Genomic DNA, 55,665 nt, shown 5'->3' with positions numbered 1-55,665 from the left:
GAAGCGGCAGGGACATTTCCTGCATTTTCTGCATGTCGGCGAAGACCTGCTCCAGCACGAACATGCCGAGAGCGGCCATAAGGCCGGGATCGTTCATTTCAGACAGGAATGCACCCGGCGCCAGATGGCCGTGCTGCGGGTGTTCCCAGCGCAAAAGCCCTTCCAGTGCCGGGTCGAGGAGCTGGTTGGTTGCGATGATGGGCTGATAGAACAGCCGGAACTGGCCTTGCGCGAGGCCGGTCTCGAATGCGTGGATCAGCTCGCTTTTGCGCAGGGCCACCTCGCGCAGACGCGGCACGAAGAACTGGACACGGTCGCGGCCCAGTTCCTTTGCCCGATAAAGCGAGAGGTCGCTTGCCTTGAACAGCTCATCGAGCGAACCAGCCTGATCCGGGAAGGTCGCAATGCCGATGCTGGCCGAGCAGCGGCGAACCACGGGACCAAGATTGACCGGCTGGCGCAGGCAGGACAACACCTTGCCGGTGATCTCATGCACCTGCCTGTCGTCAAGGCCGGTCATGACGATGCCGAACTCGTCGCCGCCGAGGCGGGCAACGAAAACGTCTTCGCTGGTCAGTTCACAAAGCCGGCCGCTGACGACGCGCAGAAGATCGTCTCCCACGTCGTGGCCGAAGGTATCGTTGATTTCCTTGAAGGAATCGATGTCGAGAAGAGCCAGATGGACCTTGCTGGCATCGCTGGCGACGTGATTGGCGATAACCGTCTCCAGATACTCCTGAAAGCGGCGCCGGTTGGCGATGCCTGTCAGCGCGTCGATGTTGACGATGTAGCGCAGTTTCTCGTCGGCGCTGTGGCGCGCGGTGATGTCGAAGCGGATGGCGGTGTAGCTGTCGACCTTGCCGGCCGAATTCACATGCGGCACGATGGTCGTGTCGACCCAGTAATGGGTTCCGTCCTTGCGCCGGTTGCAGATCTCGCCCTGCCATACCTGACCAGCAGCGATGCGCCGGTACATCTGACGGAAGAATTTCCTGTCATGAATTCCGGAGTGAAGCATCCGATGGTTCGAGCCGACCAGTTCATTCCGCGCATAGCCTGAGATCTCGCAGAACTTGTTGTTGGCGAAGGTGATCGTGCCGCGCACATCGGTGATGGCAACGATGGCGGCGCTGTCGAGCGCGTAGCGTATGAATTCCATCTCCGACGGAAACGGCCGAATGCTGGATTTCTTCATCTGCGATGTCATGTACGCTGTTGCCCAGGATGTTTCGCCCACCGTGCCCGATGCGCGGCAGGTGATGCCCAAATCCCCTGTGTCGACTTCTAGGAAAGCCGGGTTAAATTTTTGGAACCTCCGGCTCGTCAGTTGCTGCCGGAAAGCGAAAACGAAACAGCGATTTCCCTTATCCGCCTTTAAACAGTTTCAATTTGCCGGATCATTGCCTAACCCATGCGACACCCTGTCATCTAAACAGGGTTGATCGAGGCCACGTCCAACCTCATGATCACGGCTGTTACAGAGCAGGTGCGCATGGCCCAGAATGCAATTGCAGCGATCCTAAGCGCCGAAACGGCGCCCATTCAGGCCTTGTTCCTGAACGCGGTGGCGCGGTGGCGTGCCGCCGGGCTTGCGGTCTGCGGCCTTATCGAAGAGTCCGACGGCCCCGTGGAAAGCCGATGCAGCGCCGGTTCGCTGCGCAACCTGGTCACCGGCGAACGCTTTGCCATGTATCTGGATGAGCCGCCGGCGCACACCTCCTGCCACCTCGACGAGCTTGGCGTGACCGCCGCAGGCGAAAGCGTGCTCGACCAGATCGCCGGCAGCGACGTGGTGGTGCTGAGCAAGTTCGGCAAGGTGGAGGCCGTGGGCAGCGGGCTGTTCTGCGCCTTCGAGGCTGCGGGTGCTCTGGGCAAGCCGGTCATCACCTCCGTCGCGCCCAAGCACAGCTATCCATGGCAGCGCTTCGCGCCCACCGCCACGATGATCAGGGCGCAGCAGGCCGAGATCGACGGCTGGTGGAAATCCATAGCTCCGGCAGTGCTCAGGCAGGGTATGGCCGCGTCAGGGCGATAAGGCTCAGTTCTCCGAAACGCCGGCCTCGGCGAAGCTTGCCATGTGGGCGTGGCATTCCAGCGCCGAGCGCAGGATGTTGACTGCGAGGCACGCGCCCGAGCCTTCGCCCAGCCGCATGCCGAGATCGAGCAGGGGAGCCAGTGCGAGCGCTTCGAGCAGGCGCCGGTGTCCGGCTTCAGCCGACACATGCGCGGCCAGAGTGTGGTCAAGCCCCTGTGGGTGGAGGCGGGCCAGCGGTGCTGCGGCGGCCGTGCACACGAAGCCGTCCAGCAGAACCGGAACGTTGCGGTGGCGGGCGGCAAGCGTCGCGCCGAGGATGGCGGCGAGTTCGCGACCGCCGAGGGCTGCTGCGGCTTTCAGCGGGTCCGCGATGACCGCGCCGTGGCGCTTCAGTCCGGCCTCGATGGCCGCCACCTTGCGGTCGAGGCCGGCATCGTCCACGCCGGTTCCGCGGCCGGTCCAGCCCTGCACATCGCCGCCGAAGAGGGCTGCGGCCGCGGCCGCGGCCGGTGTCGTATTGCCGATGCCCATCTCGCCGAAGCAGACCAGATCGAGGTTTTCGTCCACCGCATCATAACCGGCTGAGACGGCGGCCAGAAATTCCGCCTCATCCATGGCGGGTTCCCGCGTGAAATCGCCTGTCGGCCGGTCTAGGTCGAGTGGGATGACCTCCAGATCGGCATTCGCCACGCGGGCAAGCTGGTTGATCGCAGCGCCGCCATTGGCGAAGTTCGCCACCATCTGAACCGTCACTTCGGCCGGATAGGCGGAAACGCCTTGCGCGGTCACACCATGATTGCCGGCAAAGACGATGACCTTCACCCGGTCGAGCTTCGGCATGTGCCGCCCCTGCCAGCAGGCCAGCCAGCCGGCAATATCCTCCAACCGGCCAAGACTGCCGCGCGGCTTGGTGAGCACCTCCTGACGCTGTGCCGCCATGGTCCGCGCTTCCTCGTTGCCAGCCGGCAGGGAGAGGCAGGCAATGCGCAATTCTTCGAGCGATTTGAAAGGCATGTGGCGGAGGGCTCCGAAAATGATTCAGGAAAGGACGGCGCTGGCAACCAGAAGCACGGCGATTTCGCCGAACTGCTGAAGCGCGCCGGCAGTATCGCCCGTCTGCCCGCCGATCTGGCGGCGGCAGAGCGCGGCAAAACCGGCAAGCATCACGATCAGCAGGAGCTGAGCAGCGAGTGCGGCACCGGGGCCGAGGGTGAGGAGCGAGACCGCACCGATGACGGCACCGATCAGCGCTGTTTCCTGCGATACCGTTCCCGCACCGGCCGAGAGGCCATCCGCGCGCGCCGGCGGCAGAACATGCATCAGCGCGGCGGGCAGGGCGCGCGAGGCGCAGTGGGCGGCAATGAGGGCGGCGAACACCTGCGCTGGCCCGGCGAGAGCGGCCAGCGCGCTCCAGCGCAAAAGCAGGGAGATGATCAGAGCGGCTGTGCCGTAGGAGCCGATACGGCTGTCGCGCATGATTTCCAGCTTGCGCTCGCGCGTCGCGCCGCCGCCGAAACCGTCGGCCATATCGGACAACCCATCCTCATGCAGGCAGCCGGTGGCGAGCAGCGCAGCGGCGAGGGTGAGGGCAGCAGCAGGGCCGGATGGCAGGCCGAGCCAGACGCCGGACGCGTAGGCGGCTGCGGAGATGAATGCTACCGCCAGCCCCGCGACAGGTGCTGCCCAGATGGCATCCGCGAGCGTCCGGTCGCGGAAATCGAGATGCGGCAGCGGCAGCCGCGTGAAGAAGGCGATGCAGAGCGCGATATCGAGCGGGCCGAGCCTTTTTCTCATCTTTCCGCCCGCGCGATGGCATGGAAGAAGGAGCCGCTGACATGGCCGCGCCGCCCGCCGGCGGACCCAAGCGGATTGCCCTGACCATCGGCGAGTTCGGTAAGCGGGTCGTCACTGCCCGGAGCGACGACCCGCGCATAGTGGAATTCATGGCCGCGAATGGTGTCGCCGGTGCGTCCGAGCGGGCAATCCGCCAGAAGACGCGCCTGCCGGTAGCCGAGGTTCATCTTGCGTTTTGCGAAGCTGGTGGCATGGCCGAGCAGGCCGAGCATCTTGTGGGTGACGCCGTCGGCATCTTCCAGAGCCTCTCCCAGAACCATGTAGCCGCCGCACTCGCCATGCACCGGCTTCTGCGCCGCGAAGGCCGCCATCCTGTTGCGGAAATTTCCCGCGGCAGCCAGCGCTCCGGCATGCAGTTCGGGATAGCCGCCGGGCAGCCAGCAGCTATCGCAATCTGGTGCCGGTCCCTCGTCGGCCAGCGGCGAGAAGGTCACGATTTCCGCGCCCGCGTCGCGCCAGTGCCGTGCGACATGCGGATAGAGGAAGGTGAAAGCACGATCCTGCGCCAGCGCGATGCGCTGTCCGGGCGGTGGCAGGGCACAGGTGAAACCGCCCTCTTGGGGGGCGAGTGGTGCTGCGAGTTCGATCACCCTGTCGAGGTCTATGGAGCGTTCGGCCATGTCGGCCATGCGGTCGATGAAGGCGATAAGATTGTCATGCTCGCCGGCCTGTACCAGTCCCAGATGGCGCTCGGGCATGGTCAGGGTCGGGTCGCGCTCGATGGCGCCGACAACCGGAAGGCCGATCGCTTCGATGGCTTCTGCGCACAGGCGGCGGTGCCGCTCGCTGCCAAGCCGGTTCAGCACCACGCCGGCGATGCGCACATCGGGCCGGTAGGTGGCGAAGCCCTTGGCCACCGCAGCTACCGTGGTGGACTGGCCGGAGACGTCGAGCACCAGCAGCGTCGGGATGCTGTAAAGTGCGGCCAGATCTGAAGCGGCACCAGAGCGGCCGGGCTGGCCCGGAATGCCGTCGAACAGGCCCATGGCGCTTTCCAGAACGACGATGTCGGCATCTTCCGCCGCGCGCCCGACAAGGGCGTTGAGCAGCGAGGGCGCCATCGCCCAACTGTCGAGATTGACGCCGGCAAGGCCGGTTGCGGCCTCGTGAAAACCGGGATCAATGTAGTCAGGGCCGGACTTCGCGCCGCGCACGCGCAGGCCGCGCCGGGCCAGCGCCCGCAGCAGGCCGATGGTGACGCTGGTCTTGCCCGCGCCCGAGCGCGGCGCGCCGACGATGATTGCGCGTGCGGTCATGGCCTGCCCGCCAGTTTCCCGCGCAGCGCCACGATATGGCCGACGACGATGAGCGCCGGCGAAACGACATTTTCGCGCGCGGCGGCTTCCGCCAGCGTTCCCAGCGTTGCGACCATGGTGCGCTCCTGCGCCAGCGTGGCATTTTCGATCAAGGCGGCGGGGGTATCGGGTGAAAGCCCGCCCGCTATCAGGTCGGCAACCGTCGCTTCCAGATGGGTGAGGCCCATATAGATTACGATGGGCTGGCCGGTGCGGGCAAGGGCCGCCCAGTCCGGCCGGTCATCGGAGACGGCGGCGAAACCGGTGGCGAGGATGATCGCGCCATTGACGCCGCGCATGGTGGCGGGAATGCCGGCCGAGGTGAGCCCGCCGAAAGCGGAGGTGATACCCGGCAGCACGCGGTAAGGGATGCCCGCAGCCGCCAGTGCGCGGGCTTCCTCGCCGCCGCGCCCGAACACATAAGGATGGCCGCCCTTCAGCCGCACCACCCTGCGCCCCTCGCGCCCCAGCCTCACCAGCAGCGCATTGATCTCTTCCTGCGGGATGGAGAGCCGTCCGCCACGCTTGCCGACATGAAATTTCTCGGCCTGCGCGGCGATGGCGATGATTTCGGGCGACACCAGCGCGTCATGCACAAGCGCATCGGCCTGCGCCAGCGCGCCCAGCACGTCGAGGGTGAGCAGGCGCGGATCGCCGGGCCCGGCTCCCGCCAGCCAGACATGACCGGGCTCCAGAGTCTGCGGCTCGAAATCGAGACGGTTCAGCGCTTTGGCAAGGGCGGCTTTCGGCGTGTCGAGGCTCATGCGCCCTCCCGGCCGCGAAAGCGGCGCTGATACGCGGCATCGTAAAGCGCACTTTCGGAAAAATCCCCGGCGGCCAGCGAACGGCCGACGAAAATGATGGCGGAACGCTCGATAGGATCTTTGCCGAGTTCTTCAACGATGGTGGCCAGCGTTGCCCTGAGGATACGCTGCTCCGGCCATGACGCGCGGAAGACGACCCCGACCGGGCAGTCAGCGCCGTAGTGCGGGGTCAGTTCCGCGACCACCTGCTCGATGGCGTGGATGGCGAGGTGGATGGCGAGCGTCGAGCCGGTGCGGCCGAAGGCGGCCAGCGTTTCGCCGGGCGGCATCTTCGAGGCGCGGCCGGAAATGCGGGTGAGCACAAGGCTTTGCGCGACTTCGGGAATGGTGAGCTCGCGCCCGAGCGTGGCAGCAGCCGCGGCGAAGGAGGGCACGCCGGGGGTGAGCGTGTAGGCAATGCCGGCGCGCTCCAGCCGGCGGATCTGCTCGGCCACCGCGCTCCACACCGAAAGATCGCCCGAATGCAGCCGCGCCACGTCCTGCCCCGCCGCGTGGGCGGCGCGATATTCGGCCTCGATCTCGTCCAGAGACATCGGGGCGGTGTCGATGAGCTTCGTTTCCGGCCCGCAATGCTGAAGCAACTCGGGCGAGACGATGGAGCCCGCGTAGAGGCACACGGGGCAGGAGGCGAGCAGTTTTGCGCCGCGCAGTGTGATCAGGTCGGCAGCACCGGGGCCTGCACCTATGAAATGAACCGTCATGGCGTGTCTCCATCTACCGCGATGGCGCAGGTGACCGGGCCATGTATGGTTCGCGGGCCGAGGAGCCGCGACCGTTGACCGGTGGCGGCAAGGGCCGCCGTCTCCGACACGGAGGGACTGCCGGTGGCGGCCATCGAGGCGGTGGACTTCGTCATGCTGCGCAGCGAAACCATCTGCAGGGCGGGACCGTCGACCAGAAAGACAGGCAGACGCAGCGCGTGGCCGGCTTCGATAATCGCCTTCTCGCCCGCCTTCTGCTTGGCGGTGGCGAGGCCAGACAAAAGGTCAGGTGACAGCCCGTAGGGTTCCAGTGCTGATTCCACCGCCGCAAGAACCTGTTCGCTTGAAACGCCCTTGCGGCAGCCTATGCCGGCAACGATCATGGTTTCTCCCAGCTCCATTGCGTAACCGGCATGGCCGGTTTCCAGCCGGTCATGGTGCCGACGGGTGCCGCGCGCGCGACGGAAATTCGGGTGAGCGTTCCGCCCAGTGCCGCATGGCGGGTAATCAGCAACGCCTCCATGTCGAGCGTGACGGCATTGGCGACCAGACGCCCGCCGGGACGGACGGCCTGGATGGCTGCGTCGAGAACGCCAGGATCGGAGCCACCGCCGCCGATGAAGATGGCATCCGGCGTTTCGAGACCGGCCAGCGCTGCGGGAGCCGCGCCGTGGACGATTGTCAGGCCCGGCACGCCGAAGGTGGTGGCGTTGCGGGTGATGCGGGCGACGCGCTCAGCGTCGGCTTCGATGGCGATGGCCTGCAGCGAGGGGTGCGCCAGCATCCATTCGATGGCGACGGAGGCTGCGCCCGCGCCAATGTCCCATAACAGTTCACCGCGCCGGGGGCTGAGTGCCGAAAGCGTCAGCGCCCGCACCTCGCGCTTGGTGATCTGGCCGTCATGCTCGAACAGGTCGTCGGCAAGGCCGGGCGTTAGGGCCAGGATTCGCGCCTGCGGTATCGATTCAATTTCCAGCGCCAGCACATTGAGCGGATTGATGTTTTCGAGATCGAAGGATGCGATGCGGGTGCTGCGGATACGCTCGTTCGGACCGCTCAGTGCCTCCAGAACTGTGATGCGCGATCGCCCGAAGCCGAGTTCGGCAAGCATCGCCGCGATTGCCGCCGGAGCGTCTGCGTCCGAGGTCAGCGCAAGGATGCGCGCGCCGGGATGCAGCAGCGGCCGGATCAGGTCGATGGGGCGACCATGCAGCGAGACGGTTTCGACGTCCTGCAAGGCCCAGCCCATGCGGGCAGCGGCGAGCGAGATGGAGGAAGGCGCGGGGATCGTGCGCATCTGCTCTGGCGGTATTACACGGGCAAGCGTGGTCCCGACGCCGTGAAAGAACGGATCGCCCGAGGCCAGCACGCAAACCTTGCGGCCGGCAAGGGCCGTCACCGCGCTCATCGCAGCGTCGAATGGTTTCGGCCATTTGCGCGCTTCGCCCCCGATGAGGGCAGCGGCCAGTTCCAGATGCCGGGCGCCGCCGAACACGAATTCGGCTGCGGCGATCGCCTGCTTGGCCTCGTCGCCGAGACCGGATATGCCGTCCTCACCAATGCCGACGATGGTGAGCCACGGGCGGGAAGGAGCCTCAGCCGACATGCGCATCCTCATTCTGGGCGGAACGACGGAAGCGCGGCAGGCGGCGGAAAAGCTCGCGGCCGTGCCCGAACTCGACGTCACCCTCTCGCTGGCCGGGCGCACCGAAAACCCGGTTCGCCAGCCGGTGCCGGTGCGCGTCGGTGGCTTCGGTGGCCCGGAGGGGCTGGCACGCCATCTGGCGGAACAGCGGATCGATCTGCTGATCGACGCCACCCACCCTTATGCGGCGCGGATTTCCGCCAATGCGGCCATCGCCGCGCAGGAGGCGGGTGTCACGATGCTGGCCCTGCGTCGTCCCGGCTGGGAGCAGCGGGAGGGCGACCGCTGGACTTTTGCGGATAATGTCGGGGATGCGGTGCGGGTGCTCGGGCGCGCGCCACGCCGCGTGTTCCTGAGCATCGGCCGGCAGGAGGCGAGTGCCTTCGCGTCGGCGGCGCAGCATTTCTACCTCGTGCGCAGCGTCGAGCCGGTCGAGCCGCCGCTGGCGGTTGCCGATGTGCGCTACATTCTGGCGCGCGGGCCGTTCGCCGAAGAAGCCGAGCGTGCATTGCTGACGGAAAACCGCATCGATGCGCTCGTCTCGAAAGACAGCGGCGGCGCGGCCAGCTACGGCAAGATCGCGGCGGCGCGGGCCCTCGGCATCGAGGTGGTCATGATCCGCCGGCCGGAGCTGCCGCAGGTGGCGTCCGTTTCCAGCGTCCGGGAACTGGTCGCGATGACCTGCGCTCATTTCGGCCTCGTCGCGGCGCGGGGCGTGTAGACCAGTGCTGGCCTGTCGCTGCGCCTGATGATGCGCGTCTCGGTCGAGCCGACGATGATGCAGGTCGCCATGTCGGCCATTTCCGGCTTCGCCTCGGCCAGCCGGCAGACCTCGATGCGCTCGTCCGGTCGGCCGGCGGCGCGGCCGAAAATGACAGGCACCGTGCCGGGCAGGATGGCCGACAGCGCCTCGAAGGCGCGGCCAAGCTGCCACGGGCGAGACTTGCTGATCGGGTTGTAAAGCGCGACGACGAAACCAGCGCCGGCTGCCGCCAGCAGGCGCAGCTCGATCAGCTCCCATGGCTTCAGATTGTCCGACAGCGAGATGGCGCAGAAATCATGGCCAAGCGGCGCGCCGATTCGGGCCGCCACCGCCAGCATGGCGGTGATGCCGGGCACAATGTCTATGTCGAGCGCCTTCCATTCCTGCGGGCCGGCTTCGATCGCCTCGCACACGGCTGCGGCCATGGCGAAGACGCCGGGATCGCCACCCGACACCACGGCGACGCTGTACCCCTCGACAGCTTTTTCCAGCGCTTCTTTTGCCCGCGCCAGTTCCTCGCGATTGTCGGAGGCGATGCGGGTCTGATCAGCGCGCAGGTCGAGCCGGTCGACATAAGGCTTGTAACCGTAGAAGAAGGTGGCTTGCGCGACGGCGCGGCTGGCCTCCGGCGTCACCTGCGCTTCATTGCCGGGGCCGAGCCCGATAATGGCAAGGCGGCCGGTCATACCACCACTCCCGAGGCGCGTTCGCCCGGCCGGTTTTCCCAGCCGGCGACGAGGATGATGCTGAAATAGGGGGCGGCATCGTCAGGCTTTTCGGCAAGGCGCATGGACGCGCCATTGGCCATGGTGCCGCGCTCGACATAGATCGCTTTTTCGAGCCGGTTCGAGGCGGCCAGCGCGCGCCTGATCTTGGGTAGGTTGCGGCCCACCTTCATGATGACGGCGGCGTCGGTATCGGCAAGGCGGCGTGCAAGTTCGGCTTCGCCCATGGTGCCGGGCAAAACGGTCAGCACATCGTCGCCCTGCACGATGGGCTGGCCAGTTGCCGACCAGCAGCCGGACATGGCGGTGACGCCGGGGATGACTTCCGTGGGGAAGCGGTGGGCAAGGCGCACATGCAGATGCATGTAGGAGCCGTAGAACAGCGGATCGCCCTCCGACAGCACGGCGACGGTGCGGCCGGCCGAAAGCTGTTCAGCCACCTTTGCCGCTGACTCCTCGTAGAAGGCGAGGATCTGCGTCTTGTAGTCGGCATGATCCTTGTCGATCTCGACGGTCACGGGATAGTGCAGCGGCAGTTCCACCGCGCCCGGCCTGATATGGCCTTCGACTATGGCGCGCGCATTGCCGTTGGAGCTGCGTTTGGCGAAATGTGCCACGACATCGGCTTCGGCCAGCGCGCGCACCGCTTTCAGCGTCAGCAATTCAGGATCGCCGGGGCCGGTTCCGACACCGATGAGACGGCCGGTGGTTACGGGCGCGCTCACAGGCCGGGCCTTGCCAGCGCGTTGAGGGCGGCGGCGGTCATGGCGCTGCCGCCCAGTCTTCCACGCACGATGGCGAAGGGCACGCCCCAGGAGTTTTCGGCCAGCGCGTCCTTGGATTCGGCTGCGCCGACGAAGCCGACCGGCATGCCGATGATAGCGGCGGGTTTCGGTGCGCCGTCGCGCAGTTTTTCCAGCAGATAGAAGAGGGCGGTCGGGGCATTGCCGATGGCGACCACGGCACCCGCCATGCGCTCGCCCCACAGGTCGAGCGCGGCGGCGGAGCGGGTGTTGCCGATAGATGCGGCGATTTCGGCCGTGCGCGGGTCGCGCAGCGTGCAGATCACTTCATTTTCGGCGGGCAGGCGCGCGCGGGTGACGCCGCGCGCCACCATTTCGGCATCGCAGAAAATGGGTGCGCCGGCTGCAAGTGCGGCGCGTGCCGCGTCCACGAAGCCGGGACCGAAGATGAAATGTCGTGCCGCTTCGACATCGCCGCAGGCATGGATCATGCGGATCGCGACATCGGCTTCCGGCGGCGAAAAGCGTGACAGGTCGGCCTCGGCGCGGATGATGGCGAAGGAGCGCTCATAGATGGCGTTGCCGTCGCGCATGTAGTCGTAGGCGGTCATTCTCATCCCTGCACAAAGGCGTTTGTTACGGCACCAGCACCAAGACGGGCAAGGCAGGCGGCCACGGTTTCGCCGGATCGGCGGTTCCGGCGCGCCAGCGCAGCGATTCCTTCCATCCCGGCCTGAGCGTCCGCAATCACCGTGCCGGCTGCTTCCGGCGATCTGGCCGTAGCGTCTAGCGCGATTCCCGCGCGCCCGTCATGGGTATCGAGCTCATGGTCATGAAGGCCATGGCCGATAAGGGTGAGGCCTGCCGGGGCGGGATGGGCGCAGCCTTTGGCGCAGCCTGAAACATGGAGCGTGAAGGAGCCGTCGAGTAAATCCGCATCATGTGCTGCGATGCGCTCGGCCAGTGCGCGCGTGGCGATCCGGCCGGAAGCGCAGGCCGGGGCACCCGGACAGGCGGCGATCGACAGGCGCGGGTCGTGCGCTTCGGTAATGAAGCCGAGAGAGGTGGCGGCATCGCGCAGGGTTTCGCAGGGGTCGAGGTTCATGCCGGGAAACAGCAGCGCGCGGGATGGGGCGGGGCGGATTTCGGCTGCGCCGAGCGCAATCGCGCCTTGCGCCAGAGCGATGATGTTTTCGGCCGCCATCGAGCCGAAGGGCAGGGCGATGCCGAGGGCGCATCTGCCGTCCACCAGCGGGAACGTGGCGATGGGAGTGCCTTTTGGCCGGGCTTGCAAATTACCCCTCTCTGGCCCGCCGGCCATCTCCTCCACAAGGGAGAAGACCGGAGTTTGAAAAGCGCTTTCGCCAGTCTCCGGCGCTGCAAATACGTAGCCGGCATTCAAGCCGCTTTTCTCCCTCCCTGTGGGAGAGATGGCCGGCAGGCCGGAGAGGAATATTCTCTCAGCGATATGCTGCGCGTCCAGATCGCGCGCCCTTGCCTCGTGGCCCAAGGTGGCGATGGCTTCGAGGATCAAGATGGTTGCGGCGCAGGCGTGTGCCTCGTCGACAAAGCCGAGTGGCCGGGCGCTCGCCGCAGTTCCGCCGATGGCAAGCTGCCATGCTGGCATGTCGCTGCACGCGGTGAGACGCACATCGGCCGATATGCGGTCCATCGGCACGCGGCTGCCGCCGTCGACCACCACGGAAACCTTCGGGCCAAGCCGCGCGCTGAGGCTGCCTTTTTCGATGGCCGCCCGGATTTCATTTGCCAGTGGACGGGGATCGGCGATTTCTTCGGCGTCGATGCCGGCCAGCGGACCGGTCTCCACCGGCACGCCGATGCGCACATCGATCTCCATCGCATCGACATCGCGGGCCAGCGCCTGCGCGGATTGCGGTGTGAGGCCGCGGATCTGGATCGAGCCGCGCGCCGTCACCTCGACGATGCCGTTGCCGTGGCGCAGGGCCGATTCGCAGAGTCCGATCAGTGCCTTGGGCGATAATCCTCCAGCAACGGTGTTGAGGCGGGCGAGCAGGCCGTCGCCGGTCTGCATGGGCGTGGAGAGCGCGGGGCACGCGCCGCGTCTGGCGAAGGCGTTCATGCCGCCACCTGCCGTGCCTCGGCAATGAGGGCCGCAAGGTCGTCGTCTATCGCGTTGCGCAGCGGGTGCCACAGGCCGCGCCGGCGGGCGGAGAGAAAACGCTCGGCGATCAGCGCCGCCGCCTCGCGGTTTTCGCGCAACAGAAAGGCACGCACGTTTTCATCGCCCAGATAGGCATCGTGAACGGCCTCGATCAGCGCGCCGGGAATCGCATGCGTGGTTTCAGCGAAGCCGATCAGGCGGTCCACGGTTTCCGCGAACTCGGAAGCGCCGCGCGGGCCGTGGCGCATCTGGCCGGCGATGAAGCGCGGGTTGATGGCGCGGGCGCGAACAACGCGGGAAACCGCCTCCGATACCGAACGCGGTTTCGGCTTTGCCGGATCGGTGGTGTCGAGCACGATGACGTCGGCATTGCGGCCGAGCGCTGCGAGGGCGGCCGAAAACCCGCCGATGAATGCGACATCGGCGGAGCCTTCGAGAATGTCGCGGCCGGGATCGTCGCCGGTGTGGACCAGCAGCTCGGCCTCCGAAAGGCGGTCCGCGAACGCGCCGGGCGCGGCCACGCCTTCGCCCTCGGCGCCGCCATAAGCGTGCGAGGCGCTGTCGAGATAGGCGCGGCCGATCTCCTCGCGGCTTTCCCAGTCGCCGCTGGCAAGCAGGCTTTCGATTCCCGCCCCATATGTGCCGGGCGAGGAGCCGAAGATGCGCGGCCCGATGCGGCCCTCAGTGCGGGCAAGGGCTGCCAGCGGGTTTTCGTCGTCGGTCTCGTCGCGGGCGGCGACTGCGCGCGCGGCGGCGTCGATCAGCGCGATCTGGGTCGGGAACATGTCGCGGAACAGACCGGAGATGCGCCAGGTGACATCGACGCGCGGGCGTCCGAGCACGGCCGGCGGCAGCACCTCGATGCCGGTGACGCGGCCGGTGGCGGCGTCCCATTGCGGGCGGCAGCCCATCAGCGCCAGACCCTGCGCGATTTCCTCGCCGCCGGTGCGCAACGAGGCCGAGCCCCACAGGTCGATGACCAGCGCGCGCGGCCAGTCGCCATGGCTTTGCAGATAGGTCGTCACCACCTCTCCGGCCGCGGCCTTGCCAAGATCGTAGGCGGTGGGCGTTGGCATCGTGCGCGGATCGGCGGTGAACAGGTTGCGGCCGGTGGGCAGCACATCGGTGCGGCCGCGCGCTGGGGCGCCGGACGGGCCGGCGGTGACGTGGCGGCCATCGAGCGCGGCGAGAAGACCGGATTTTTCGGCTTGAGCGCTTTGCAGGCGCAGCGAATTGGTTTCGTCAGCCGGAGCGCGGCCATAGATGTGCAAGCCGTCCTTGATGGCGAAATCCTTGAGGTCGCACAGCCAGGCATCGATGCGGCGCAGCGCCTCGTCGGGCGCATCGGTGGTTGTCACCCCGGCCTCGACGGCAAGCCCGGTCTCTGCGGCCGTTTCCACGATCAGCTTCGCCAGCCGGTCGCGACGGCGGCGGTCGAGGCCGTCGGCCTGCGCATATTCGTCCACCAGCCTCTCCAGCTTCTGCTGATGGTCGTCCAGTCCGGCGCTGGTGAGCGGCGGCGGCAGATGGCCGAGCGTGACGGCAGAAATGCGCCGCTTGGCCTGCGCCGCCTCGCCGGGATTGGAGACGATGAACGGATAGACGACCGGCAGCGGGCCGGTGACGATCTCGGGGAAACAGCTTTCGCTGAGCGCCACCGTCTTGCCCGGCAGCCATTCCAGCGTGCCGTGTGCGCCGACATGGACGATGGCGTGGGCGTCGAGCACCTTTTGCATCCACAGCCCGAAGGCGACCAGTTCGTGGCGCGGGGGCAGGGTGGGGTCGTGGTAATCGGACCGGCGGTCTTCCGAGCGGCCGCGATCCGGTGCGAGGGCGACGGTGACGTTACCGAAACTGACGGCGCGGAAGGTGAAGCCGGGTCCGGCGGGTTCGTTCCATGCGCCGGTTACGGCCTCGCGTGCCTCGGCGGGCAGGTTGGCAAAGCGCGTCCTGTAATCACCGGCCGCAATGCCGTGGCCGCCACGGTCGACCAGGTCAAGAAGCGTGCGCGGCGATTGGGGAATCCGGTCAACGACATAGCCGGCGTCCTTCAGGTCATGCAGCATGGCGAGCACGCTGTTCGGCACATCGAGACCCACCGCATAGCCGGTGCGGCCGGGCGCGCTTGGGTAGTCGGGGATCAGGATGACAATACGCCGTTCGGCCGGCGGCGTGGAGCGAAGGCGCAGGAAGACGGAAAGCCGCCGCGCCACCTGCGCGATGCGATCGGGTACCGGCTGGTTGACGTTGGCGCGCAGGCCGAGTGCGGCATCCGCCTCCGCCTCCGCCTTGAAGGAGATCGCGCCGGCCATGATGCGCCCGTCGAGTTCGGGCAGCACGGCGTGCATGGCGAGGTCGGCGGGTGCAAGGCCGCGCTGGCCGCTTTCCCATGCCTCGCGCTTCGTCGTGGCGACGACCACCTGAAACACCGGAATGCCGGTGCGGTCGAACAGCGTTTCCGCACCCGGTTCGGCTCCGGAGGCGAAGGCCGTGGCGGTGATGAGGGCGGAGGGTTTTAGCGCCGTGATTGCCTGCCCGACGAAGCCGAGAGAGGCGGCGTCTTTCAGGCTGGAGACGAAGACAGGCACCGCCGCGATGCCGGTGCGGCGCAGTTCCACCGTCAGCGCATCGATGGGGGCGATGTCGTTCGCCAGCAGCATGGAACGGTAGAAGAGAATCGGCACGACGGAAGCAGATTTGTCGTGCGCGAGTTGCGGCCTTTCGACAACGCCTGTTCCGGGCTCGTAGTAGCCGGCTCGCGGCACCGGCGTGGGAGCCGGGGCGTCGGCCTCATGGCCGGCCAGCCTTGCCAGACGGTGCACCAGCGCCTGCATGTTGGCCGGGCCGCCCTCGCGAAAATAGCCCAGCAGCAGGGAAAGTTCCTCGCGGGGCAGGGTGGAAGCCTGCGCCAGCCGCTCGTCGTCGTCGCGGCATTCGCCGGGCAGCAGCGCCAGCCTGATGCCTTTGGCGCGGGCGATGGCGGAAAGCTGGTCGCAGCCATAGCGCCACCAGTCATAGCCGCCCAGAAGCCGCACCAGAATGACCTTTGCGTGGCTGGCGACGCTGTCCACCCACAGATCGACTGACATGGGGTGGCGCAGATCGCGCAGGGCCGCCAGACGCATGGAGGGCAGGCGATCCGCGTCGGCTTTCCACGCGGAGGCCAAGGCGGCCAGATCGCTGTCGGTAAAGGACAGCGCCACCACCTCGCCCGGCGTCTGGCGCAGGTCGACCGGCTCGATGACGTCATCGAGCGAGGCGGAGGTGGTGGTCAGGATGTGCATCGTTCAATCCTGATGAGCGGCGCGCCTGCCGTATTCAGCCCGCCAGAATCTTCTCGATGGCCGGCTGGTCGAGACCTTTCAGGCCAATCACCACCAGCCGCGAACGGCGCTCGTCCTGCGCCGTCCAGGCGCGATCATAATAATGATTGACGCGCGGACCAACAGCCTGAACCAGCAGGCGCATCGGCTTGCCCACCACCTCCACGAAACCCTTGACGCGCAGTACGTCCTGCTGCTCCGCGGCGGCGGCGATGCGGCGGGCGAGGTCCTCGGGATCGGTGACGGAAGCGATGTCGACGATAAAGGTGTCGAAATCGTCGTGCTCGTGATCGCCGACGCCGTCATGATGCGATTTGCGGTTTTCGATGTCGTCCTCGACCGCGAGGCCGAGGCCGAGCAGGATCGACGGATCGACCTTGCCGTGCTCGGACGGAACCACCTTCACCGCCGGCCCGATATGGGCATCGACGATGCTGCGGGCGCGATCCGCGCCAGCTTCGTCGAGCAGGTCGTTCTTGGACAGGATGATGAGGTCGGCGCAGGCCACCTGATCCTCGAAGACCTCTTCGATCGGGTCGTCATGGTCGAGCGACTCGTCTTCCGCGCGCTGGGCGGCAAGCGCGTCCATGTCGGAGGCGACCTTGCCCTCGGCAAGGGCCGGGCCATCGACCACGGCAATGACGCCGTCCACGGTGACGCGGCTTTTCACCGTCGGCCACTGGAAGGCCTGCACCAGCGGCTTCGGCAAAGCGAGGCCGGAAGTCTCGATCAGGATGTGGTCGACCTTAGGCGTGCGCGACAGGATCTGGTCGAGCGCCGGCACGAAATCGTCGGCAACGGTGCAGCAGATACAGCCATTTGCCAGTTCGACGATGTTTTCCTCGGGGCAGGTGTCGATGCCGCAGCCTTTCAGGATTTCGCCATCGACGCCGACATCGCCGAATTCGTTGACGATGAGGGCGAGGCGCTTGCCTGCGGATTGTTCGAGCAGGTTGCGGATCAGCGTGGTCTTGCCGGCGCCGAGGAAGCCGGTGACGACGGTGCAGGGCACGCGGGTGGCGTTTGCGGTCATGATTGGTCCTTCAGAAGGGTGAGGGGAGGAATGCGCGCGACAAGGCCGCGCTTGAGCGAATCGGGGCGGCCGCGCCACGGAATTTTTCCGTCCCCGGCGCTGGCCAGCTGGCAGGCGCCGGTCACCAGATCGGCGCCGCTGTCTTCTGCGAGATCGCCGAAGACGTAGCTCCATGCGCCGTCATGCAGGATGGAGGCGCTGAGGCGGCGCTTGCAGTTGCCGAGGCATTCCACCGTGCGCACCGCGACCGGCTGGCCGGCGGCGGCGCGGCGCGTGTCCTCGGCGAGCTTCTCACCGGCGCGCGGATGCGCATCCGAGCCGCTGGCGTCGCGACAGGAAATGCAGACGATGATCGTGGTGTCGCTGGTCCGGTTGCCGGACTGGCCGGTTTCGCAGGCGGCGGGATTGCGGTCCAAAATACGCTCCTTGCCCGGGACACCCGCCAGGCTTGCGGCTTTTCTCGTTCAGACGGCAGGTCTCCTGGCTTGCGGGTCATCGCCCTGATGCCGCCTTCCCGGGGATAACCCAGTGGCTGCCGGCAAGGGCTCGTCGCTTACAGTTGCGGGCACAGCCGCGGAGTCGGGAAAAATCCCCCACCGCGTTCCCTCTTAGCTCCCCTTCTTTGAAAGAGGAGACCGTCGCGGGGATTTAGGCTTGGGCGGGTCGCACTGTCAACGCGCGGCGATGGCGGCCAGCGCAGGTCCGAGGCTGCCGGCCGGGGTGATTTCCATGCGATCGAGTTGCAGCCACTGGCGCATCTGGCCCAGCTCTTCGCAAAGTGCGGCTGCGGTTTCGGGCGGTGCGTCGGGTTCGGCATAGGCGGCATGGACGCGCAGAATGCCGGCGGGTCGGTCCGCTTTCAGATCGACACGTGCGACAATCCTGTCGCCCAGCAAAAAGGGCAGGACATAATAGCCATATTGCCGCTTTTCGGCCGGCGTGTAGATCTCGATCCGGTAGCGGAAGCCGAACAGGCTTTCGGTGCGGTCGCGTTCGAACACCAGCGGGTCGAAGGGGGCGAGCAGGGTGCGGGCCTCGATCCTGCGTGGCAGACGCGCGTCGCGGTGCAGATAGGCTTGCCTGCTCCATCCTTTGACGGTGACGGGAATCAATTCCCCTTCCTCGACAAGATCAGCGATGAGCGGTGCGGTCTCGGTCGCGGCAAGTCGAAAGTAATCGCGCAGGCAGGTGGCGGTGGCGATGCCATGGGCGCGCGCGGAAATGCGCAGCAATTCGCGCTGGGCATCCGCCGGAGAGGGAACCGGCAGGTCGAGGACTGCCCGGGGCAGAACGCGTTCTGGCAGATCGTAGACCCGCTCGAACCCGCGCCTGTGGGCGGTGGTGATTCTTCCCGCCCAGAACAGCCACTCAAAGGCCATCTTTGCTTCGCTCCAGCCCCACCAGCCGCCGGAGCCCTTGTCGCCGTCCATGTCGGAGGCGGCGAGTGGGCCGCGTGTTTCAACTTCGCGAAATATCTCCGCGATGAAATCCACGCGCTCGCGGCCGAACCTGGCCAGTCCGCGATACATCTCCTCGCCGCGCTCCGCCCTTTCCATGCGCCATCGCAGCAGCGGATAGGTCTCCAGCGGCAGCAGCGAGGCCTCATGCGCCCAGTATTCGAAAAGCTGGCGCTTCGCTCCCGGACGGGCCGCGTCGTCGAGCAGCGAAAGCGGGTAGGGGCCAAGCCGCGAATAGAGCGGCATGTAGTGCGCCCGCACCACGGCGCTGACCGAGTCGATCTGGAAAAGTGCGGTGCGGGAAACGACACGGGAGACGTGTCGGCGGTCGGGTGCACTTTTTGCGCGAGGCGCGCCGAAGCCCTGCGCGGCCAGCGCAATGCGTCGTGCAAGGGCAGGGGAAATGGTTTCCTTCATATGATCCAAGCCTATCTGGAGTCATGGTTTACGGCAGCCCGATTCCTGCACGCTACCAGCTAAACCCCGGGAATACTGTCAGGACTAAAAGTGGAGTAAAAAGTGAAGGAAATCAAAGATGATCAGTTTTGTCGCAGATAGTGTGCAGTGCAGCGTTTTGAACAAGGTTTGACTTGCTTCGGCCATCCGCCTGCGCTAACCCTCGCCGCGTTGCAGCATGGGGCCGAAGAGGTTCCAGGGCAAATCTGTCACGCTTCCGTAACAGGGCCGGCTGCGCTAGTCTCAGGCGGATCCGCCGCCAACGGAAAGTTGCAGCATGAACGAGTTGCTAAGTTCGTATCTGCCGATCGTCATCTTTATCGGCGTGGCACTGGTGATCGCACTGGCGCTGATCGTGGCTCCCTTCCTGGTGGCCTATCGCGACCCCGATCCTGAAAAGCTGTCGGCCTACGAGTGCGGTTTCAACTCGTTCGACGATGCCCGCATGAAGTTCGACATCCGCTTCTATCTGGTGTCGATCCTGTTCATCATCTTCGATCTGGAGGTGGCGTTCCTGTTCCCGTGGGCGGTTTCGTTCGGCGATATCGGCATGCTCGGTTTCTGGTCGATGATGGTGTTCCTTGGCGTTCTCACCATCGGCTTCATATATGAGTGGAAGAAAGGGGCGCTGGAATGGGATTGATCAGCAATTCCGGCACGCTCGTCGCGCCGCAGCCTAAGGGTATCCTCGATCCGCGTACCGGAAAGCCGGTCGGTTCGGATGATCCTTTCTTCATCGGCATCAACGACGAGCTGGCCGACAAGGGCTTTCTGGTCACTTCGACCGAGGCTCTCATCACATGGGCGCGCACCGGCTCGCTGATGTACATGACCTTCGGTCTGGCCTGCTGTGCGGTGGAGATGATCCACACCGCCATGCCGCATTACGACAGTGAACGCTTCGGCGTCGCGCCGCGCGCTTCGCCGCGCCAGTCCGACATCATGATCGTGGCCGGCACGCTCACCAACAAGATGGCCCCGGCGCTGCGCAAGGTCTACGACCAGATGCCGGAGCCGCGCTATGTGATCTCCATGGGCTCCTGCGCCAATGGCGGCGGCTACTATCACTATTCCTATTCGGTGGTTCGCGGCTGCGACCGCATCGTGCCGGTCGATATCTACATACCGGGCTGCCCGCCCACAGCCGAGGCGCTGCTCTACGGTATTCTTCTCCTGCAGAAGAAGATCCGGCGCACGGGTACGATCGAGCGGTGATGAAATATGAGTGAAGCACTCACAGAGCTTGCCGCCCACATCGCATCGAGGGCTGGTGTCGAGGTCCTGCACAGCGAGCTTGCCTATGGCGAGCTGACGATCACCGTCGCGCCGGCAGACATCGTGAAGATTTCGCGCTTCCTGCGCGATGACGAATCCTGCAGCTTCGTGTCGATCATCGACGTGTCGGGTGCGGATTACCCGGCGCGCGCCAACCGCTTCGATGTGAATTATCATCTGTTGTCGCCGCGTCGGAATCTGCGCATCCGCGTCAAGGTTCACGCGAACGAAGAGACCATCGTGCCTTCCGTCACCGAGGTGTGGCCGGGCGCAGACTGGTATGAGCGCGAAACCTACGATCTTTATGGCGTGCTGTTCTCCGGTCATCCGGATCTGCGCCGCATCCTCACCGATTACGGTTTCGAGGGACATCCGCTGCGCAAGGACTTCCCGCTGACCGGCTTTGTCGAGGTTCGCTATGACGACGAGGCCAAGCGCGTCGTTTACGAGCCGGTGGAGCTGAAGCAGGAGTTCCGCAATTTCGACTTCCTCTCGCCCTGGGAAGGCACCGACTATGTGCTGCCCGGCGATGAAAAGGTGAAGCAGTAAATGGCTGAAACCTCCGTCCGCAATTTCAACATCAACTTCGGCCCTCAGCATCCGGCGGCGCACGGCGTTCTGCGCCTCGTTCTGGAGCTGGATGGCGAGGTGGTCGATCGCGTCGATCCGCATATCGGGCTTTTGCATCGCGGCACCGAGAAGCTGATGGAGCACAAGACCTATCTGCAGGCCGTGCCCTATCTCGACCGCCTCGACTACTGCGCCCCGATGAATCAGGAGCACGCCTTCGCGCTGGCCGCGGAGCGTCTTTTGGGCATCGAAGTGCCGAGGCGTGGCCAACTGATCCGCGTGCTCTACTCCGAAATCGGCCGCATCATGTCGCACATCCTCAATGTGACGACGCAGGCCATGGACGTTGGCGCGCTCACCCCTCCGCTGTGGGGCTTCGCCGAGCGCGAGAAGCTGATGGTGTTCTACGAGCGGGCCTCCGGCTCGCGCATGCATGCGGCTTATTTTCGGCCGGGTGGTGTGCATCAGGACCTGCCGCAGAAGCTGATCGAGGATATCGGCAACTGGATCGATCCGTTCCTGAAAACCATCGACAATCTGGATGCGCTTTTGACGCCCAACCGGATCTTCAAGCAGCGTAACGTCGACATCGGCGTGGTGTCGCTTGAGGATGCATGGGCCTGGGGTTTCTCCGGCGTCATGGTTCGCGGTTCGGGTGCGGCATGGGATCTGCGCAAGTCGCAGCCTTACGAGTGCTATTCCGAGATGGAATTCGACATTCCGATCGGCAAGAACGGCGATAATTTCGACCGCTATCTCATCCGCATGGAAGAGATGCGCCAGTCGGCGCGGATCATGCGCCAGTGCGTCGACCTGCTGCTGGGCAAGGAGAGCACGGGTCCCGTCTCCAATCTGGATGGCAAGGTGGTTCCGCCCAAGCGCGGTGAGATGAAGCGCTCGATGGAAGCGCTCATCCATCACTTCAAGCTCTACACCGAAGGCTACAAGGTTCCGGCCGGCGAGGTTTACGCCGCCGTCGAGGCGCCCAAGGGTGAGTTCGGCGTCTATCTGGTGTCGAACGGCACGAACAAGCCGTATCGCTGCAAGCTGCGCGCGCCGGGCTTTGCCCATCTGCAAGCCATGGATTTCCTGTGCAAGGGCTACATGCTCGCCGACGTTGCAGCCATCCTCGGCTCCCTCGACATCGTGTTTGGTGAGGTCGACCGCTAATGAGTGTCCGCCGTCTCGCAGAAGCCAGCGTCCAGCCAGCGGCATTCTCCTTCAACGAGGAGTTTGCTGCGGCCGCGCAGAAATGGATCGCAAAGTACCCGGAAGGCCGGCAGCAGTCGGCCATCATCCCGCTGCTCATGCTCGCACAGGAGCAGGATGGCTGGGTGACGAAGGCCGCGATCGAAAATATCTGCGATATGCTGGGCATGCCCTATATTCGCGGGCTTGAGGTCGCCACTTTCTACACCCAGTTCCAGCTCAAGCCGATCGGAACGCGCGCCCATATTCAGGTGTGCGGCACCACGCCCTGCATGCTGCGCGGCGCGGGCGAGCTGATGGATGTGTGCCGCTCGAAGATTCATCACGAGCAGTTACATCCCAATGCCGACGGCACGCTGTCATGGGAAGAGGTTGAGTGCCAGGGCGCCTGCGTGAACGCGCCCATGGTCATGATCTTCAAGGATTCCTACGAGGATCTGACGCCGGAGCGTCTGGCCGAGATCATCGATGAGTTCGAGGCGGGCAGGGGCGATTCCGTGCCAACAGGGCCGCAGACCGACCGTTATTTCTCCGCGCCGGCTGGTGGTTTCACGGCCCTGACCGATGAGAAAGCGATTCTGAAATCGACCCGCGATCGCGAGGCGAAGGCTGCTGCCGGAGCTGCCGCGTCCGCAGAGGTTCCGCCCTCCAATGCCGCCCGGCCGAAGACCGATGCGCCCGAGACCAGCCCGGATCTGAAGACGCCGGCGGAAGTCAAGGCATCACCTGCGGGCGAAAAGGCTGCAAGCGTTGCCGCACCTGCTGGAAACGTATCTGCAAAGCCGGCAAAACCATCGCTGGACGACAAGAACCGGCCCGCCGGCATCGCCCGCCCTGCGGCGGTTGACGATCTGAAACTCATCTCCGGCGTCGGACCGAAGAACGAGCAGGTACTGCATGAGCTTGGCATTTTCACTTTCGCGCAGGTCGCGGCGTGGAAGAAGGCCGAGCGCGAATGGGTTGACGGCTATCTGAACTTCCATGGCCGTATTGAGCGCGAGGACTGGGTCAAGCAGGCCAAGGCGCTCGCCAAGGGTGGCGTGGACGAATATGTCCGCGTCTTCGGCAAGAAGCCGGTTTGAGGGAAGAACGATGCTTCAGGACAAGGATCGCATCTTTACCAATATCTACGGTCGCTTCGACAGATCGCTGGCGGGCGCGATGTCGCGCGGTTGCTGGGATGGCACCAAGGGCATCATCGAAAAGGGCCGCGACTGGATCATCAACGAGATGAAGGCGTCGGGACTGCGCGGCCGTGGCGGCGCGGGCTTCCCGACAGGCATGAAATGGTCGTTCATGCCCAAGGTCAGCGATGGCCGTCCGAGCTATCTCGTTGTCAATGCCGACGAATCCGAGCCCGGCACCTGCAAGGACCGCGACATTCTGCGTCACGATCCGCACACGCTGGTCGAGGGCTGCCTGCTGGCTGGTTTTGCCATGGGCGCGGTGGCCGCCTACATCTATGTGCGCGGCGAGTTCATGCGCGAGCGTGAAGCGCTGCAGCGCGCCATCGACGAGGCCTATGATGCTAAGCTCATCGGCAGGAACAACAAGAACGGCTACGATTTCGACATCTACGTTCACCATGGCGCAGGCGCCTATATCTGCGGCGAGGAAACAGCGTTGCTCGAAAGCCTTGAAGGCAAGAAGGGCCAGCCGCGCCTGAAGCCGCCGTTCCCGGCGAATATGGGCCTCTATGGCTGTCCGACGACGGTCAACAACGTGGAATCCATCGCCGTTGCACCGACCATTCTGCGCCGGGGTGCTGCGTGGTTCTCGTCCTTCGGGCGTCCGAACAATGTTGGCACCAAGCTGTTCATGCTGGTCGGCCACGTCAACACGCCCTGCACGGTCGAGGAAGAGATGGGCACCACCTTCCGCGAACTGGTGGAGAAACATGGCGGCGGCATTCGCGGCGGCTGGGACAATCTGCTGGCGGTCATTCCCGGCGGCGCATCGTGCCCGGTGGTCAAGGCCGAGGATATCATCGACTGCCCGATGGATTTCGATGGCCTGCGCGAGCGCAAGTCCTCCTTCGGCACGGCGGCCATGATCATCATGGATAAGTCGACCGATATCGTGAAGGCGATCGCGCGGCTTTCCTACTTCTTCAAGCACGAGAGCTGCGGCCAGTGCACGCCATGCCGCGAGGGCACGGGCTGGATGTGGCGGGTGATGGAGCGGCTGGTGCGCGGCGAGGCGCAGAAGAGCGAGATCGACATGCTGCTTGACGTCACCAAGCAGATCGAGGGTCATACCATCTGTGCGCTGGGCGATGCGGCGGCATGGCCGGTGCAGGGCCTGATCCGCAATTTCCGCCCGGAAATCGAGCGGCGTATCGACGAATTCACCCGCAACTCCCACCGGGTCGAGCCGGTTCTGGTCGCGGCGGAATAAGCGACTGCCGCGCTGAAAGACGACAAGGCAGGAACGGAAAGGAAACCGGAACGCAGCCAGACGGCAGGAGCAGGCACAGGCCTGAAACCCTGCCGGTGCAGACCGATTTGAAAAGCTTCGAGGCAATGCAGAACAACGCACCACAGATGATACCGAGCGATATGACCAGCGCCGTGAATCTGCTCGTCCATCCGGCGGCCGGAATGGCGGCTGCGTCGGCGCTTGGGCTGGGTCTGGCCAGTCAGGCTTTCGGGATCTGGCTTGGCGCGTTCAATGGTGCGAGCGAGGTTTCCCAGAAGCTGTTCCAGTCCTTCGAGGATGCTTCCGGGCACGACGATGGCAGGGCGGCTGCGGGCAAAGCTGCACCGCGTCCGGCGAAGGTCCCTGCTGAACCGGCAAAGACGCATCAGCCGCAGGTGCTGGACAAGCCGTCCACCCCTGATGATCTGAAAGCGATCGCAGGTGTCGGACCCAAGCTTGAGATGGTCCTCAATGGCTATGGCATCTGGACTTACCGTCAGATTGCGGAATGGACGGATGCCGAGATCGCGTGGATGGACGACACGCTCGGTTTTCGCGGCCGCATCCGGCGCGACGACTGGGTCGGGCAGGCAGCGGCGCTGCAAGACGGGCAACGGGTAAAGTAAATCAAGGCAGGGCGCGGCTTCGATAGCGCCGGCAATGAAGATCGCGGCACGGCTGCGGGGTTGAGGCGAAATGGCAAAGCTCAAGGTCGACGGGAAAGAGATCGAGGTACCCGACCACTACACGCTGCTGCAGGCAGCGGAAGCGGCGGGCGCGGAAGTGCCGCGCTTCTGCTTCCATGAACGGCTGTCGATCGCCGGCAACTGCCGCATGTGTCTGGTCGAGGTGAAGGGCGGTCCGCCCAAGCCGCAGGCTTCGTGCGCCATGGGCGTGCGCGATCTGCGCCCCGGCCCGGAAGGCCAGCTTCCCGAGGTGTTCACCAACACGCCGATGGTCAAGAAGGCCCGCGAAGGCGTGATGGAGTTCCTGCTCATCAACCACCCGCTGGATTGCCCGATCTGCGATCAGGGCGGCGAGTGCGACCTGCAGGACCAGGCGATGGCCTTCGGCGTCGATTCCTCGCGTTTCCACGAGAACAAGCGCGCCGTCGAGGACAAATATATCGGTCCGCTGGTCAAGACGATCATGACGCGCTGCATTCACTGCACGCGCTGCGTGCGCTTCACCACGGAAGTGGCCGGCATTTCCGAGCTTGGCCTGATCGGCCGCGGCGAGGATGCCGAGATCACCACCTATCTCGAACAGGCGATGACCTCCGAAATGCAGGGCAACGTCATCGACCTGTGCCCGGTCGGTGCGCTGACCGCACGTCCCTACGCTTTCCAGGCGCGTCCGTGGGAACTGACCAAGACGGAATCCATCGACGTGATGGATGCGGTCGGCTCCGCCATCCGCGTCGACACGCGCGGTCGCGAGGTCATGCGCATTCTGCCGCGCATCAACGAGCAGGTGAACGAGGAGTGGATCTCCGACAAGACCCGCTTTATCTGGGATGGCCTGCGCACGCAGCGTCTCGACCGGCCCTATGTGCGCCGTGACGGCAAGCTGAGGCCGGCAAGCTGGGCCGAGGCCTTCGCCGCGATCCGCGACGCTGTTTCCGCGACCTCGCCCGAGCGCATCGGCGCGATTGCCGGCGACCTTGCGGCGGTTGAGGAAATGTATGCGCTGAAGCGCCTGATGACCTCGCTGGGTTCCGCCAACATCGACTGCCGTCAGGACGGCACGGCGCTCAATCCTGCACTCGGCCGCGCCAGCTACATCTTCAATCCGACGATCGAGGGCATCGAAGATGCTGATGCAATCCTCATCATCGGCGCCAATCCGCGCTTCGAGGCGTCGGTTCTGAACGCGCGTATCCGCAAGCGCTTCCGCGCCGGCCCGCTGCCGATCGGCGTCATCGGCGAGTTCGGCGATCTGCGCTATGATTATGAAGCGCTCGGCGCCGGTCCCGAGACGCTCAAGGATATCGCCGACGGCAATGGCAGCTTCTTCGAGGCGCTGAAGAAGGCCGAGCGTCCGCTGATCATCGTGGGGCAGGGCGCTCTTGTGCGCGCCGATGGTGCTGCCGTGCTCGGTCTGGCTGCGAAACTGGCGACGGCGGTGGATGCCGTCGGGCCCGAATGGAACGGCTTTGCCGTGCTGCACCATGCTGCCGCACGTGTCGGCGGCCTCGACATCGGTTTCGTGCCGGGCGAGGGCGGCCGGGACACCGCTTCCATGCTGGACAGCACGGACGTGCTGTTCCTGCTCGGCGCCGACGAGATCGAGATGGACAAGGTGAAGGCCGGGTTCGTGGTGTATGTCGGCACGCATGGCGATGCCGGCGCCCACCGCGCCGACGTCATCCTGCCGGCTTCGGCCTATACCGAGAAGTCGGGCACCTATGTGAACACCGAAGGCCGCGTGCAGCAGACCAGCCGTGCCGGTTTCGCGCCGGGCGATGCCCGCGAGGACTGGGCGATCTTCCGTGCGCTTTCCGATGTTCTGGGCCACAGGCTGCCGTTCGATTCGCTGGCGCAGTTGCGCAGCCAGCTCTATGGCGAGTTTCCGCATCTCGCCCGCATCGACCAGATCGAGACGGGCGCGGCGGAAGACATTGCCGCTGTTGCGAAGCTCGGCGGCAAGACCGACAAGGCCGGTTTCGTGTCGCCGGTGCGCGACTTCTACCTGACCAACCCGATCACGCGCGCCTCTGCCGTCATGGCCGAGTGCTCCGCGCTGGCGCAGGGCGGCTTCCAGCAGGCGGCGGAATAAGACATGGACGACAGCTTCTTCTCCTTCTACATCCTGCCGGCGCTGATCGTTCTGGCCAAGTCGCTGGCGCTGCTGGTCATTCTGCTGATCTTCGTGGCCTATATCCTCTATGCCGACCGCAAAATCTGGGCGGCCGTGCAGATGCGCCGCGGGCCGAACGTGGTCGGACCATGGGGTCTGCTTCAGGCCTTCGCCGACCTTCTGAAGTTCGTCTTCAAGGAGCCGGTGATTCCGGCCGGCGCCAACAAAGCGGTGTTCCTTCTGGCCCCGCTGGTGACGTCGGTTCTGGCCATGGCGACATGGGCCGTCATTCCGGTGAACGAAGGCTGGGCGGTCGCCAACATCAATGTCGGCATCCTTTACATTCTGGCGATTTCGGGCCTTGAAGTGTACGGCGTCATCATGGGCGGCTGGGCTTCGAACTCGAAATATCCGTTCCTCGGCGCGCTCCGCTCCGCCGCGCAGATGGTGTCCTATGAAGTCTCGATCGGCTTCGTCATCGTCACCGTGCTGCTGCTGGTCGGCTCGCTGAACCTGACCGACATCGTGATGGCGCAGCAGAGCGGCATCGGCACCTGGCTCGGGCTTTCCAACAGCTTCCTCGACTGGCACTGGCTGGCGCTGTTCCCGATGTTCATCATCTTCATCATCTCGGCGCTGGCAGAGACCAACCGTCCACCCTTCGACCTCGTCGAAGCGGAATCGGAGCTGGTCGCCGGCCACATGGTGGAGTATTCGTCGACGGCCTTCCTGCTGTTCTTCCTCGGTGAGTATGTGGCGATCGTGCTGATGTGCGCACTGACCACCATCCTCTTCCTCGGCGGCTGGCTGCCACCGTTCGACTTTGCGCCGTTCACCTGGGTTCCAGGCGTCATCTGGTTCGTCCTCAAGGTGTGCTTCGTGTTCTTCATCATCTCGATGGCCAAGGGCGTTCTTCCGCGTTACCGCTACGATCAGCTCATGCGGCTGGGCTGGAAGGTCTTCCTTCCGATCTCGCTGTTCATGGTCGTGGCCACGGCCGCTTTCCTCAAGCTGACGGGGCTTGCCTGATGTCTGCATTCGCTCAAGCGGCTAAGTCGCTGATTCTGAAAGATATCGTGGGTGGCTACTGGCTGGGCATCAAGAAGATGTTCGAGCCCAAGGAAACCATCAACTATCCGCACGAAAAGGGGATGATCAGCCCTCGCTTCCGCGGCGAGCATGCTCTGCGCCGCTATCCGAACGGCGAGGAGCGTTGCATCGCGTGCAAGCTGTGCGAGGCGATCTGCCCGGCGCAGGCCATCACCATCGAGGCCGGTCCGCGCCGCAATGACGGCACCCGCCGCACGGTGCGCTACGACATCGACATGGTGAAGTGCATCTATTGCGGCTTCTGCCAGGAAGCATGCCCGGTCGATGCCATCGTAGAAGGGCCGAATTTCGAATTCGCGACGGAAACGCGCGAAGAACTCTACTACGACAAGGACAAGCTGCTGGCCAACGGCGACCGCTGGGAGCGGGAGATCGCCCGCAACATGGCGCTGGACGCACCTTATCGTTAAGGGCAGCTGCCGGACGCGGTGTCCGGGCAGCGGCATTTGAGACATGGACGGGCCGCGATGGCTCGTCTAAGGAACACGCGATTTCATGACCGGAGGCGGCATGGAATCAGGATTTGGAAACCCGGGGGATCCCCATGCTTGAAGGACTAGAGGCGGCTTTCTTCTACCTCTTCGCCCTCGTCGCGGTCGCATCGGCCCTGATGGTTATTTCGTCGCGCAATCCGGTGCATTCGGTGCTGTTCCTGATCCTCGCATTCTTCAATGCGGCAGGGCTGTTCCTGCTGGCCGGAGCCGAGTTCCTGGCGCTGATCCTGCTTATCGTCTATGTGGGCGCGGTCATGGTGCTGTTCCTGTTCGTGGTCATGATGCTCGACGTCGATTTCGCCGAGTTCAAGCAGGGCGCACTGCGCTACGCGCCGATCGGCGCGCTGGTCGGGCTGATCTTCGCAGCCGAGTTGATAATCGTAACCGGCGGCTATGTGCTCTCTCCCGAGCTTGGGGCTTCCGTCGCGCGGCCGATCCCGGATATGGCTGAGCGCACCAATACGGCGGTTCTCGGCGATGTCCTCTACACGGATTACATCCATTTCTTCCAGATGGCCGGTCTCGTGCTGCTGGTCGCCATGGTCGGCGCCATCGTTCTGACGCTGCGCCACAAGCAGGGCGTCAAGCGGCAGTCGATTTCCGAGCAGGTCGGCCGCACACCGGAAACCTCCATCGAAGTACGCAAGGTCGAGACGGGGAAGGGCATCTGACATGACCGTCGGCATCGGACATTATCTGACACTCTCGGCTATCCTGTTCACGATCGGCGTGTTCGGCATCTTCCTGAACCGCAAGAACGTCATCGTCATCATGATGTCGATCGAGCTGCTGCTGCTGGCGGCCAATATCAATCTGGTCGCCTTCTCCTCGGTGCTCAACGACCTGATGGGGCAGATTTTCGTGCTGTTCGTGCTGACCGTCGCAGCGGCCGAAGCGGCGATCGGCCTGTCCATTCTGGTGGTTTTCTTCCGCAACCGCGGCTCCATCGCGGTGGAAGACGTGAATATGATGAAGGGCTGAGGCGTAACCATGTATCAAGCCATCGTCTTTCTGCCCCTCATCGGGTTCCTGATCGTCGGCCTGTTCGGCAATGCGATCGGCGCCAGGGCTTCGGAATATCTGACATCAGGCCTGATGGTGATCGTGGCCGCGCTGTCGTGGGTCGCGTTCTTTACGGTCGGATTCTCCGAGACGGAAACCTTCACCGTGCCGCTTCTGCGCTGGCTCCAGTCGGGCGGGCTCGATGCCGCCTGGGCGCTGCGCATCGACACGCTGACCGTTGTCATGCTGGTGGTGGTCAACACCGTCTCGGCGCTGGTTCACATCTATTCGATCGGCTACATGCACCACGACCCGCATCGGCCGCGCTTCTTCGCCTATCTGTCGCTGTTCACCTTCGCCATGCTGATGCTGGTGACCTCCGACAATCTGGTGCAGATGTTCTTCGGCTGGGAAGGCGTCGGCCTTGCATCCTATCTGCTGATCGGCTTCTGGTACAAAAAGCCTTCCGCCAGTGCGGCGGCCATGAAGGCCTTCATCGTCAACCGCGTGGGTGACTTCGGCTTCCTGCTCGGCCTGTTCGGCGTATTCGTGCTGTTCGGCTCGGTCAACCTCTCGACGATCTTTGCCAGCACCGCGAATTACCTGCCGGCCGAGGGCGCGGCGGACGGCGCAACCGTGCTGACCTTCCTCGGATATTCGCTCGACAAGACGGCGGCGATGACCATCGTGTGCCTTCTGCTGTTCATGGGCGCCATGGGCAAGTCGGCTCAGGTGCCGCTGCACACCTGGCTGCCGGACGCCATGGAAGGCCCGACCCCGGTTTCGGCGCTTATTCACGCCGCCACCATGGTGACCGCCGGCGTGTTCATGCTGGCGCGCCTGTCGCCGCTGTTCGAGCTGTCCCACAGCGCGCTCACCGTCGTCACCTTCATCGGCGCGACGACCGCTTTCTTCGCGGCGACCGTCGGCCTCGTGCAGAACGACATCAAGCGCGTCATCGCCTATTCGACCTGTTCCCAGCTTGGCTACATGTTCGTGGCGCTGGGCGTGGGCGCTTACGGCGCGGCCGTGTTCCACCTGTTCACGCACGCGTTCTTCAAGGCGTTGCTGTTCCTCGGCTCGGGCTCGGTTATCCACGCCATGTCCGACGAGCAGGACATGCGCAAGATGGGCGGCATCCGCAAGCTGATTCCGACCACCTACTGGATGATGATCATCGGCACCATCGCGCTGACCGGCCTCGGCATTCCCGCCACGGTGATCGGCACCGCGGGCTTCTTCTCCAAGGATGCCATCATCGAGAGCGCCTTTGTCGGCCACAACGCTGTTGCCGGCTATGCCTTCGCGCTACTGGTGATCGCCGCCTGCTTCACCTCCTTCTATTCCTGGCGCCTGATCTTCATGACGTTCCACGGCAAGTCGCGCGCCAGCGAGGAGGTCCTGCATCACGTCCATGAATCGCCGCCGGTGATGCTGGTGCCGCTCTACATCCTCGCCGTTGGCGCTCTGTTTGCGGGCTTCGTGTTCCACGATCAGTTCATCGGCGAAGCCTATGAGGCGTTCTGGAAGACGGCGCTGTTCACCTCGGCCGACAACCATGTCCTGCATGAAATGCACAATGTGCCGATGTGGGTGAAGATGTCGCCGTTCGTGGCGATGGTCGTCGGCTTCCTGCTGTCGTACCAGTTCTACATCCGCTCGCCGGAGACGCCGAAGCGTCTGGCCGCGCAGCATCGGGGCCTCTACCAGTTCCTGCTGAACAAGTGGTACTTCGACGAGCTGTACGACTTCCTGTTCGTGCGCTCCGCCAAGGCAATCGGCCGCTTCCTGTGGAAGACCGGCGACGGGAAGATCATCGACGGGCTCGGGCCTGACGGTATTTCCGCGCGTGTCGTCGACGTCACGCAGCGCGTCGTGAAGCTGCAGTCCGGCTACCTCTATCACTACGCCTTCGCAATGCTGATCGGCGTTGCCGCACTTGCCACCTGGATGATGCTATGACCGACTGGCCCATTCTTTCTACGGTCACGTTCCTGCCGCTGGTCGGCGCACTTCTGGTGCTGCTGATCAGTGACGAAAGCGAGAACGGTCGCCGCAACATCCGCTCCATCACGCTGCTGACGACAGTGGTCACCTTCGTGGTGTCGCTGTTCATCTGGACCGGCTTCGACACTTCGCAGTCCGGCTTCCAGATGGTCGAGAAGGCGGAGTGGCTGGACAGCGGCATCTCCTATCATATGGGCGTCGATGGCATTTCGATGCTGTTCGTGATCCTCACCACCTTCCTGATGCCGCTGTGCATTCTGGCCTCGTGGGAATCGGTGCAGAAGCGCGTGAAGGCCTACATGATCGCCTTCCTGCTTCTGGAAACGCTGATGATCGGCGTGTTCTGCGCGCTCGACATCGTGCTGTTCTACGTCTTCTTCGAGGCAGGCCTGATCCCGATGTTCATCATCATCGGTGTCTGGGGCGGCAAGCGCCGCGTCTATGCTTCGTTCAAGTTCTTCCTCTATACTCTGCTCGGCTCGGTGCTGATGCTGCTGGCCATCATGGCGATGTTCTGGGAGGCCGGCACCACCGACATTCCCACGCTGCTGACGCACGGCTTCCCGGCCGGCATGCAGACATGGCTGTGGCTCGCCTTCTTCGCCTCTTTCGCGGTGAAGATGCCGATGTGGCCGGTGCACACCTGGCTGCCGGACGCGCACGTCGAGGCACCGACTGCGGGCTCGGTCATTCTGGCAGGCATTCTGCTGAAAATGGGCGGCTACGGCTTCCTGCGCTTCTCGCTGCCGATGTTTCCGCTCGCTTCGGACATGTTCCAGCCCTTCGTGTTCACGCTCTCCGTGATCGGCATCATCTACACCTCGCTGGTGGCGCTGATGCAGGAGGACATGAAGAAGCTGATCGCCTATTCGTCGGTCGCCCATATGGGTTATGTGACGATGGGCATCTTCGCCATGAACGTCGAGGGCATCGAGGGCGCCATCTTCCAGATGCTGTCGCACGGCCTCGTCTCGTCGGCGCTGTTCCTGTGCGTGGGCGTCATCTATGACCGCATGCACACCCGCGAGATCGACGCCTATGGCGGCCTCGTGAACAACATGCCGAAGTACGCCGTCGCCTTCCTGATCCTGACCATGGCCAATGTCGGCCTGCCGGGCACCAGTGGGTTCGTGGGCGAATTCCTGACGCTGCTCGGCGTGTTCCGGGTCAACACATGGGTCGCCTTCTTTGCCGCGACCGGCGTGATCCTGTCGGCCGGCTATGCCCTGTGGCTCTACCGCCGCGTGGTGTTTGGCGCGCTGACCAAGGAAGGCCTGATGAGCCTGCTCGACCTCTCCACCCGCGAGAAGGTCGTGCTCTATCCGCTTGTGGTGCTGACGATCTTCTACGGCGTCTATCCCGCTCCGGTCTTCGATGTGACCGCCGAGTCGGTGAGGGCGCTGGTGGAAAACGTCACCGCATCGATCAATGCCGCGCAGACCGCGGCCCTAAACTGACCGGAGACCTAGGTAACAATGACGCCGGAACTCTCCAACAGTCTCGCGCTTGTCACGCCCGAACTCATCATGGTGGCCGGTGCCATCGTGCTTTTGATGGTCGGCGTGTTTTCGAAGGGCCGTCCCAGCGCACTGGTCACGACGCTGGCCGTCGTGGTCATGGCGGTGGCCGGCCTGTGGCTGGCTTTCTACACGGGTGAAGGCAAGGCGTTCGGCAATTCCTTCGTCATCGATCCCTTCGCGCGCTTCATGAAGCTTCTGACGCTCGGCGGCTCGGCCGTCGCGCTGATCATGTCGGTTCGCTACACCCGCCAGCAGAATTTCGACACGTTCGAATATCCGGTTCTGGTCATGCTCTCGACCGTCGGCATGCTGCTGATGGCTTCCGCCAACGACATGATCGCGCTCTATCTCAGCTTCGAGCTGCAGTCGCTGGCGCTCTACATCGTTGCCGCCATCCATCGCGACAGCCTCCGCTCCAGCGAGGCGGGCCTCAAATATTTCGTGCTCGGCGCGCTCGGCACCGGCATGATGCTGTACGGCATTTCGCTGGTCTATGGTTACACCGGCTCGATCGACTTCGACGTCATCTCGTCGACGCTGACCGGCAAGGAGCGCCAGATCGGCGTCCTGTTCGGGGTGGTCTTCATCCTCTCCGGTCTGGTCTTCAAGATTTCCGCCGCGCCCTTCCATATGTGGACGCCGGATGTCTATGAAGGCTCGCCGACGCCGGTAACCGCGTTCTTCGCCGTCGCGCCCAAGGTGGCGACCATGGCGCTGATCCTGCGCATGGTCATGGAAACCTTCCAGCCCGCCGCCGCGGACTGGCAGCAGATCATCGTGTTCGTCTCCATCGCCTCGATGGCGCTCGGCTCGTTCGCCGCCATCGGCCAGCGCAACTTCAAGCGCCTGATGGCCTATTCCTCCATCGGCCATATGGGCTTCGCGCTGGTCGGCCTCGCCGCCAACAGCGAGGCCGGCGTGCGCGGCGTCATGATCTACATGCTGATCTATGTGGTGATGACGCTCGGCATGTTCGCCTTCATCCTCTCCATGCGCCGTGGCGACAGCAACGTCGAGGACATCAGCGATCTCTCCGGCCTGTCGCAGGCCAATCCGATCATGGCGACGATGATGACCATTCTGCTGTTCTCGCTGGCCGGTATTCCGTGGCTGGCCGGGTTCTGGGCGAAGTGGTACGTGTTCCTCGCAGCCATCGATGCCGGGCTTTATGCGCTCGCCGTCATCGGCGTCCTGACCTCGGTGGTCGCCGCGTTCTACTATCTGCGCATCATCAAGATCATGTGGTTCGATGAACCTGCCGGCGGTTTCCAGCCGATGGCTGCGGAACTGCGCATTATTCTCGGCCTGTCGGGCGCCTTTGTGCTGCTCTACGTGCTCATCGGCGGTTCGGTCAGTTCCATGGCGCAGGCAGCAGCGAAGACGTTCTTCTGATGGCCTTTACGCTGGCGCCCACGGCGGTAACCGACGGCTACCGCCTCGCCGAGCACGACACGATCGGTTCGACCAATGCCGAGGCGCTCGACCTTGCGCGCGCCGGTGACGCGGGCAGGCTGTGGGTGGTTTCGAAGAACCAGCAGGGCGGGCGCGGCCGTCGCGGCCGGGCCTGGCAGTCGCCGCCGGGCAATCTCGCCGCAACGCTCCTCGTCGTTGCCGATTATGAGCTGAAACTGGCCTCCACGCTTGGCTTCGTTGCCGGACTTGCACTGGCGGACGCCCTCGATGCCGTTGTTCCCAACGGCAATATCGCAGTGGGCATCGATGCGGGGCGCGGCGTCGGCAACAACAGCCGCAATCGTTTCGAGCTGAAATGGCCGAATGACGTTCTGGCTTCCGGAGCCAAGATGGCCGGCATCCTGCTGGAATCGACAATGCTGGGCGAGGGGCGGTTTGCCGTCGCCGTGGGCATTGGCGTCAATGTCATTGCCCATCCGGAAGACCTGCCTTATCCGGCCACATCGCTCAGGGCGCTGGGTGCTGCCTGTGATGCCGAAACGCTGTTTCTGGCGCTGTCCGATGCATGGGCCGACAATGCGCGGCTGTGGAGCGAGGGGCGGGGCCTTGCCGCCATCCGCAACCGCTGGCTGGAACGTGCTGCCGGGATTGGCAGCGAGGTTGCGGTGCGGATCGACAATAGGGTGGTGCGCGGTATTTTCGAGACCATAGATGAGGACTGCCGCTTCGTCATTCGCGACCACGATGGCGGCGTCGTGACGGTTGCGGCAGGCGATGTTCATTTCGGTGCGGTCGCCAGCGCCGGCGCTGCTTAAAGCGTATTTGCTTTTCTGCCGCTTCGCACTTTTGCCAGAATTGCTATAGGGCCACAGCTTTACAGAGTTTGGAGACGGGAATGGCTGCAACGGAAAACGCCGAACTGGTTTTCATACCCCTCGGCGGCGTCGGCGAGATCGGCATGAATTTCGCTCTCTATGGCTATGGCCCCGCCCATGCCCGTGAGTGGCTGATCGTCGATGTCGGCGTAACTTTTCCCGATCCCAATCATCCGGGTGTCGATCTGATCCTGCCCGATACGCGCTTCATCGAGGACAAGCTCGACCGGCTGCGTGGCATCGTCATCACCCATGCGCATGAGGACCACTATGGCGCGCTGCACGATATCTGGCCGCGCTTGCAGGCGCCGGTGTGGATGACGCCGTTCGGCGCAGGCCTGCTCGAAGCCAAGCGGCAATCGGAGCAGGGCGCGCCGAAGATCCCGGTGACGGTCTATCGCGCCGGGGAGAAGTTCACGGTCGGCCCGTTCGAGATCGAGGCCATTCCGGTGGCGCACTCGATTCCCGAGCCGATGTCGCTTGCCATCACCACGCCTGCCGGAACTGTGATCCACACCGGCGACTGGAAGATCGATCCCGCCCCGACGCTCGGGCCGAAGACCGACGAGGCCCGTTTCCGCGCTTATGGCGACAAGGGCGTTCTGGCACTGATCTGCGATTCCACCAATGCGCTGCGGGAGGGGGATTCGCCTTCCGAGGAAGAGGTTGGCGCCAGCCTCAAGACGCTGATCGAGCAGGAGAAGGGCCGCGTTGCCATCACCACCTTCTCGTCCAATGTGGGGCGCATCATTTCGATTGCGCGAGCCGCCCGCGATGCCGGCCGCAAATGCCTCGTGCTCGGCCGTTCGCTGAAGCGGGTCATCGAAGTGGCGGATGAGCTTGGGTATCTGGACGGTCTGCCGGAATTCGTTGCCGAGGAGGACTTCAACTATATCGACCGTCGCGATCTGGTCATCATCTGCACCGGCAGCCAGGGCGAGCCGCTGGCGGCGCTGGCCAAGCTGTCGCGCGACGAGATGAAGACGGTCGAGCTCAACGCCGGCGATACGGTGATCTTTTCCTCGCGCACCATTCCCGGCAACGAGAAGGCCATTCTTGAAATCAAGAACCGGCTGATCGATCTCGGCATCCGCATCATCGAGGATGGCGACGCGCTGGTGCATGTGTCGGGCCACCCGCGCCGCAGCGAACTGAGGCGCATGTATGAATGGGTGCGTCCGCAAATCGGCGTGCCAGTGCATGGCGAAGCGGCGCATCTGGTGGCGCAGGGATCGCTGATGGCCATGGAGGGCATCAGGCAGGTGGCGCAGGTGCGCGATGGCGACGTGCTGCGCCTGTGGCCGGGCGCTGCGACAATCATCGACAAGGCACCGTTCGGCAGGCTCTACAAGGATGGCAAGCTGGTCGGCACCGAGGAGGCGATGGGCATCCGCGACCGCCGCAAGCTCTCCTATGCGGGCCATGTGGTGGTCAACGTGGTTCTGGAAGATCGCTACGAGCTTGCCGGAGACCCGGACATCGTTGCCATTGGCGTGGCGCAGACCGATGCTTCCGGCGAGCCGCTGGAGGATCTGATGGTCGATGCGGCAATCGGCGCCGTGGACTCCATCCCGCGCCAGCGCCGAAAAGATCTCGATCTGGTGCAGGAATCCGTGCGCCGCGCGGTTCGTGCCGCGGCCAATCAGGCTTGGGGCAAGAAGCCGTTGGTGACGGTGTTCGTGACCCGGTAACGGCTGGTTTCATTGGGGAGTGAGGAAATGAAGCTCGGACGTCTCAACCATGTCGCCATCGCGGTGCCGGACCTTGAGAAGGCGACCGCCACCTATCGTGATACGCTGGGCGGCACCGTCACACAGCCGCAGGCCCTGCCGGAGCATGGGGTGACGGTGGTGTTCGTCGATCTCGGCAACACCAAGGTCGAGTTGCTCGAACCGCTGGGCGAGGGCTCGCCCATTGCCGCTTTTCTGGAGAAGAACCCGTCCGGCGGCATGCACCATGTCTGCTACGAGGTCGATGACATTCTCGTGGCGCGTGACCGGCTAAAGGCTGGCGGGGCACGGGTGCTCGGCGATGGCGAGCCGAAAATTGGCGCGCACGGCAAGCCGGTGCTTTTCCTGCACCCGAAGGATTTTTGCGGAACGCTTGTAGAACTGGAACAGTCGTGAGCTGGGTTTCTCTCGTCGCCATCTATTTCGTCACGTGGTGGCTGGTTTTGTTCGCCATCCTTCCCTTCGGCGTCAAAACGCAGGATGACGAAGACAACGTGACACTGGGAACCGTTTCCAGTGCTCCGCGCGGACCGCACATGCTGCGCGCCGTCATCTGGACGACGATCGTCACCTCTGTCCTCATGGGAATTTATGGCTGGCTGACGCTCGGGCTCGGCTACAGCTTTGATGACATACCAAGGATCGTTCCGGAACTGGTCTGAGGCGTTTTTCGCGAAGCCTCATCCCCCGGCTGATGTCCGGCTTCAGGTGTTGACGCCAAGCTCGGCCATGCGCTCGACGCAGGCTTCTTCGGCCTGATCGAGCTCGGCCAGCGTATCCTCGAGGTCGCGACGCTTCTGGCGCAGTTCCTCACGCTTTTCCTCGATGCGCTTGATCATCAGCTGCAGCTGTCCGACCTCGCCGGGCGGCTCCTTGTACATCTTGATGATCTCGCGGATCTCGTTGATGGAAAAGCCAAGCCGTTTGCCACGCAATATCTGGCGAATGATGTGGCGGTCTGCCGGACGGAACAGACGCGTCCGTCCGCGGCGCACCGGCAGCACCAGCCCTTCATCCTCATAAAACCGCAACGTGCGGGTGGACACGCCGAACTCGCGGGTCAATTCTGTAATGGTGTAATATTCCCGCATAGTCGTCCTGTACTCAAAGATAATGTCTGCGCCAGACGGCTGCTTTCGTACCGGAGATCAACCGGCCATTCAGACCCGGCCCGAAACACTGCCTGCCTGCGAAAGCTCCTCTCTTCGCATGGGCTACAGCTTTGTCGCCACGAAACCGAAGCCGCAGGAGAGCTTTTTATCCAGCGCCGGATGCAGTCGCAGAATCATCCGCACGCGAGAATGATTGGAAAATCTCGCACAGCACTTACGTAAAAGTCAATTAAATCCATTTAACCGAAGCCGAACCACAGGGATGCGAGTCCGAGAAAGGCAAAAAAGCCCACGACGTCGGTGACGGCAGTGACGAAAACGGCCGAGGCAACGGCCGGATCGACGCCATATCTGTCGAGTAGCAGGGGAATGAGGATACCTGCCACGGCCGCCACGAACATGTTTATGACCATCGCGCTGGCGATGATGCAACCGAGATAGGGATCCGAAAACCAGGTTGCCGCCACGATCCCGATCAGCACGGCGAAGATGATGCCATTGATGAAGCCGACACCCATTTCACGGCGGATGATGCGCCATGCATTGTAGATATCGAGATCCTTCGTGGCGAGCGCGCGCACGGTGACGGTCATGGTCTGCGAGGCCGCGTTTCCACCCATGCCGGCTACGATCGGCATCAACACGGCAAGGGCCACCACGCGTTCGATTGTCTGATCGAACAGGCCGATGACCGAAGCCGCGAGAAATGCCGTAAACAGGTTAACCAGCAGCCACGGCACGCGTGAGCGCGAGGCGGCCAGTATGGTGTCCGACAGTTCTTCGTCGCCAACGCCGCCGAGGCGCATGAGGTCTTCCTCGGCCTCTTCCTGGATGACGTCGACGACGTCGTCGATGGTGAGCACGCCGACCAGCCGCTCATTTTCGTCAACGACCGCAGCCGACAGAAGATCGTACTGCTCGAACTCACGCGCCGCTTCTTCCTGATCCATGGTGGCAGGAATGGCGTGGCGGGTTTCGTGCATGATGTCCTCGACCTTCACCGTGCGCCTGGTGCGCAGGATCTGGTCGAGATTGATTGCGCCAAGAAGCCTGAAGGTCGGGTCGATCACGAAGATCTGGCTGAAGCTGTCAGGCAGATCATTGTCTTCGCGCATGTAGTCGATGGTCTGCCCAACCGTCCAGAAGGGCGGAACGGCCACAAACTCGGTCTGCATGCGGCGTCCGGCGCTTTCTTCCGGATAATCCAGCGAACGGCGCAGCCTGATGCGCTCTGTGAACGGGAGCTGCGCGAGAATCTCGTCCTGATCTTCCTGATCGAGATCTTCAAGAATGTAGACCGCGTCGTCGGAATCGAGTTCCTGAACGGCCTGCGCGATCTGCGCGTTGGGCAAGCTTTCAACGATGTCGAGGCGGATGGCTTCGTCAACCTCGGTCAGGGCCGAGAAGTCGAAATCCGTACCCAGCAATTCCACCAGAGAGCGGCGCTGATCGGGCTGGAGAGCTTCCAGCAGGTGGCCAAGCTCGGATTCGTGGAGAGCTGCTACGTCCTGCTTGAGGGTCAGCGTGTCGCGGTCTGCGATGGCTGCGCCGATATGCGCGAGAAACGAGGCAAGAACGACGCCGTCCTCGTCGTAAATCTCATTATGGCCGCTCTTCGGGGCCTCTGACGCGGCAGCTTGATGTTCCTGAGCTTCCAAGAGACTGCCTCGACGGTTCTGCATCTGCGGATTTCGGTCTCCGTAGCGCAACTCAGATCAATATTCCAAGAGAAACAAGTGTCCTTCGCGCTGATTTCTATATGGCGCAGAAATCTCTGGCGACCACCACAGAGGCCTGTGGTTCGTCAGCCGCCGGAAGCAGATCGCTCCGGCTTTGCCCGCATCGAAGACCTTTGCAATTTCTGCACACGATGATCAGCAACCCCGCCCCAAAAGAACGGCCAGACTGGCAGATCAATGCTGCATATGTTTGACAGCCGGCAACTTTCCCGGCGATCAGTTTTCAGGTGCTTACAGAGCGAAAAAACAGCCGATACCGGCTTAACAAGCTTGCATTTCAAGCTATCCGGACATGTGATCCGGAGATGGTGCGGTCGAGAAGACTCGAACTTCCACGGGTTGCCCCACAGCGACCTCAACGCTGCGCGTCTACCAATTCCGCCACGACCGCCCGTGGTAGGAGCCGGATTGTGTCCGGCACGCGGCGTGTAGCAAATCGCTTATCGCGAAACAAGGGCATGTTTCCAATAATCGCGCTTTAAATGACAGGCTCATGAACTTAGCGCCGGCCCGGCCACCGCGACTGGACCTTTTGCGCCAATCTCGCCATATGAAAGGGCATAATCCGGAAGAAATCATGCCTGAACGCAGCCAGATCGCCACGTCTTTTTTTCCGTCGCCCGGTTCGCCGGCGGTAGAATGGCGTATCGAGCCCGGCCTTCTGCCCTATCCGCAGGCTCTGAGCTTCATGGAGAGCCATGCCGAGGCGATTCGTTCGGAGGGAGCCAGCGAGCTTGTGTGGCTGGTAGAGCATCCGCCCCTCTACACATCCGGCACCAGTGCCCGCGTCGAAGACCTGATCGATCCCGGGCGCTTCCCCGTTTTTGCCGCGGGGCGCGGCGGCGAATACACCTATCATGGTCCGGGACAACGGGTTGCCTATGTGATGCTCGACCTGAAGCGCAGGCGCACGGACGTGCGCGCCTTTGTGGCGGCATTGGAGGCATGGATCATCCGCACGCTCGATTCTTTCAATGTAAAGGGCGAACGGCGGGAGGATCGGGTGGGTGTGTGGGTGCCGCGTCCGGATCGTCCCCCCACGGCTGACGGCTCGGTCGCCGAGGACAAGATTGCGGCTATCGGCATCCGCATGCGCAAATGGGTCAGCTTCCACGGCATATCGATCAATGTGGAGCCGGATTTGACGCATTTCGGCGGCATCGTGCCCTGCGGCGTGCAGGACCATGGCGTTACCAGTCTGGTCGACCTCGGCCTGCCGGTGACGATGAACGATCTGGACGTGGCGCTGAAGGCGGCCTTCGAGGAGGTGTTCGGCCCCGCGAGCCTGACTGAGGCGCCGAAGCCGGCTGCTTTGCAAAGCATCGCAGGCTGATCCCCGCATATCCGTGAACAGACCGATCCGGACTTGCGAACCCGGTTCGGAAGGCTGCTGACGGCGCAGGCGGACTGACATTCACGCTCGCGGCGTTGCCGGCCTCGCGATGCCTCGCCTGTTCATGTGGCGCATTGGCGAGAGGCGTCACGCCGTTGACGGTCACCTACGGAATCAGAGAGCTCCGATCCACATCGCCATGGAAACAAGAAAGGTGCCCATGCACACCATTGAGACAACATCCTGAACGAGATCGGTCATGACTGGCTCCTGTTTTCAATATGTTCTTAATTTGTTCTAATTCTGTTCGCATGTCAATTGACAAAATACGAACACGCTCAGCGCTGAGTCGCGGCCATATTCAGGGTTAAAAACTGGTTTCAGCAGGAAGAGCGGAAGCGATGACCGGCGACGGACATGGCGGGTCAATGCGCGCGCAGGGCACTTTAAAAGTGGCGGAGCGAATCGAAGGCACGGTCCGCGAATAGCTGAAGACAAGCCTGCCGAGGATGGCGGGACTTTTGTCGGGTCAGGCGAGGGGACGCTGAGGTGGAAGGCCGGCACCCCAGACCGTGGAGTCGATCGGCGAGGATCGGATTTTGGGCATGGGGCAGACTGGTGAGGCAGGCCGGGCTTGCGGCTGCCGACCATGCTGGAATGACCGAGGGTGACCCGCGGACCACATGATCTGGGGACGCGCTACGTCAGGCAGCGCGCCAGATCGGAAGCACCGCCTCAGAGGGGAACGACGCGGCCTTCGGAGAGGGTGACGCGGCGATCCATGCGTGCGGCGAGTTCGTGATTGTGTGTGGCGATCAGGGCCGCAAGGCCCGACTGCTTCACGAGCGCGGACAGGGCCTGAAACACATAGGAGGCGGTGACGGGGTCGAGATTGCCCGTCGGCTCATCGGCCAGCAGCACCAGCGGCGCATTGGCGACGGCACGGGCGATCGCCACGCGCTGCTGCTCGCCGCCCGACAGTTCGGAGGGGCGGTGAGTAGCGCGCTTGCCGAGCTGCATGTAGTCGAGCAATTGCCCGGCACGCTCGGATGCCTCCTCGCGCGACAGTCCCTTTATGAGCTGCGGCATCATCACATTTTCCAGCGCGGAAAATTCCGGCAGCAAATGGTGAAACTGGTAGACAAAACCGATGTCGTTGCGGCGGATCGCGGTGCGCTGGTCGTCCGATAGCTTGCCGCACTGACGGCCGGCCAGAAAGACTTCGCCGGCATCCGGGCGTTCCAGCAGTCCGGCCGTGTGCAGCAGCGTCGACTTGCCGGTGCCGGAAGGGGCGACCAGCGCCACCATTTCGCCCGCATGCAGCACGAAATCGGTGCCGTTGAGAATGGTAAGCTTGCGCTCGCCCTGCTCATAATGACGTTCGACCGCCTTGAGCTCAAGAACCGCCCGCGCCATCACTCATACCTCAGCGCTTCGACCGGATCGAGACGTGCGGCTCGCCATGCGGGAAACAGCGTTGCCAGAAACGACAGCACCAGCGCCATCAGCACCACGGAAAGCGTCTCGCCCATGTCCATCTTCGCCGGAAGCTGGCTCAGGAAATAAAGCTCCGGATTGAACAGAACGGTGCCGGAAATCCACGAGAAGAACTGGCGGATACGCTCGACATTGAGGCAGATGAGGATGCCGAGGAAGACGCCGGCCAGCGTTCCCACCACGCCGATGGCCGCACCCGTCATCAGGAAGATGCGCAATATGGCGCCGCGCGTCGCGCCCATTGTGCGCAGGATGGCGATGTCGTGGCCCTTGTCCTTCACCAGCATGACGAGGCCGGAAATGATATTGAGCGCCGCCACCAGCACGATCAGCGTCAGGATCATGAACATGACGTTGCGCTCCACCTGAAGGGCGGAGAAGAAGGTCTGGTTGCGCTGGCGCCAGTCGCTGAGCAGCACCGGCCGCTGCGCCGCTTCCTCCACCTTCGGCCGGAGTGCATCGACGGCGTCGGGATTGTCGACATAGATCTCGATGCTTTGCGCGAGATCTTCCATGTTGAAATAGAGCTGCGCCTCGGCCAGAGGCATGTAGACGATGGAGCTGTCATATTCCGACATGCCCACCTCGAAGATCGCCGTGACCGGATAGCCCTTGAGCCGTGGCATGGTGCCAAGCGGCGTGACGTCGCCATCCGGCGATATCAGGGTGATCATGTCACCCAGTCTGAGGCCCAGATTGTCGGCCATACGCGAGCCGATCGCGACGCCCTCGGCCGTATCGAAGCCGACCAGAGACCCCTGGCGGATGTTGTTGGCGACGATGGACACCTTGCCGATGTCTTCGCCCCTTATGCCGCGCACAAGCGCGCCGGTACCGGAGCCGACATTGCCCTGCGCCAGCACCTGTCCGTCGATCAGCGGCAGGGCATAACGCACGCCGGCCACGCCATTGATGCGGTCGGCGACCTGCGCATAGTCCTCAAGAGGCAGGTCGATGGGCGTCACGATCAGATGGCCGTTGACGCCCAGAATGCGGGTAAGCAGCTCGGCGCGAAAACCGTTCATCACCGCCATGACCACGATCAGCGTCGCCACACCCAGCATGATGCCGAGGAACGAGATCGAGGCGATGACCGAAATCACCGTCTCCTTGCGGCGCGAGCGCAGGTAGCGCCAGGCGACCATGCGCTCGAAACCGGAAAATGGCCCGGCGGAAGAGGGTTTCGCTGCCGCCTTGCTCATGCAGCCCCACCCAGACGGGAAATGGCAGCGGCGATCGGCAGCGTTTCGCGCTCGCCGGTCTTGCGGTTCTTCAGTTCCACCTCGCCGGCGGCAACGCCGCGCGGGCCGACGATGAGCTGCCACGGCAAGCCGATAAGATCGGCGGTGGCGAACTTGGCACCGGGGCGCTGGTCGGTGTCGTCGTGCAGAACGTCCTTGCCGGCGGCGGTGAGCGTTGCCTCAAGCTCGGCGCAGACGCGGTCGCATTCGGCGTCGCCCGCCTTCATGTTGATGAGCGCGACGTCGAACGGGGCGATGGCTTCGGGCCAGATGATGCCGTTCTCGTCATGGCTGGCCTCGATGATGGCCGCGATCAGGCGCGACGGGCCGATGCCATAGGAGCCCATGGAGACGAAATGCTCCTTGCCATCCGGGCCGGTCACCCTGGCATTCATCGGCTTCGAGTATTTTTCGCCGAAGTGGAAGATGTGGCCGACCTCGATGCCGCGCGCCGAAACCTTGTCGTTCTCGGCAATGGCATCCCATGCGGCTTCGTCATGCATCTCGTCGGTTGCCGCGTAGGGCGTAGTCCATTTGGTGACGATGTCGGCGATCTCGCCGTCATTGCCGAAGTCGACGTCCTCGCCGGGCACCTCATAGCCGAGATAGTTGCGGTGGCAGTAGACCTGACTCTCGCCGGTTTCGGCCAGAATGATGAATTCATGGGAGAGGTCGCCGCCGATGGGGCCGGTGTCGGCGCGCATCGGAATGGCCTGCAGGCCCATGCGCGTGAAGGTGCGCAGATAGGCGACGAACATGCGGTAGTAGGCGGCCTTCGCGCCCTCGAAATCGAGATCGAAGGAGTAGGCGTCCTTCATCAGGAACTCGCGCGAGCGCATGACGCCGAAGCGGGGGCGCACCTCGTCGCGGAACTTCCACTGGATGTGATAGAGGTTAAGGGGCAGGTCCTTGTAGGACTTGACGTAGTTACGGAAAACATCCGTCACCATTTCCTCGTTGGTCGGCCCGTAGAGCATGTCGCGCTCATGGCGGTCCTTGATGCGCAGCATTTCCTTGCCATAGGCGTCATAGCGCCCGCTCTCGCGCCACAGATCGGCCGACTGGATGGTCGGCATCAGGATTTCGAGCGCGCCGGCGCGATCCTGCTCCTCGCGGATGATCTGGCACACCTTGTCGAGCACGCGCTTGCCCAGTGGCAGCCACGAGAAACTTCCCGCGCCCTGCTGGCGAAGCATGCCGGCACGCAGCATAAGGCGGTGCGAGACGATCTCGGCCTCGCGCGGGTTTTCCTTGAGGATGGGCAAAAAGTAGCGCGACAAACGCATAAGCAGATTCCGTGAGAGAAAAGGCAGCGCCGGAATCGGCGCGCCGGGGCCTGTTTGCTTCGGCTTCATAGCCATTTCATGGCAAGTTGGAAACCCGCCGCAAAAACCCGTATTTTCATGCGCCTTCTTACAGTGCCCGTGGCCGGCAAAACCATGACCATCCGAAAGGCAGTTCGTGCCGACTTATTGTGCAATGCAGCACATTTAAGTCCAGATGGAGGCAAAATTTCTAGTGACTTTGCCGGCTTTGTTGGTCTAGTGTGCTCAACATAATCGAGAGAGCAGCACAAAAACTGTTCTCCTACGCGGTCTAAAGTCTTGGGAGGATGCGATCTAGGCGCGGTTACTCGCAGCCGCCGGATACCGGAAGCAGATCGGACGCGTTCATTGTGCAAGGCTTCTGCCTTGCATTTTTTTTGTGCAGAATTCAGCGGCTCTTCACATGCATCGGGTTGAAATCACGCTTTAACGCGACATCTCAGGATGTTGTTCCCCGTTGCTTTTCTGATCTGACATTTTTTGTCGCACTGCTGTTGGCCTGGCAGACGTGACTGGAGGTTCTTTGGGGGCGGTTCGTGGCCGAAGCTACCTCACCTGTGCATTTGCCGGTGAACCAAGGCATTGTCACGACAGGGTGTCGTAACCTTTCAGAACCGCTCCTTACGCTTTAAGCGCCTGCTGTTGCGCATGTCGTTGTGATGGCGGAACAGCGGTGGCTTACAAAGGCGGCCACAGCATGTCTTCAGAACCAGCGCCGAACCTTCTTGGAATAGTCGCGATATCTGCGGCCGAACTTTTCGGCCAGTATCTTTTCCTCGAATTCGATGGCGATCTTCTGCGTCACGAATGCTGCGACGATGGAGATCGGCAGGAACCACCAATTGCCCGAAACGAGACCAACGCCAAACAGAAGGAGCGTGTTGGCGAGGTAAATCGGGTTGCGCGTGATGGAAAAGGGGCCGCTGGTGAGCAGATGGCTGGGTTCTCCCGAGGGATCGAGCGTCGTTCCCGCCTGTCGCATTGCGCGGAAGGAAGACACCCACAAAGCGATGACGGCAATGATGATCAGCCAGCCTATGGCATAGAGCACGTTGCCGAATGGGCCGGTCATGCGGGGAAGAGGGGCGAGCAGGCCGAGGACTATGCCGGCGGCGATTGCCGCAAGATAGATCAGCGGCGGCCATGGGATCCTGCGCCAGGCTGGTACTGCTTTCATTCTTCCTCCCCCATCAGCTTCATGTCCGTTTCCGCTGTACAGATCGATGCGAGTTCCTGAACGCGATGGGACAGTTCTTCATTTTGCGTTCCGCTCATCACCTTGTCGACAGTGCCGTCTTTTTGAACCGCGTCAAACATGCAGCCGCAATAGGCTGTGCAGAAACTCTGGTCGCGGGATCCACGGCAATAGGTCTCGCAGCCATGCATGAACCCGGTCCTCGGGTCCTGAGCGGGCGTCGGAAAGACCTGTGCGAACAGCCACAGGCAGGCGATCAGGACGGGCTGGTGGATGAGGTAGAAGGCAAGGCTGTGCTGCCCGATCTTGACGAGGGGCCGCAGGGCGGGTTGCGGCAATTCTCCGCCGAGCCGGGCCAGAAGGCCGAAATCGCGCGCGAAACGTGCGGCCGCCATTCCGGCCAGAACCGCGGCGAACCATGGAAACAACGGCACATAATCGTTGGAACGCGGGCTGATGGTGGACAGGCCGAGCCACCACAGGCCCGGATGATCGAAGATCGGCATGCGCAGGAATTGCGGCGCCATGGCCACAAGAACCGCCGCAACAGCCAGCGCCCATGCGGGAAAGCGCAGAAAGGCGAGGCCGAGCAGGCTTGCGAGTGCGATGTGGTGCAAGATGCCGAAGAAGATGAACGAGCCCGGCGTGGCGAACCATGTCGCTATGGTGATCGCCGCCGCTGCGGCCACGATCATGGCCAGCCGTTTGCCGAAGCCGTTCCAGCGAATGCCGTTGCCATGGGCGAGCATGAGGCTGAAGCCGACCAGAAACAGGAAGCTGGAGGCGATGCAGCGGGCGTAGATCTTCCAGCCGCCGAAAGCGGTGAGGCCGGGCGTCACATAGCCGAAGAACTCCAGATCCCATGTGAAATGGTAGCTGACCATGGCCAGCAGTGCTGCGCCACGGGCCGCGTCAATGGCCTCGATGCGGCGGGCTGGAATTTGCGAAGCGGGAGTAGGCGACGATGAGTGCATGGAGGCTCCGGCGGGTCGGTCTGCGAATCGTACCATGCCCGCCCGGATGCCTGCAGTGCAAATCCGACGGTTTTAAGTTGGTCCAGATCTGAAAAGCCTTTGGACTATTTCGCGTTTTCGGCCGGGAAAGTCGGTTTTCCGCTACCGTCCAGGGTCACAAAGGCTTCACAATGGCGGCGGGCGAATCCGACGGCAGGATTCGACGGGAGAATTTCATGGTTACGCATGTGCGGCACCCCATCTGGCTGCGGCAGGTCCGCCCGGCCGGAGCCCGCACCTTCGCTTCGCTTTATACAGTGGAATCCTTTGCGCGGGCCACCGTGTCCAGCGTGATCCCGATACAGGCCTATGAAATCCTGCAGAGCGAGCAATCGGTTTCCGTTCTTTATACGGTGGTGTCGCTGCTCGGGCTTTCGGTAACGCTGTTCATGCCGATGCTGATCAGGCGCTTCGCGCGGCGCTGGGTCTATACGGCAGGGGCATGCCTTCTGGCTGTCGGATCGCTGTTCTTCATTACCGACACTCTGATCGGCCAGGCGCTTGGCATGCTGTGCCGGGTGATGGGGGCCAGCGCGCTGTCGATCACGCTCAACCTCTACATCATGGACCACATCCGCAAGACCGAGTTCATCCGCTCCGAATCGCTGCGCATGGCATGGTCCACCTTTGCCTGGACCGGTGGGCCGACGCTCGGCATCCTGCTCTATACCCGCTACGGCATCTATGCTGCTCACAGCGTGGTGGCCATCGTCGCGCTCATTCTGCTTGCCCTGTTCTGGTACTATCGCCTGAGCGACAACCAGATGATCGCGGCCGGCAAGAGCCGCGCACTGAACCCGATAACCAATATCGGCCGCTTCATCGCGCAGCCCCGGCTGCGGCTGGCTTGGCTGATCGCCTTTGGCCGCAACTGCTACTGGACGACCTTCTTCGTCTACGGGCCGCTGTTCATGCTCATTGCGGGCGAAGGAGAGGTGGCGGGCGGCCTGCTGATTTCCGCCGGCAATGCGTTGCTGTTCACCGCCATTTTCTGGGGCAGGGCCGGCAAGCGCTTCGGCACGCGCGGCACCATCGCGCTCGCCTTTGCCGCCATGTCCGTTGCCCTGTTTGCAGCCGGCTGGGTCAGCACCACCGCACCGCTGATAACCGGGGCGCTGCTTCTGTGCGGCGCGCTGTTCACCATCGCGATCGATGCGCTCGGCTCCACCGTGTTCATGCGCTCGGTCCATCCCTATGAGCGCTCGCAGATGGCGGCGGTCTACCGCACCTATCTCGATTTCTCGGAACTGACCCCGCCGATGGTCTATTCGATCGTGCTGGCCTTTTTCGGCCTCGGCTCCGTTTTCGTCACGCTCGGCCTTCTGATGGTGGGGTGCGCGGCGGTAAGCTGGCGTTATGTGCCGAAGTCGATGTAAGAGTGGCGGCCATGAACGGCCTGACATTCATCATTGGTGGCGCGCGTTCCGGCAAGAGCCGGCATGCGGAAGAACTGGTTGCGGGGCTGCCGGCACCCTGGACCTATATCGCGACGGCGCAAGCCTATGACGAGGAGATGCGCGCCCGCATAGGTGAGCATCGCAGCCGGCGCAGCACCGGCTGGCACACCGTCGACGCACCGCTCGATCTCGCCGGCGCGCTGGCTGCGCAGCCGCAGGGACAGCCGGTGCTGGTCGATTGCCTGACGCTTTGGCTGACCAATCACATGCTGGCCGAACACGATCTCGATGCCGAATGCCGCCGGCTCGCCGAGGTTTTCGCCAGTCCGCGCGGGCCGTGGTTCGTGGTGTCCAATGAGGTGGGGCAGGGCATCGTGCCGGATAACGCGCTTGCCCGCCGTTTCCGCGATGAGGCGGGGCGGCTCAACCAGAAAATCGCAGCCATTGCCGACACCGTCCTCATGATGGTGGCCGGGCTGCCGCTGAAGGTGAAGTGATATGGCGGACGAACGCAGGATCGACGATGCGGAGGCGGAGCGCCATCGCGCCAAGATGGAAAAGCGCAAGGCGGTTCAGGATGCCGAAGTGGCCGCAAAGACGGTCGAGAAAGGTCTGCTGATCGTCAACACCGGGCCGGGCAAGGGCAAGAGCACGGCCGCCTTTGGGCTGGCGCTGCGCATGCTGGGATATGGAAGGCGGGTGGGCGTCGTCCAGTTCATCAAGGGGGCGTGGCATTCGGGCGAGCAGGATGCGCTGGCCCGTTTCGGCGATCTGGTTTCGTGGCACACCATGGGCGAAGGCTTTACGTGGGAAACGCAGGATCTGAAGCGCGATGTCGCCGCCGCGCAGGCGGCCTGGGCGAAGGCGCAGGAGTTGATGGCCGATCCGACGATCAGCCTTGTGGTGCTTGACGAACTCAACATCGCGCTGCGCTACGACTATCTCGACCTCGACGAGGTGGTGGCGGCGCTGAAGGCGCGCCGCGAGGGGTTGCATGTCGTGGTCACAGGCCGTAACGCCAGGCCGGCCTTGATCGAGGCCGCAGATATCGTCACCGAAATGGGCTCCACCAAGCATCATTTCGCGGCGGGCGTGAAGGCGCAGAAGGGAATAGAATTCTAGTGCAAAATCGTTATGCGACGCTGGCCGCCTGGGTCTATGAACTGGACAAGCCGGTCGGCCGGTCCTTTGGCGACGTCGAATTCTATCTGGAGCGTCTGCAAGGCGTGACGGGTCCGGTGCTTGAACCGGCTGTCGGCAATGGGCGCCTGTTCGTGCCGCTGCTGGAGGCGGGGCTGGACGTGAAAGGCTTCGATGCTTCCGAGGAGATGCTGGCCTATTGCCGCGCGGCCTGTGAGAGCCGGTCGCTGCCGGCGGCGCTGAGCCGGCAGACCTTCGAAGGCTTTTCCTATGACGAGCGCTTCGAGGCTATCCTCGTGCCGCTCGGCTCCATCCAGCTGATCACAGACTATGAAGCCGCACTTGGCGTGCTGAAACGCTTCCATGACCATCTCGCGCCCGGCGGGCGGCTGATCCTCGACCTCGATGCCATCGACGGTTTTCTCGATTCGCCGCATTCGGTGCGGACATGGAAGGCCGGCGAAGACCTGCTGACGCTGACCGCCGACCGGATCGAGACGGACTATGTGGCGCAGACAACCATGACCAGCCTGCGCTATGAGCATTGGCGCGCCGGCAAGCCGGTGGACAGCGAGATCGATCTGTTCGCCCTGCGTTGGTGGGGTGTGGCGGAACTTGAACTGGCCTTGCGAACTGTCGGCTTCAGCGAGGTGAGCGCCTGTGGCGACTACCAGCATGGCCGCAAGCCGCAGAAGGGCGACGGCATCATCACTTTCGAGGCGCGGCGCGCCTAGCGCGACTGACGCCCGGACAAATCCGGGTTGCCGCGCTGTCTGTCTGTTTAGTCGTAGTTATGCACCATCAGGTGGTTCCACCTGACTGAAAATCCTCTGATCAGACCAGCCAGAGCGCCGCCGCTGCCAGACCAAATAGCGCGATGAGCAGCATGTCGGCGATCCGGTAGAGTTTCAGTGCGCGGCGAATGTCGGCGGCCCCGGCATCGCGCCGGCCGCCTTCGCCCATGAAGGAATCTTCCACCGTGACGCCGCCATAGACGCGGGGTCCGGCGAGGGCGAGCCCCAGCGCGCCGGCCATCGCCGCTTCCGGCCAGCCGGCATTGGGTGAACGATGTTTTTTGGCATCGCGCCGGATTGCCTGCCAGCCCGCATGGGCGTCTGCGCCTTTCATCAACAATGCGGCGACCACGATCAGCAGGCCGGTTAGCCGCGAGGCAGGGAGGTTGACCAGATCGTCTAAGCGTGCCGAGGCCCAGCCAAAGGCCTCATGACGTGAGGTGCGGTGACCGATCATGGAATCGGCGGTGTTGACGGCCTTGTAGGCCGCGCCACCAGCCAGTCCGCCCACGCCCAGCCACAGGGCAGGGGCGACGATGCCATCGGAAAAATTCTCGGCAAGGCTTTCGATGGCGGCACGGGAGACGCCCGCTTCGTCCAGTTGCTCGGGATCGCGGCCGACGATCATCGACACCGCCTTGCGTCCCGTTTCAAGGCCACCGGTTTCCAGTGCGGTTGCAACTGCTTCGACATGTTCGCCGAGGCTGCATTGCGAGAGCAGCGAGGACGCCAATATCGCGGTGACAAGGAAGCCGAAGGCAACGCGGCCGAGCAACGTTTCGATGGCGAAGGCGATGGCGGCGGGCACCGATACGATCACCAGAAGCGCCAGCACGCCGCAAAGCCGTCTTGTCGCGCCGGAAGAGGAGGCGAGGTTGAGCGTTCGGTCGAGACAGGATATCAGCCTGCCGATCCAGGTGACGGGATGGCCGATGGCGCGGAAGAGCCAGTCCGGATATCCGGTGATGCGTTCGGCAACCAGCGAGATGAAGGCAATCAGGACCGACATGGATATTCCGGGCGAAGCATTGGCAGCGGTCGATCATGGCGGAAGCCTCGGCAGGGCCCGGGCGCTGTTTCCGCTGGCGCCGGAACCCTTCGTCGATCTTTCAACCGGGATCAATCCGCACTCCTATCCGCTTTTCGACCTGCCCGCCACCGCCCTGACCCGTCTGCCCGAGCAGGCGCGGGCGGAGGAACTTGCTGCCGTCGCGGCCGCAGCCTATGGCGCGCCGTCGCCGGTAAATGTGGTGAGTGCGCCCGGCACGCAGATCTTGCTGCCGCGCGTCTGTTCACAGGTGAGGCCGGGCCGGGCGCTGGTGCTCGGACCGACCTATGCCGAGCATGCGCGCGCCGCCCGCATCGCCGGTCACAGCGTGGAAGAAATGCCGGATTTCGACGCGCTTTCCGCAGCCGACCTTGCCATCGTCGTCAATCCGAACAATCCGGACGGGCGCGTGATTGCCCGCCGCGACCTCAGGGAACTGGCGTCCCGCATGGAGGCCAAAGGCGGGTTGCTGGTGGTGGACGAGGCTTTCATGGATGTCGGCCCGCACCGGGAAAGCGTTGCCGGCGATGTGGAGCAGGGCGGGCTGGTGGTGCTGCGCTCCTTTGGAAAATTCTTCGGCCTTGCCGGCGTGCGGCTTGGGTTTGCCCTTGCCGACAAGGAGACCGTGGCGCGGCTGGCCGGCGGTTTCGGGCCATGGGCCGTTTCCGGCCCGGCGCTGGAATATGGCATCAGGGCTCTTTCCGACGCGAACTGGCAGCGGCAGATGCGAGCGCGGCTGGAAGGCGAGGCGGAGCGGCTCGACAGGCTGTTCGCCGGCCAATGCGTCGAAGTGCGGGGCGGCACGCCGCTCTATCGCTACATGGAGTTCACTGAGGCCAGCACGCTTTTCCGGGCTCTTGGTGAGCACGGTATAGTGCTGCGCCATTTCAGCGATCGCCCGCATGCGCTGCGCGCAGGCTTGCCGGGGAATGACGCGGAATGGCGGCGGCTGGAGGCGGCGCTGGCCGGATGGAAGGGCGCGCGATGATCCATGTCTGCCCGCTTTCGAAACTGGAGCAGACCGTCTCGCGAACCGGTGCGGGAAGGCTGGTCACGCTGCTTTCCGCCGACATGGACATGGCGCGCCCGGCCTCGATCGCGCAGCAAGATCATCTTCATCTGCGCATGAACGACATTGCCGAATTGCGCGACGGGCTGACCCTGCCGGGCGAGGCGCATGTGCGCCGCCTGCTGGATTTTGCCTCTGAATGGGACCGCGCAAGGCCGATGGTCATTCATTGCTATGCCGGCGTCAGCCGCTCTCCAGCCGCCGCCTATATCGTCGCCGCTGCCCTCAATCCCCACCGTGACGAGGCGGAGCTTGCCGCCATGCTGCGCTGGCTCTCGCCTTCCGCGACGCCCAATAGCCGCCTGATCGCGGTGGCAGACGTGCTGCTCGGCCGCGAAGGGCGCATGATTGCCGCGATAAAGGGCATCGGGCGCGGGGCGGATGCGTTCGAGGGCGAAGTGTTCGAACTCGACCCGTTCGGTTAGGGCGTTTCCGCCTTATACCTAATCTCGGAAACATCCGTAGGGTTGGCGCAATTCCGAATGCAAAACCGCCTCGCACTTTTGCTGGAATTGCTTCAGCTAAGCCAGTCCGCAAGCCGTGCCTTGCGCACATCTTCCAGCAGGGTGATGAAACCCCGGGCCTGATGATCTGCCGTCAGCCGGCCTTTTTCGGCCGTGGCGGCGGCGGCGTTGCCGACCACGCCATGCGGGTTGAGGTCGCTGGCGATCCACGCAAAGGCATGCGGGCTCTGTGCGTTAAGCAGGGCGAATTCCCGTTCTGCCTTGTCGGCGCGTGAGGCGAAGTCTTCCGCTTGTGCAAGATCGACGAGATCGGGACGGAAATGCAGCATCAGCGAGGTTTCCACGTCGCCCCCGTGAATGCCGCGCCGCACCTCATGCGCGCTGAACAGTCCGTCCGGCCGCCCGAAGCGTTCCCAGCTCGTGCGCACCGCCATCATGCCGAAGCGAACGCGCAGATTGCGGGTGACGATGCCCATCACCTCTTCGTTGCCGCCATGCGAGGTAACGACGACCAGCTTGCGCACGCCCGCGCGCGCCACCGATGCGCCAAGCTCGTTCCAGCACTCGATGAGACTGGCTGCCGGGATGCTGAGCGTTCCCGGCGCGTAGACGTGCTCGTCCGATTTGCCGACCGCCTGAACCGGCAGGATGCGCAGATCGAGGTCTTGCGGAACAAGCGGGATTGCGGTTGCCAGCATGCCGTTCATGATGTCGGCATCGGTGGATAGCGGAAGATGCGGCCCGTGCTGCTCGATCGCCGCCACCGGCAGAACGACAATGGTCTCTTCGGGGTCGATCTCAGCGAAGTCGGGCGCCTTGAAGTCGCCCCACCAGATTTTCCGTCCCTGCGCTGCCATTCCGCTTTCCCGAGATCTGCCTTGCCGGATAATCCTCAACCAGTAACGTCTCCGGCCGGGCCTGTCGATGCAGAGGCGTGGCGGACGCTCAGGCGGCCTTCCTTGCGTAGTCCGACACGAAGCGGAGCAGCCGGGTTGCTGCCTCCTTCAAAACCGGTTCCGGCTTGCACAGGCTGATGCGGATGTGCCCGGCGGCGGCCTCGCCGAAGCTGGAACCCGGCATGACGCTGATCTTTTCGGCATCGAGCAGCGCCCAGGCGAAGGCCTCGTCGTCCGGTTCGATGGCCGAGATGTCGAGCATGATGTACATGCCGCCTTCGGAGCCGCGCACCTGAATATGGTTGGCGCCGCTTATGGCTTCGAGGAAGATGTCGCGCCGGCCGGCATAGCGGGCGGCGATTTCGGCTACGCCGTAGTCGTTCTCCATAGCTTCGGCGGCGGCATGGGAAATGAAATCGGGCAGGCCATAGGTGGATACCAGATTGAAGCCGGTCAGCAGCCCGACCAGTTGCTCCGGAGCCGTCAGCCAGCCTATGCGCCAGCCGGTCATGCCATGGCTCTTGGACATGGAGTTGATCACGATGGTGCGCTCGCCCATGCCGGGCAGGGCGCGGGGCGACAGGTGTTCGGAAGCGCCGAGCGTCCAGTAAACCTCGTCGGAGAGCAGCCACAGATCGTGACGCCGGCACAGATCGGCGATGCCTTCCAGCGCCGCGCGCGTGTAGACGGCGCCGGTTGGATTGTTGGGCGTGTTGATGAGGATGGCGCGGGTGTTGGGACGCAGCGCGGCCTCGATTGCGGCGGCATCGGGCTGGAAGCCATCGGCGGCACGCGCTTCCACGACCGTGAATTCGGCACCGGCCGCGCGGAACGTGCCGGGATAGGTGGCGTAATAGGGCGCGACGACGATGGCGTGGCTGCCGGGATCGAGCGTTGCCTGCACGGCGGCGTAAAGGGCTGCCTGTCCGCCGGGTGCCGCTATCACCTGTTCAACCGGGGTTTCCATGCCCGAGCAGCGGGTG

The 55,665-nt window shown here is 63.7% G+C and carries 55 protein-coding genes, 1 tRNA gene and 1 riboswitch (2 of these 57 only partly in view); of the genes, 29 read left to right on the top strand and 27 right to left on the bottom strand.

The features are described 5' to 3' along the window. A protein-coding gene (locus MIC97_RS04725; protein WP_239799066.1) for a GGDEF domain-containing phosphodiesterase crosses the window boundary here: on the bottom strand, window positions 1-1,195 show its 5' portion. Its footprint begins 545 nt before the window's first position; 1,195 of the gene's 1,740 nt are visible here — the first part of the coding sequence; its start codon is at window positions 1,193-1,195; its stop codon lies beyond the left edge, outside the window. Between MIC97_RS04725 and MIC97_RS04720 the strand changes: the two genes are divergently transcribed. Then, the gene (locus MIC97_RS04720) at window positions 1,179-1,442 is read left to right on the top strand and encodes a hypothetical protein (protein WP_239799065.1); all 264 of its coding nucleotides are present in this window, start codon (window positions 1,179-1,181) and stop codon (window positions 1,440-1,442) included. The two genes, MIC97_RS04725 and MIC97_RS04720, sit on opposite strands and share 17 nt — an antisense overlap. Before the next feature lie 50 nt (window positions 1,443-1,492). Continuing rightward, complete coding sequence (locus MIC97_RS04715; RefSeq protein WP_239799064.1) at window positions 1,493-2,035, top strand: DUF2478 domain-containing protein; 543 nt, start codon at window positions 1,493-1,495, stop codon at window positions 2,033-2,035. A gap of 3 nt (window positions 2,036-2,038) precedes the next feature. Here MIC97_RS04715 and cobT read toward each other — a convergent pair whose 3' ends face one another. Genes cobT through cbiE form a run of 7 tightly spaced genes read right to left on the bottom strand, consistent with a single transcriptional unit; the run spans window position 2,039 to window position 8,315 of the window. Beyond that, the gene (gene cobT / locus MIC97_RS04710; RefSeq protein ID WP_239799063.1) at window positions 2,039-3,049 is read right to left on the bottom strand and encodes a nicotinate-nucleotide--dimethylbenzimidazole phosphoribosyltransferase; all 1,011 of its coding nucleotides are present in this window, start codon (window positions 3,047-3,049) and stop codon (window positions 2,039-2,041) included. A 24-nt stretch (window positions 3,050-3,073) separates the two neighbouring features. After that, a complete protein-coding gene (gene cobS, locus MIC97_RS04705) occupies window positions 3,074-3,829 on the bottom strand; it encodes an adenosylcobinamide-GDP ribazoletransferase (protein WP_239799062.1) in 756 nt (251 codons plus the stop codon). After that, window positions 3,826-5,145 carry a cobyrinate a,c-diamide synthase gene (locus tag MIC97_RS04700; protein ID WP_239799061.1) on the bottom strand — a complete coding sequence of 440 codons (1,320 nt, stop codon included), beginning with the start codon at window positions 5,143-5,145 and terminating at the stop codon, window positions 3,826-3,828. The genes cobS and MIC97_RS04700 overlap by 4 nt, the downstream gene beginning before the upstream one ends. Beyond that, window positions 5,142-5,948 (bottom strand): uroporphyrinogen-III C-methyltransferase, encoded by an 807-nt coding sequence (cobA, locus tag MIC97_RS04695; RefSeq protein ID WP_239799060.1) that lies wholly within the window; start codon window positions 5,946-5,948, stop codon window positions 5,142-5,144. Before cobA ends, MIC97_RS04700 begins: the two co-directional genes overlap by 4 nt. Then, window positions 5,945-6,709 carry a precorrin-4 C(11)-methyltransferase gene (gene cobM / locus MIC97_RS04690; RefSeq protein ID WP_239799059.1) on the bottom strand — a complete coding sequence of 255 codons (765 nt, stop codon included), beginning with the start codon at window positions 6,707-6,709 and terminating at the stop codon, window positions 5,945-5,947. Before cobM ends, cobA begins: the two co-directional genes overlap by 4 nt. Further along, window positions 6,706-7,092, bottom strand: a complete 387-nt coding sequence (locus MIC97_RS04685) for a cobalamin biosynthesis protein (protein WP_239799058.1) — start codon at window positions 7,090-7,092, stop codon at window positions 6,706-6,708. Before MIC97_RS04685 ends, cobM begins: the two co-directional genes overlap by 4 nt. Next, entirely contained in the window at window positions 7,089-8,315 is a 1,227-nt protein-coding gene (gene cbiE, locus MIC97_RS04680) for a precorrin-6y C5,15-methyltransferase (decarboxylating) subunit CbiE (protein WP_239799057.1), read from the bottom strand. Before cbiE ends, MIC97_RS04685 begins: the two co-directional genes overlap by 4 nt. On the opposite strand from cbiE, the gene MIC97_RS04675 reads away from it, so the two are divergent. Beyond that, window positions 8,314-9,075: a cobalt-precorrin-6A reductase gene (locus MIC97_RS04675; RefSeq protein ID WP_239799056.1), complete on the top strand. Its 762-nt coding sequence runs from the start codon at window positions 8,314-8,316 to the stop codon at window positions 9,073-9,075. The two genes, cbiE and MIC97_RS04675, sit on opposite strands and share 2 nt — an antisense overlap. On the opposite strand, the gene MIC97_RS04670 is transcribed toward MIC97_RS04675, so the two are convergent. The 8 genes from MIC97_RS04670 to MIC97_RS04635 all read right to left on the bottom strand — a co-directional run bounded on the left by MIC97_RS04670 (window position 9,042) and on the right by MIC97_RS04635 (window position 18,958). Further along, window positions 9,042-9,803: a precorrin-3B C(17)-methyltransferase gene (locus MIC97_RS04670; protein ID WP_239799055.1), complete on the bottom strand. Its 762-nt coding sequence runs from the start codon at window positions 9,801-9,803 to the stop codon at window positions 9,042-9,044. The genes MIC97_RS04675 and MIC97_RS04670 overlap by 34 nt on opposite strands. Then, complete coding sequence (locus MIC97_RS04665; RefSeq protein WP_239799054.1) at window positions 9,800-10,567, bottom strand: precorrin-2 C(20)-methyltransferase; 768 nt, start codon at window positions 10,565-10,567, stop codon at window positions 9,800-9,802. Before MIC97_RS04665 ends, MIC97_RS04670 begins: the two co-directional genes overlap by 4 nt. Beyond that, entirely contained in the window at window positions 10,564-11,196 is a 633-nt protein-coding gene (locus MIC97_RS04660; RefSeq protein WP_239799053.1) for a precorrin-8X methylmutase, read from the bottom strand. Before MIC97_RS04660 ends, MIC97_RS04665 begins: the two co-directional genes overlap by 4 nt. A gap of 2 nt (window positions 11,197-11,198) precedes the next feature. Continuing rightward, window positions 11,199-12,638, bottom strand: coding sequence for a precorrin-3B synthase (gene cobG, locus MIC97_RS04655; RefSeq protein ID WP_345773556.1), 1,440 nt, complete (start codon window positions 12,636-12,638; stop codon window positions 11,199-11,201). 44 nt (window positions 12,639-12,682) lie between these two features. After that, window positions 12,683-16,012 (bottom strand): cobaltochelatase subunit CobN, encoded by a 3,330-nt coding sequence (gene cobN / locus MIC97_RS04650; protein ID WP_239799051.1) that lies wholly within the window; start codon window positions 16,010-16,012, stop codon window positions 12,683-12,685. Window positions 16,013-16,046: 34 nt separating this feature from the next. Then, window positions 16,047-17,084, bottom strand: a complete 1,038-nt coding sequence (gene cobW / locus MIC97_RS04645; RefSeq protein ID WP_239799050.1) for a cobalamin biosynthesis protein CobW — start codon at window positions 17,082-17,084, stop codon at window positions 16,047-16,049. After that, the gene (locus MIC97_RS04640) at window positions 17,081-17,500 is read right to left on the bottom strand and encodes a DUF1636 family protein (protein ID WP_239799049.1); all 420 of its coding nucleotides are present in this window, start codon (window positions 17,498-17,500) and stop codon (window positions 17,081-17,083) included. The genes cobW and MIC97_RS04640 overlap by 4 nt, the downstream gene beginning before the upstream one ends. A 36-nt stretch (window positions 17,501-17,536) precedes the next feature. Continuing rightward, window positions 17,537-17,739, bottom strand: a riboswitch (cobalamin riboswitch). Between the two features lie 16 nt (window positions 17,740-17,755). Next, window positions 17,756-18,958: a winged helix-turn-helix domain-containing protein gene (locus MIC97_RS04635; protein ID WP_239799048.1), complete on the bottom strand. Its 1,203-nt coding sequence runs from the start codon at window positions 18,956-18,958 to the stop codon at window positions 17,756-17,758. A 316-nt stretch (window positions 18,959-19,274) separates the two neighbouring features. On the opposite strand from MIC97_RS04635, the gene MIC97_RS04630 reads away from it, so the two are divergent. The 19 genes from MIC97_RS04630 (at window position 19,275) to MIC97_RS04540 (ending at window position 38,081) form a co-directional block, all read left to right on the top strand. After that, window positions 19,275-19,640, top strand: a complete 366-nt coding sequence (locus MIC97_RS04630) for an NADH-quinone oxidoreductase subunit A (protein ID WP_183830936.1) — start codon at window positions 19,275-19,277, stop codon at window positions 19,638-19,640. Beyond that, the gene (locus MIC97_RS04625; RefSeq protein WP_239799047.1) at window positions 19,631-20,212 is read left to right on the top strand and encodes an NADH-quinone oxidoreductase subunit B; all 582 of its coding nucleotides are present in this window, start codon (window positions 19,631-19,633) and stop codon (window positions 20,210-20,212) included. Before MIC97_RS04630 ends, MIC97_RS04625 begins: the two co-directional genes overlap by 10 nt. A 6-nt stretch (window positions 20,213-20,218) precedes the next feature. Next, complete coding sequence (locus MIC97_RS04620) at window positions 20,219-20,821, top strand: NADH-quinone oxidoreductase subunit C (RefSeq protein WP_239799046.1); 603 nt, start codon at window positions 20,219-20,221, stop codon at window positions 20,819-20,821. Continuing rightward, window positions 20,822-22,012, top strand: a complete 1,191-nt coding sequence (locus tag MIC97_RS04615; RefSeq protein WP_239799045.1) for an NADH-quinone oxidoreductase subunit D — start codon at window positions 20,822-20,824, stop codon at window positions 22,010-22,012. Then, window positions 22,012-23,133 carry an NADH-quinone oxidoreductase subunit E gene (locus MIC97_RS04610; RefSeq protein WP_239799044.1) on the top strand — a complete coding sequence of 374 codons (1,122 nt, stop codon included), beginning with the start codon at window positions 22,012-22,014 and terminating at the stop codon, window positions 23,131-23,133. Before MIC97_RS04615 ends, MIC97_RS04610 begins: the two co-directional genes overlap by 1 nt. 10 nt (window positions 23,134-23,143) lie before the next feature. Next, window positions 23,144-24,448 carry an NADH-quinone oxidoreductase subunit NuoF gene (gene nuoF, locus MIC97_RS04605; RefSeq protein ID WP_239799043.1) on the top strand — a complete coding sequence of 435 codons (1,305 nt, stop codon included), beginning with the start codon at window positions 23,144-23,146 and terminating at the stop codon, window positions 24,446-24,448. Window positions 24,449-24,609: 161 nt separating this feature from the next. Beyond that, window positions 24,610-25,095 (top strand): NADH-ubiquinone dehydrogenase, encoded by a 486-nt coding sequence (locus tag MIC97_RS04600; protein WP_239799042.1) that lies wholly within the window; start codon window positions 24,610-24,612, stop codon window positions 25,093-25,095. Window positions 25,096-25,165: 70 nt separating this feature from the next. After that, window positions 25,166-27,247: an NADH-quinone oxidoreductase subunit NuoG gene (gene nuoG / locus MIC97_RS04595; protein ID WP_239799041.1), complete on the top strand. Its 2,082-nt coding sequence runs from the start codon at window positions 25,166-25,168 to the stop codon at window positions 27,245-27,247. 3 nt (window positions 27,248-27,250) lie between these two features. Further along, window positions 27,251-28,297 (top strand): NADH-quinone oxidoreductase subunit NuoH, encoded by a 1,047-nt coding sequence (gene nuoH / locus MIC97_RS04590; protein WP_183830921.1) that lies wholly within the window; start codon window positions 27,251-27,253, stop codon window positions 28,295-28,297. Next, on the top strand, window positions 28,297-28,788 hold the full coding sequence (gene nuoI / locus MIC97_RS04585; RefSeq protein ID WP_183830919.1) for an NADH-quinone oxidoreductase subunit NuoI: 492 nt from the start codon (window positions 28,297-28,299) through the stop codon (window positions 28,786-28,788). Before nuoH ends, nuoI begins: the two co-directional genes overlap by 1 nt. A 134-nt stretch (window positions 28,789-28,922) precedes the next feature. Beyond that, on the top strand, window positions 28,923-29,543 hold the full coding sequence (locus MIC97_RS04580; RefSeq protein ID WP_183830917.1) for an NADH-quinone oxidoreductase subunit J: 621 nt from the start codon (window positions 28,923-28,925) through the stop codon (window positions 29,541-29,543). 1 nt (window position 29,544) lies between these two features. Then, on the top strand, window positions 29,545-29,853 hold the full coding sequence (gene nuoK, locus MIC97_RS04575) for an NADH-quinone oxidoreductase subunit NuoK (protein ID WP_183830915.1): 309 nt from the start codon (window positions 29,545-29,547) through the stop codon (window positions 29,851-29,853). Between the two features lie 9 nt (window positions 29,854-29,862). Then, on the top strand, window positions 29,863-31,836 hold the full coding sequence (gene nuoL / locus MIC97_RS04570) for an NADH-quinone oxidoreductase subunit L (RefSeq protein ID WP_239799040.1): 1,974 nt from the start codon (window positions 29,863-29,865) through the stop codon (window positions 31,834-31,836). After that, window positions 31,833-33,338 (top strand): NADH-quinone oxidoreductase subunit M, encoded by a 1,506-nt coding sequence (locus tag MIC97_RS04565; protein WP_239799039.1) that lies wholly within the window; start codon window positions 31,833-31,835, stop codon window positions 33,336-33,338. The genes nuoL and MIC97_RS04565 overlap by 4 nt, the downstream gene beginning before the upstream one ends. An 18-nt stretch (window positions 33,339-33,356) precedes the next feature. Then, window positions 33,357-34,793: an NADH-quinone oxidoreductase subunit NuoN gene (gene nuoN / locus MIC97_RS04560; RefSeq protein WP_239799038.1), complete on the top strand. Its 1,437-nt coding sequence runs from the start codon at window positions 33,357-33,359 to the stop codon at window positions 34,791-34,793. Beyond that, complete coding sequence (locus tag MIC97_RS04555; RefSeq protein WP_239799037.1) at window positions 34,793-35,629, top strand: biotin--[acetyl-CoA-carboxylase] ligase; 837 nt, start codon at window positions 34,793-34,795, stop codon at window positions 35,627-35,629. Before nuoN ends, MIC97_RS04555 begins: the two co-directional genes overlap by 1 nt. An 80-nt stretch (window positions 35,630-35,709) precedes the next feature. Further along, window positions 35,710-37,380, top strand: a complete 1,671-nt coding sequence (locus MIC97_RS04550) for a ribonuclease J (protein WP_239799036.1) — start codon at window positions 35,710-35,712, stop codon at window positions 37,378-37,380. Window positions 37,381-37,407: 27 nt separating this feature from the next. Then, a complete protein-coding gene (gene mce / locus MIC97_RS04545) occupies window positions 37,408-37,815 on the top strand; it encodes a methylmalonyl-CoA epimerase (protein WP_239799035.1) in 408 nt (135 codons plus the stop codon). Beyond that, window positions 37,812-38,081, top strand: coding sequence for a DUF1467 family protein (locus MIC97_RS04540; RefSeq protein WP_239799034.1), 270 nt, complete (start codon window positions 37,812-37,814; stop codon window positions 38,079-38,081). The genes mce and MIC97_RS04540 overlap by 4 nt, the downstream gene beginning before the upstream one ends. Before the next feature lie 42 nt (window positions 38,082-38,123). Here the strand turns inward: MIC97_RS04540 and MIC97_RS04535 are convergent, their stop codons facing one another. The 3 genes from MIC97_RS04535 to MIC97_RS04525 form a co-directional block, all read right to left on the bottom strand. Next, on the bottom strand, window positions 38,124-38,510 hold the full coding sequence (locus MIC97_RS04535) for a MerR family DNA-binding transcriptional regulator (RefSeq protein WP_183830898.1): 387 nt from the start codon (window positions 38,508-38,510) through the stop codon (window positions 38,124-38,126). Window positions 38,511-38,770: 260 nt separating this feature from the next. Next, window positions 38,771-40,189, bottom strand: a complete 1,419-nt coding sequence (mgtE, locus tag MIC97_RS04530; protein ID WP_239799033.1) for a magnesium transporter — start codon at window positions 40,187-40,189, stop codon at window positions 38,771-38,773. Between the two features lie 387 nt (window positions 40,190-40,576). Then, window positions 40,577-40,661: transfer RNA gene (locus MIC97_RS04525), tRNA-Leu, on the bottom strand. A 186-nt stretch (window positions 40,662-40,847) separates the two neighbouring features. Between MIC97_RS04525 and lipB the strand changes: the two genes are divergently transcribed. Then, window positions 40,848-41,603, top strand: coding sequence for a lipoyl(octanoyl) transferase LipB (gene lipB / locus MIC97_RS04520; RefSeq protein WP_239799032.1), 756 nt, complete (start codon window positions 40,848-40,850; stop codon window positions 41,601-41,603). 735 nt (window positions 41,604-42,338) lie between these two features. Here lipB and MIC97_RS04515 read toward each other — a convergent pair. From MIC97_RS04515 to MIC97_RS04495, 5 genes are all read right to left on the bottom strand, one after another. Then, window positions 42,339-43,019, bottom strand: a complete 681-nt coding sequence (locus MIC97_RS04515; RefSeq protein ID WP_239799031.1) for an ABC transporter ATP-binding protein — start codon at window positions 43,017-43,019, stop codon at window positions 42,339-42,341. Beyond that, complete coding sequence (locus MIC97_RS04510; protein ID WP_239799030.1) at window positions 43,019-44,302, bottom strand: lipoprotein-releasing ABC transporter permease subunit; 1,284 nt, start codon at window positions 44,300-44,302, stop codon at window positions 43,019-43,021. The genes MIC97_RS04515 and MIC97_RS04510 overlap by 1 nt, the downstream gene beginning before the upstream one ends. Then, window positions 44,299-45,627: a proline--tRNA ligase gene (gene proS, locus MIC97_RS04505; protein WP_239799029.1), complete on the bottom strand. Its 1,329-nt coding sequence runs from the start codon at window positions 45,625-45,627 to the stop codon at window positions 44,299-44,301. Before proS ends, MIC97_RS04510 begins: the two co-directional genes overlap by 4 nt. A gap of 742 nt (window positions 45,628-46,369) precedes the next feature. Then, a complete protein-coding gene (locus MIC97_RS04500; protein WP_239799028.1) occupies window positions 46,370-46,843 on the bottom strand; it encodes an isoprenylcysteine carboxylmethyltransferase family protein in 474 nt (157 codons plus the stop codon). Next, window positions 46,840-47,835: a DUF1624 domain-containing protein gene (locus MIC97_RS04495; RefSeq protein ID WP_239799027.1), complete on the bottom strand. Its 996-nt coding sequence runs from the start codon at window positions 47,833-47,835 to the stop codon at window positions 46,840-46,842. Before MIC97_RS04495 ends, MIC97_RS04500 begins: the two co-directional genes overlap by 4 nt. A gap of 215 nt (window positions 47,836-48,050) precedes the next feature. Between MIC97_RS04495 and MIC97_RS04490 the strand changes: the two genes are divergently transcribed. From MIC97_RS04490 to MIC97_RS04475, 4 genes are read left to right on the top strand one after another with little or no spacing between them, the layout of a single operon-like run. Beyond that, on the top strand, window positions 48,051-49,250 hold the full coding sequence (locus MIC97_RS04490; protein WP_239799026.1) for an MFS transporter: 1,200 nt from the start codon (window positions 48,051-48,053) through the stop codon (window positions 49,248-49,250). An 11-nt stretch (window positions 49,251-49,261) separates the two neighbouring features. Further along, a complete protein-coding gene (cobU, locus tag MIC97_RS04485) occupies window positions 49,262-49,768 on the top strand; it encodes a bifunctional adenosylcobinamide kinase/adenosylcobinamide-phosphate guanylyltransferase (protein WP_239799025.1) in 507 nt (168 codons plus the stop codon). 1 nt (window position 49,769) lies between these two features. Further along, entirely contained in the window at window positions 49,770-50,393 is a 624-nt protein-coding gene (cobO, locus tag MIC97_RS04480) for a cob(I)yrinic acid a,c-diamide adenosyltransferase (RefSeq protein ID WP_239799024.1), read from the top strand. Beyond that, a complete protein-coding gene (locus MIC97_RS04475) occupies window positions 50,393-51,145 on the top strand; it encodes a class I SAM-dependent methyltransferase (RefSeq protein ID WP_239799023.1) in 753 nt (250 codons plus the stop codon). The genes cobO and MIC97_RS04475 overlap by 1 nt, the downstream gene beginning before the upstream one ends. A 100-nt stretch (window positions 51,146-51,245) precedes the next feature. On the opposite strand, the gene cbiB is transcribed toward MIC97_RS04475, so the two are convergent. Further along, on the bottom strand, window positions 51,246-52,214 hold the full coding sequence (gene cbiB / locus MIC97_RS04470) for an adenosylcobinamide-phosphate synthase CbiB (RefSeq protein WP_239799022.1): 969 nt from the start codon (window positions 52,212-52,214) through the stop codon (window positions 51,246-51,248). Between cbiB and cobD the strand changes: the two genes are divergently transcribed. Both cobD and MIC97_RS04460 read left to right on the top strand, forming a co-directional pair. After that, window positions 52,213-53,241 (top strand): threonine-phosphate decarboxylase CobD, encoded by a 1,029-nt coding sequence (gene cobD, locus MIC97_RS04465; RefSeq protein ID WP_239801030.1) that lies wholly within the window; start codon window positions 52,213-52,215, stop codon window positions 53,239-53,241. The two genes, cbiB and cobD, sit on opposite strands and share 2 nt — an antisense overlap. Further along, the gene (locus MIC97_RS04460) at window positions 53,238-53,747 is read left to right on the top strand and encodes a tyrosine phosphatase family protein (protein ID WP_239799021.1); all 510 of its coding nucleotides are present in this window, start codon (window positions 53,238-53,240) and stop codon (window positions 53,745-53,747) included. The genes cobD and MIC97_RS04460 overlap by 4 nt, the downstream gene beginning before the upstream one ends. 92 nt (window positions 53,748-53,839) lie before the next feature. Here MIC97_RS04460 and MIC97_RS04455 read toward each other — a convergent pair whose 3' ends face one another. Continuing rightward, window positions 53,840-54,643: a creatininase family protein gene (locus MIC97_RS04455; protein ID WP_239799020.1), complete on the bottom strand. Its 804-nt coding sequence runs from the start codon at window positions 54,641-54,643 to the stop codon at window positions 53,840-53,842. Window positions 54,644-54,731: 88 nt separating this feature from the next. Further along, window positions 54,732-55,665, bottom strand: partial view of a pyridoxal phosphate-dependent aminotransferase gene (locus MIC97_RS04450; protein ID WP_239799019.1) — the 3' portion only. It continues 248 nt past the right edge of the window; the window shows 934 of its 1,182 coding nt (coding positions 249-1,182); the start codon falls outside the window, past its right edge; the stop codon is at window positions 54,732-54,734.

It is taken from the genome of Aquamicrobium sp. NLF2-7 (assembly GCF_022359935.1).
Classification (GTDB): domain Bacteria; phylum Pseudomonadota; class Alphaproteobacteria; order Rhizobiales; family Rhizobiaceae; genus Mesorhizobium; species Mesorhizobium lusatiense.
Note: the sequence above shows the minus strand (reverse complement) of the source record. Positions and strands in the feature narration are given on the sequence as shown.

Coding starts and splice junctions, on each gene's coding strand:
- MIC97_RS04720 (WP_239799065.1), top strand. CDS start 1,179: ATGCTGGATTTCTTCATCTGCGATGTCATGTACGCTGTTGCCCAGGAT.
- MIC97_RS04715 (WP_239799064.1), top strand. CDS start 1,493: ATGGCCCAGAATGCAATTGCAGCGATCCTAAGCGCCGAAACGGCGCCC.
- cobT (WP_239799063.1), bottom strand. CDS start 3,049: ATGCCTTTCAAATCGCTCGAAGAATTGCGCATTGCCTGCCTCTCCCTG.
- cobS (WP_239799062.1), bottom strand. CDS start 3,829: ATGAGAAAAAGGCTCGGCCCGCTCGATATCGCGCTCTGCATCGCCTTC.
- MIC97_RS04700 (WP_239799061.1), bottom strand. CDS start 5,145: ATGACCGCACGCGCAATCATCGTCGGCGCGCCGCGCTCGGGCGCGGGC.
- cobA (WP_239799060.1), bottom strand. CDS start 5,948: ATGAGCCTCGACACGCCGAAAGCCGCCCTTGCCAAAGCGCTGAACCGT.
- cobM (WP_239799059.1), bottom strand. CDS start 6,709: ATGACGGTTCATTTCATAGGTGCAGGCCCCGGTGCTGCCGACCTGATC.
- MIC97_RS04685 (WP_239799058.1), bottom strand. CDS start 7,092: ATGATCGTTGCCGGCATAGGCTGCCGCAAGGGCGTTTCAAGCGAACAG.
- MIC97_RS04675 (WP_239799056.1), top strand. CDS start 8,314: ATGCGCATCCTCATTCTGGGCGGAACGACGGAAGCGCGGCAGGCGGCG.
- cbiE (WP_239799057.1), bottom strand. CDS start 8,315: ATGTCGGCTGAGGCTCCTTCCCGCCCGTGGCTCACCATCGTCGGCATT.
- MIC97_RS04670 (WP_239799055.1), bottom strand. CDS start 9,803: ATGACCGGCCGCCTTGCCATTATCGGGCTCGGCCCCGGCAATGAAGCG.
- MIC97_RS04660 (WP_239799053.1), bottom strand. CDS start 11,196: ATGACCGCCTACGACTACATGCGCGACGGCAACGCCATCTATGAGCGC.
- cobG (WP_345773556.1), bottom strand. CDS start 12,638: ATGCAGACCGGCGACGGCCTGCTCGCCCGCCTCAACACCGTTGCTGGA.
- cobN (WP_239799051.1), bottom strand. CDS start 16,012: ATGCACATCCTGACCACCACCTCCGCCTCGCTCGATGACGTCATCGAG.
- cobW (WP_239799050.1), bottom strand. CDS start 17,084: ATGACCGCAAACGCCACCCGCGTGCCCTGCACCGTCGTCACCGGCTTC.
- MIC97_RS04635 (WP_239799048.1), bottom strand. CDS start 18,958: ATGAAGGAAACCATTTCCCCTGCCCTTGCACGACGCATTGCGCTGGCC.
- MIC97_RS04630 (WP_183830936.1), top strand. CDS start 19,275: ATGAACGAGTTGCTAAGTTCGTATCTGCCGATCGTCATCTTTATCGGC.
- MIC97_RS04625 (WP_239799047.1), top strand. CDS start 19,631: ATGGGATTGATCAGCAATTCCGGCACGCTCGTCGCGCCGCAGCCTAAG.
- MIC97_RS04620 (WP_239799046.1), top strand. CDS start 20,219: ATGAGTGAAGCACTCACAGAGCTTGCCGCCCACATCGCATCGAGGGCT.
- MIC97_RS04615 (WP_239799045.1), top strand. CDS start 20,822: ATGGCTGAAACCTCCGTCCGCAATTTCAACATCAACTTCGGCCCTCAG.
- MIC97_RS04610 (WP_239799044.1), top strand. CDS start 22,012: ATGAGTGTCCGCCGTCTCGCAGAAGCCAGCGTCCAGCCAGCGGCATTC.
- nuoF (WP_239799043.1), top strand. CDS start 23,144: ATGCTTCAGGACAAGGATCGCATCTTTACCAATATCTACGGTCGCTTC.
- MIC97_RS04600 (WP_239799042.1), top strand. CDS start 24,610: ATGACCAGCGCCGTGAATCTGCTCGTCCATCCGGCGGCCGGAATGGCG.
- nuoG (WP_239799041.1), top strand. CDS start 25,166: ATGGCAAAGCTCAAGGTCGACGGGAAAGAGATCGAGGTACCCGACCAC.
- nuoH (WP_183830921.1), top strand. CDS start 27,251: ATGGACGACAGCTTCTTCTCCTTCTACATCCTGCCGGCGCTGATCGTT.
- nuoI (WP_183830919.1), top strand. CDS start 28,297: ATGTCTGCATTCGCTCAAGCGGCTAAGTCGCTGATTCTGAAAGATATC.
- MIC97_RS04580 (WP_183830917.1), top strand. CDS start 28,923: ATGCTTGAAGGACTAGAGGCGGCTTTCTTCTACCTCTTCGCCCTCGTC.
- nuoK (WP_183830915.1), top strand. CDS start 29,545: ATGACCGTCGGCATCGGACATTATCTGACACTCTCGGCTATCCTGTTC.
- nuoL (WP_239799040.1), top strand. CDS start 29,863: ATGTATCAAGCCATCGTCTTTCTGCCCCTCATCGGGTTCCTGATCGTC.
- MIC97_RS04565 (WP_239799039.1), top strand. CDS start 31,833: ATGACCGACTGGCCCATTCTTTCTACGGTCACGTTCCTGCCGCTGGTC.
- nuoN (WP_239799038.1), top strand. CDS start 33,357: ATGACGCCGGAACTCTCCAACAGTCTCGCGCTTGTCACGCCCGAACTC.
- MIC97_RS04555 (WP_239799037.1), top strand. CDS start 34,793: ATGGCCTTTACGCTGGCGCCCACGGCGGTAACCGACGGCTACCGCCTC.
- MIC97_RS04550 (WP_239799036.1), top strand. CDS start 35,710: ATGGCTGCAACGGAAAACGCCGAACTGGTTTTCATACCCCTCGGCGGC.
- mce (WP_239799035.1), top strand. CDS start 37,408: ATGAAGCTCGGACGTCTCAACCATGTCGCCATCGCGGTGCCGGACCTT.
- MIC97_RS04535 (WP_183830898.1), bottom strand. CDS start 38,510: ATGCGGGAATATTACACCATTACAGAATTGACCCGCGAGTTCGGCGTG.
- lipB (WP_239799032.1), top strand. CDS start 40,848: ATGCCTGAACGCAGCCAGATCGCCACGTCTTTTTTTCCGTCGCCCGGT.
- MIC97_RS04515 (WP_239799031.1), bottom strand. CDS start 43,019: ATGGCGCGGGCGGTTCTTGAGCTCAAGGCGGTCGAACGTCATTATGAG.
- MIC97_RS04510 (WP_239799030.1), bottom strand. CDS start 44,302: ATGAGCAAGGCGGCAGCGAAACCCTCTTCCGCCGGGCCATTTTCCGGT.
- proS (WP_239799029.1), bottom strand. CDS start 45,627: ATGCGTTTGTCGCGCTACTTTTTGCCCATCCTCAAGGAAAACCCGCGC.
- MIC97_RS04500 (WP_239799028.1), bottom strand. CDS start 46,843: ATGAAAGCAGTACCAGCCTGGCGCAGGATCCCATGGCCGCCGCTGATC.
- MIC97_RS04495 (WP_239799027.1), bottom strand. CDS start 47,835: ATGCACTCATCGTCGCCTACTCCCGCTTCGCAAATTCCAGCCCGCCGC.
- MIC97_RS04490 (WP_239799026.1), top strand. CDS start 48,051: ATGGTTACGCATGTGCGGCACCCCATCTGGCTGCGGCAGGTCCGCCCG.
- cobU (WP_239799025.1), top strand. CDS start 49,262: ATGAACGGCCTGACATTCATCATTGGTGGCGCGCGTTCCGGCAAGAGC.
- cobO (WP_239799024.1), top strand. CDS start 49,770: ATGGCGGACGAACGCAGGATCGACGATGCGGAGGCGGAGCGCCATCGC.
- cobD (WP_239801030.1), top strand. CDS start 52,213: ATGGATATTCCGGGCGAAGCATTGGCAGCGGTCGATCATGGCGGAAGC.
- cbiB (WP_239799022.1), bottom strand. CDS start 52,214: ATGTCGGTCCTGATTGCCTTCATCTCGCTGGTTGCCGAACGCATCACC.
- MIC97_RS04460 (WP_239799021.1), top strand. CDS start 53,238: ATGATCCATGTCTGCCCGCTTTCGAAACTGGAGCAGACCGTCTCGCGA.
- MIC97_RS04455 (WP_239799020.1), bottom strand. CDS start 54,643: ATGGCAGCGCAGGGACGGAAAATCTGGTGGGGCGACTTCAAGGCGCCC.